At 71.9% G+C, this 45,147-nt stretch carries 45 protein-coding genes and 2 pseudogenes; 16 read left to right on the forward strand and 31 right to left on the reverse strand.

Annotation, left to right across the window (positions count from 1 at the left end):
• Positions 1-39: 39 nt before the first annotated feature.
• A complete protein-coding gene (locus ETD83_RS44335; RefSeq protein WP_138644967.1) occupies positions 40-459 on the reverse strand; it encodes a response regulator transcription factor in 420 nt (139 codons plus the stop codon).
• Positions 460-537: 78 nt separating this feature from the next.
• Between ETD83_RS44335 and ETD83_RS10945 the strand changes: the two genes are divergently transcribed.
• On the forward strand, positions 538-897 hold the full coding sequence (locus tag ETD83_RS10945) for a hypothetical protein (protein WP_138644968.1): 360 nt from the start codon (positions 538-540) through the stop codon (positions 895-897).
• A 106-nt stretch (positions 898-1,003) separates the two neighbouring features.
• A complete protein-coding gene (locus tag ETD83_RS42400) occupies positions 1,004-2,401 on the forward strand; it encodes a pentapeptide repeat-containing protein (RefSeq protein ID WP_171064139.1) in 1,398 nt (465 codons plus the stop codon).
• Here the strand turns inward: ETD83_RS42400 and ETD83_RS10955 are convergent.
• Together ETD83_RS10955 and ETD83_RS10960 are read right to left on the reverse strand one after the other, a co-directional pair.
• The gene (locus ETD83_RS10955) at positions 2,398-3,021 is read right to left on the reverse strand and encodes a class I SAM-dependent methyltransferase (protein WP_138644969.1); all 624 of its coding nucleotides are present in this window, start codon (positions 3,019-3,021) and stop codon (positions 2,398-2,400) included. The genes ETD83_RS42400 and ETD83_RS10955 overlap by 4 nt on opposite strands.
• A 34-nt stretch (positions 3,022-3,055) precedes the next feature.
• Positions 3,056-3,640 carry a dihydrofolate reductase family protein gene (locus ETD83_RS10960; protein ID WP_138644970.1) on the reverse strand — a complete coding sequence of 195 codons (585 nt, stop codon included), beginning with the start codon at positions 3,638-3,640 and terminating at the stop codon, positions 3,056-3,058.
• Positions 3,641-3,800: 160 nt separating this feature from the next.
• Between ETD83_RS10960 and ETD83_RS10965 the strand changes: the two genes are divergently transcribed.
• On the forward strand, positions 3,801-4,814 hold the full coding sequence (locus ETD83_RS10965) for a sigma-70 family RNA polymerase sigma factor (protein ID WP_138644971.1): 1,014 nt from the start codon (positions 3,801-3,803) through the stop codon (positions 4,812-4,814).
• Positions 4,815-5,069: 255 nt separating this feature from the next.
• Here ETD83_RS10965 and ETD83_RS10970 read toward each other — a convergent pair whose 3' ends face one another.
• Together ETD83_RS10970 and ETD83_RS10975 are read right to left on the reverse strand one after the other, a co-directional pair.
• Positions 5,070-5,255: a DUF397 domain-containing protein gene (locus tag ETD83_RS10970; protein ID WP_138644972.1), complete on the reverse strand. Its 186-nt coding sequence runs from the start codon at positions 5,253-5,255 to the stop codon at positions 5,070-5,072.
• The gene (locus ETD83_RS10975) at positions 5,252-6,061 is read right to left on the reverse strand and encodes a helix-turn-helix domain-containing protein (protein WP_171064140.1); all 810 of its coding nucleotides are present in this window, start codon (positions 6,059-6,061) and stop codon (positions 5,252-5,254) included. Before ETD83_RS10975 ends, ETD83_RS10970 begins: the two co-directional genes overlap by 4 nt.
• 107 nt (positions 6,062-6,168) lie before the next feature.
• On the opposite strand from ETD83_RS10975, the gene ETD83_RS10980 reads away from it, so the two are divergent.
• Complete coding sequence (locus ETD83_RS10980; protein ID WP_138644974.1) at positions 6,169-6,618, forward strand: ATP-binding protein; 450 nt, start codon at positions 6,169-6,171, stop codon at positions 6,616-6,618.
• Positions 6,618-6,965 carry a hypothetical protein gene (locus ETD83_RS10985; RefSeq protein ID WP_138644975.1) on the forward strand — a complete coding sequence of 116 codons (348 nt, stop codon included), beginning with the start codon at positions 6,618-6,620 and terminating at the stop codon, positions 6,963-6,965. Before ETD83_RS10980 ends, ETD83_RS10985 begins: the two co-directional genes overlap by 1 nt.
• On the opposite strand, the gene ETD83_RS10990 is transcribed toward ETD83_RS10985, so the two are convergent.
• Entirely contained in the window at positions 6,966-8,387 is a 1,422-nt protein-coding gene (locus ETD83_RS10990) for an ATP-binding protein (RefSeq protein ID WP_138644976.1), read from the reverse strand. It abuts the gene before it with no gap.
• Positions 8,388-8,543: 156 nt separating this feature from the next.
• Here ETD83_RS10990 and ETD83_RS10995 point away from each other — a divergent pair.
• A pseudogene (locus ETD83_RS10995) lies at positions 8,544-9,194 on the forward strand (SDR family NAD(P)-dependent oxidoreductase); the annotation flags it as partial.
• 29 nt (positions 9,195-9,223) lie between these two features.
• On the opposite strand, the gene ETD83_RS11000 reads toward ETD83_RS10995, so the two are convergent.
• The 3 genes from ETD83_RS11000 to hsaA all read right to left on the reverse strand — a co-directional run bounded on the left by ETD83_RS11000 (position 9,224) and on the right by hsaA (position 11,750).
• Positions 9,224-9,661, reverse strand: coding sequence for an SDR family oxidoreductase (locus ETD83_RS11000; protein ID WP_230420825.1), 438 nt, complete (start codon positions 9,659-9,661; stop codon positions 9,224-9,226).
• A complete protein-coding gene (locus tag ETD83_RS11005; protein ID WP_138644978.1) occupies positions 9,654-10,277 on the reverse strand; it encodes a TetR family transcriptional regulator in 624 nt (207 codons plus the stop codon). Before ETD83_RS11005 ends, ETD83_RS11000 begins: the two co-directional genes overlap by 8 nt.
• 276 nt (positions 10,278-10,553) lie before the next feature.
• Positions 10,554-11,750, reverse strand: coding sequence for a 3-hydroxy-9,10-secoandrosta-1,3,5(10)-triene-9,17-dione monooxygenase oxygenase subunit (hsaA, locus tag ETD83_RS11010; RefSeq protein WP_138644979.1), 1,197 nt, complete (start codon positions 11,748-11,750; stop codon positions 10,554-10,556).
• A gap of 148 nt (positions 11,751-11,898) precedes the next feature.
• Here hsaA and ETD83_RS11015 point away from each other — a divergent pair, with 148 nt between their 5' ends.
• The 3 genes from ETD83_RS11015 (at position 11,899) to ETD83_RS11025 (ending at position 14,300) form a co-directional block, all read left to right on the forward strand.
• Positions 11,899-13,050: a Rieske 2Fe-2S domain-containing protein gene (locus ETD83_RS11015; RefSeq protein WP_138644980.1), complete on the forward strand. Its 1,152-nt coding sequence runs from the start codon at positions 11,899-11,901 to the stop codon at positions 13,048-13,050.
• Positions 13,047-13,286, forward strand: coding sequence for a ferredoxin (locus tag ETD83_RS11020; protein WP_138644981.1), 240 nt, complete (start codon positions 13,047-13,049; stop codon positions 13,284-13,286). Before ETD83_RS11015 ends, ETD83_RS11020 begins: the two co-directional genes overlap by 4 nt.
• A gap of 102 nt (positions 13,287-13,388) precedes the next feature.
• Positions 13,389-14,300, forward strand: a complete 912-nt coding sequence (locus ETD83_RS11025) for an NADP-dependent oxidoreductase (RefSeq protein WP_138644982.1) — start codon at positions 13,389-13,391, stop codon at positions 14,298-14,300.
• Here the strand turns inward: ETD83_RS11025 and ETD83_RS11030 are convergent.
• Genes ETD83_RS11030 through ETD83_RS11055 form a run of 6 tightly spaced genes read right to left on the reverse strand, consistent with a single transcriptional unit; the run spans position 14,293 to position 21,471 of the window.
• Positions 14,293-15,771 (reverse strand): FAD-dependent oxidoreductase, encoded by a 1,479-nt coding sequence (locus ETD83_RS11030; RefSeq protein ID WP_138644983.1) that lies wholly within the window; start codon positions 15,769-15,771, stop codon positions 14,293-14,295. The two genes, ETD83_RS11025 and ETD83_RS11030, sit on opposite strands and share 8 nt — an antisense overlap.
• Positions 15,772-15,775: 4 nt before the next feature.
• Positions 15,776-16,684: a VOC family protein gene (locus ETD83_RS11035; RefSeq protein WP_138644984.1), complete on the reverse strand. Its 909-nt coding sequence runs from the start codon at positions 16,682-16,684 to the stop codon at positions 15,776-15,778.
• 29 nt (positions 16,685-16,713) lie between these two features.
• Positions 16,714-17,898, reverse strand: a complete 1,185-nt coding sequence (locus ETD83_RS11040) for an acyl-CoA dehydrogenase family protein (protein WP_138644985.1) — start codon at positions 17,896-17,898, stop codon at positions 16,714-16,716.
• A gap of 23 nt (positions 17,899-17,921) precedes the next feature.
• Positions 17,922-18,941: a ferredoxin--NADP reductase gene (locus ETD83_RS11045; protein ID WP_138644986.1), complete on the reverse strand. Its 1,020-nt coding sequence runs from the start codon at positions 18,939-18,941 to the stop codon at positions 17,922-17,924.
• Positions 18,938-20,605, reverse strand: a complete 1,668-nt coding sequence (locus ETD83_RS11050) for an FAD-binding protein (RefSeq protein ID WP_138644987.1) — start codon at positions 20,603-20,605, stop codon at positions 18,938-18,940. The genes ETD83_RS11045 and ETD83_RS11050 overlap by 4 nt, the downstream gene beginning before the upstream one ends.
• Positions 20,602-21,471, reverse strand: a complete 870-nt coding sequence (locus tag ETD83_RS11055) for an alpha/beta fold hydrolase (protein WP_138644988.1) — start codon at positions 21,469-21,471, stop codon at positions 20,602-20,604. Before ETD83_RS11055 ends, ETD83_RS11050 begins: the two co-directional genes overlap by 4 nt.
• Positions 21,472-21,690: 219 nt before the next feature.
• Here ETD83_RS11055 and ETD83_RS11060 point away from each other — a divergent pair, with 219 nt between their 5' ends.
• Positions 21,691-22,284, forward strand: coding sequence for a flavin reductase family protein (locus ETD83_RS11060; RefSeq protein WP_138644989.1), 594 nt, complete (start codon positions 21,691-21,693; stop codon positions 22,282-22,284).
• An 18-nt stretch (positions 22,285-22,302) separates the two neighbouring features.
• Here the strand turns inward: ETD83_RS11060 and ETD83_RS11065 are convergent, their stop codons facing one another.
• The 9 genes from ETD83_RS11065 to ETD83_RS11105 all read right to left on the reverse strand — a co-directional run bounded on the left by ETD83_RS11065 (position 22,303) and on the right by ETD83_RS11105 (position 30,279).
• The gene (locus tag ETD83_RS11065) at positions 22,303-23,211 is read right to left on the reverse strand and encodes an IclR family transcriptional regulator (protein ID WP_230420826.1); all 909 of its coding nucleotides are present in this window, start codon (positions 23,209-23,211) and stop codon (positions 22,303-22,305) included.
• Positions 23,212-23,435: 224 nt separating this feature from the next.
• Positions 23,436-24,233 carry a maleylpyruvate isomerase family mycothiol-dependent enzyme gene (locus ETD83_RS11070; RefSeq protein WP_138644990.1) on the reverse strand — a complete coding sequence of 266 codons (798 nt, stop codon included), beginning with the start codon at positions 24,231-24,233 and terminating at the stop codon, positions 23,436-23,438.
• 57 nt (positions 24,234-24,290) lie between these two features.
• A complete protein-coding gene (locus tag ETD83_RS11075; protein WP_138644991.1) occupies positions 24,291-24,476 on the reverse strand; it encodes a hypothetical protein in 186 nt (61 codons plus the stop codon).
• Positions 24,477-24,587: 111 nt separating this feature from the next.
• Positions 24,588-25,379, reverse strand: a complete 792-nt coding sequence (locus tag ETD83_RS11080) for an acetate uptake transporter family protein (RefSeq protein ID WP_171064141.1) — start codon at positions 25,377-25,379, stop codon at positions 24,588-24,590.
• 204 nt (positions 25,380-25,583) lie between these two features.
• Positions 25,584-25,997, reverse strand: a complete 414-nt coding sequence (locus tag ETD83_RS11085; protein ID WP_138644993.1) for an STAS domain-containing protein — start codon at positions 25,995-25,997, stop codon at positions 25,584-25,586.
• 184 nt (positions 25,998-26,181) lie between these two features.
• On the reverse strand, positions 26,182-28,284 hold the full coding sequence (locus tag ETD83_RS11090) for a xanthine dehydrogenase family protein molybdopterin-binding subunit (protein ID WP_138644994.1): 2,103 nt from the start codon (positions 28,282-28,284) through the stop codon (positions 26,182-26,184).
• Entirely contained in the window at positions 28,281-29,288 is a 1,008-nt protein-coding gene (locus ETD83_RS11095; protein WP_138644995.1) for an FAD binding domain-containing protein, read from the reverse strand. The genes ETD83_RS11090 and ETD83_RS11095 overlap by 4 nt, the downstream gene beginning before the upstream one ends.
• On the reverse strand, positions 29,285-29,830 hold the full coding sequence (locus ETD83_RS11100; RefSeq protein ID WP_230420827.1) for a (2Fe-2S)-binding protein: 546 nt from the start codon (positions 29,828-29,830) through the stop codon (positions 29,285-29,287). Before ETD83_RS11100 ends, ETD83_RS11095 begins: the two co-directional genes overlap by 4 nt.
• A gap of 68 nt (positions 29,831-29,898) precedes the next feature.
• A complete protein-coding gene (locus tag ETD83_RS11105; protein WP_138644996.1) occupies positions 29,899-30,279 on the reverse strand; it encodes a phage holin family protein in 381 nt (126 codons plus the stop codon).
• A gap of 135 nt (positions 30,280-30,414) precedes the next feature.
• Between ETD83_RS11105 and ETD83_RS11110 the strand changes: the two genes are divergently transcribed.
• Positions 30,415-32,562, forward strand: coding sequence for a terpene synthase family protein (locus tag ETD83_RS11110; protein WP_138644997.1), 2,148 nt, complete (start codon positions 30,415-30,417; stop codon positions 32,560-32,562).
• 69 nt (positions 32,563-32,631) lie between these two features.
• On the opposite strand, the gene ETD83_RS11115 is transcribed toward ETD83_RS11110, so the two are convergent.
• Positions 32,632-36,030, reverse strand: coding sequence for an nSTAND1 domain-containing NTPase (locus ETD83_RS11115; protein WP_171064142.1), 3,399 nt, complete (start codon positions 36,028-36,030; stop codon positions 32,632-32,634).
• Positions 36,031-36,328: 298 nt separating this feature from the next.
• Between ETD83_RS11115 and ETD83_RS11120 the strand changes: the two genes are divergently transcribed.
• The gene (locus ETD83_RS11120) at positions 36,329-36,913 is read left to right on the forward strand and encodes an RNA polymerase sigma factor (RefSeq protein ID WP_230420828.1); all 585 of its coding nucleotides are present in this window, start codon (positions 36,329-36,331) and stop codon (positions 36,911-36,913) included.
• Positions 36,910-37,788: a hypothetical protein gene (locus tag ETD83_RS11125; protein ID WP_138645000.1), complete on the forward strand. Its 879-nt coding sequence runs from the start codon at positions 36,910-36,912 to the stop codon at positions 37,786-37,788. The genes ETD83_RS11120 and ETD83_RS11125 overlap by 4 nt, the downstream gene beginning before the upstream one ends.
• 47 nt (positions 37,789-37,835) lie before the next feature.
• Here ETD83_RS11125 and ETD83_RS11130 read toward each other — a convergent pair whose 3' ends face one another.
• Entirely contained in the window at positions 37,836-38,363 is a 528-nt protein-coding gene (locus tag ETD83_RS11130) for an NADAR family protein (RefSeq protein WP_138645001.1), read from the reverse strand.
• Positions 38,364-38,551: 188 nt separating this feature from the next.
• On the opposite strand from ETD83_RS11130, the gene ETD83_RS45295 reads away from it, so the two are divergent.
• Entirely contained in the window at positions 38,552-38,674 is a 123-nt protein-coding gene (locus ETD83_RS45295) for a hypothetical protein (RefSeq protein WP_268920444.1), read from the forward strand.
• 56 nt (positions 38,675-38,730) lie between these two features.
• Here the strand turns inward: ETD83_RS45295 and ETD83_RS11135 are convergent, their stop codons facing one another.
• The gene (locus ETD83_RS11135; protein WP_230420829.1) at positions 38,731-39,756 is read right to left on the reverse strand and encodes a LacI family DNA-binding transcriptional regulator; all 1,026 of its coding nucleotides are present in this window, start codon (positions 39,754-39,756) and stop codon (positions 38,731-38,733) included.
• Between the two features lie 179 nt (positions 39,757-39,935).
• Between ETD83_RS11135 and ETD83_RS45930 the strand changes: the two are divergent.
• Positions 39,936-40,094, forward strand: a pseudogene (locus tag ETD83_RS45930) (nucleotidyltransferase domain-containing protein); the annotation flags it as partial.
• 285 nt (positions 40,095-40,379) lie between these two features.
• On the opposite strand, the gene ETD83_RS44340 reads toward ETD83_RS45930, so the two are convergent.
• Positions 40,380-41,312, reverse strand: coding sequence for a hypothetical protein (locus ETD83_RS44340; RefSeq protein ID WP_138645003.1), 933 nt, complete (start codon positions 41,310-41,312; stop codon positions 40,380-40,382).
• Positions 41,313-41,418: 106 nt separating this feature from the next.
• Between ETD83_RS44340 and ETD83_RS44345 the strand changes: the two genes are divergently transcribed.
• Positions 41,419-42,864: a membrane-associated oxidoreductase gene (locus ETD83_RS44345; RefSeq protein WP_138645004.1), complete on the forward strand. Its 1,446-nt coding sequence runs from the start codon at positions 41,419-41,421 to the stop codon at positions 42,862-42,864.
• A gap of 17 nt (positions 42,865-42,881) precedes the next feature.
• Here ETD83_RS44345 and galT read toward each other — a convergent pair whose 3' ends face one another.
• From galT to ETD83_RS11165, 3 genes are read right to left on the reverse strand one after another with little or no spacing between them, the layout of a single operon-like run.
• Entirely contained in the window at positions 42,882-43,937 is a 1,056-nt protein-coding gene (galT, locus tag ETD83_RS11155; protein WP_138645005.1) for a galactose-1-phosphate uridylyltransferase, read from the reverse strand.
• 45 nt (positions 43,938-43,982) lie between these two features.
• Complete coding sequence (locus ETD83_RS11160) at positions 43,983-44,618, reverse strand: GTP-binding protein (protein WP_138645006.1); 636 nt, start codon at positions 44,616-44,618, stop codon at positions 43,983-43,985.
• Positions 44,599-44,976 (reverse strand): DUF742 domain-containing protein, encoded by a 378-nt coding sequence (locus tag ETD83_RS11165; RefSeq protein WP_138645007.1) that lies wholly within the window; start codon positions 44,974-44,976, stop codon positions 44,599-44,601. Before ETD83_RS11165 ends, ETD83_RS11160 begins: the two co-directional genes overlap by 20 nt.
• Positions 44,977-45,147: the final 171 nt, after the last annotated feature.

Here is a 45,147-nt window from a genome sequence, read left to right on the forward strand (position 1 = left end):
ACGTCACCGAACGTCCGCAGACCGAGCTGCACACGGCGATCATCGAGCGGCTGGGGCGGAGCCGGACGCTGATCGTCCTCGACAACTGCGAGCACCTGCTGGACGCGGTCGCCGGGTTCGCCGACCGCCCGGCCCGAGCAGCGTCACCAGCCGAGATCGACCGGCCGCCGCCTCGATCTCCGCCAGCTCCTCGCCCCGCCCGATGAACGAGGTGCGCGCCGCGGGCAGCCCGGCGACCGTCCCGGCCTCCTCGCCGCGCTCGCCCCGCTGCCGCTCCGACGCGAGTATCGCCAGCTCACGCCGGTTGGTCACCCCGTACTTCCGCAGCAGGGACGACACGTGGCTCTCGACCGTCCGCACCGAGATGTGCAGGCGGCTCGCGATCTGCGTGTTCGTCAGATGCCGTCCGACCGCGTCCAGCACCTCGGCCTCGCGCTCGGACACCTCGACGGGCGACATTCACCCATAATCCCGGAAAACACAGGAGCTTCTGAAGCGGGGCGGACAAATGGCGACAACTCGGTGGATACTGGCCCAGTGCGCCAAGCTTTCGTCCACGACGCGGTGGTGAGCATGGAAGCGGACGGTGATGTGCGAGCTCCAGGAGCAGCCATTACCGTCGCGCTCTGCGGGCACTGGGAGCACGAGCCGCCGTGCCCGCTGGCGCCCCACCACACCACCGCAGCACGCTCCGGCGACGAGGTACGGCTACGGGTGCTCTTCGCTGCCGAACCCGCGGCCGAGGCCGAAGTCCGCGGCCGGATCGAAGCGGCCCTGTCCCGGGCCGGCCTCGACGGCCCGGACGGCGTCGTCACGCGCTGGCGGTTCCGCGGCGCACGGCCCGGCCTCGTCCGGAGCGACGAGGCCGGACATGCCGAACGACTCGTTCAGACCTGAACCCCCCGCTCATCCAGCGTGCGATCACGCGGCCGGGGGCGCCTCGCGGGCCACGGCCCGCCCGGATGGCATGGACGCGCCCACCTGCCCGTGATACAGACCAGATATGGGGCCGCCTTACCCGTTCAACACCGAGATCTACGTCCTCGCGGACGCACGGACTCCGGAGCTGGCGGAGCTGGCCGCCCGCCTGCGGAGCGGGTGGCCGGGGGATGCTCGGGCCAGCGCTCCCGCCGACCGGCCCACCGCCGAAGCCGCGATCATCGGCCTGTACCGCTTGATCGGCGCGGCGGAGCCACGGCTGGTCTGGATCGACTCGCCCGCGGCCGCCGGCCCGCCAGACGATGATCTCTGCCCGACCGCCGAAGATGCGATCGCGGAAGCACACGGTGGCCCCTCGCCAGGGGCCTGGCTGCTGCCCGAACTCGCAGGCAGGCCCCCGGAGCTCAGGGGCGGGGAGGCGGGCCTCCCCAGACGGCGTTGGTGGCGGGCCAAGGCCCGTCGCCGGAAGGTGTGGGAGCAGCGGCTGACCCTCTGGAAGGACCTCGTCGGCTCCTGCGGCGGCTGGTGGCCGTTCGAGCGGGTGTGCGTGGTGTCGGAGCGGCCGATCGAAGTGCACTTCGCGCCCTGGAGCGAACACGGTCAGGCGGACGAGCGGCTGCACCGCCGTGACGGCCCGGCGATGCGCTACCGCGACGGCTGGTGCCTGTACGCCCTGCACGGATCGGTGGTCCCGGAGGAGATCGTCAAAGGCGACCGCACCGGGACTCCCCTACCGCCCGGGCAGCACTCCGATCTCGCCGAACTGATCGAGACGAACGACGCCACGGCCATCGCCCGCCTCGTCGGCGGGGACTTCCGCGGGGCAGACCTCCGCGGCGTCAGGTTTCCCCCGCGCACCGACCTCACCCGCGCCGACCTCAGCGGCGCCGATCTGCGCCACGCGGACCTGTCCGGGGCGGACTCCATGGGCGACGGCCTGTATGGGGATTTCACCGAAGCCAAGCTCGTCGGAGCCGATCTGCGCGGCGCCGAACTCGGCATCGTCGCCGACTTCAGCAGGGCCGACCTGAGCGACGCCAATCTCGCCGGACTGAACCTCGGCGGCGCGCCCGAGTGCGGCTTCTCGCAGTTCACCAACGCGACGCTCGTACGCACGATCTTCACCGGGAGCCGTCTCCTGGGTGCGGGCTTCACCGGCGCGGATCTGACCGGCGCGGATTTCACGAGGGCCACGTTCTGGATCGGCATGAAGCATTCCTCAACCGCCGAGGAGGTGTCCCTGGCGACGTCCCTCTTCGGCCGAGCCACCTGGGACAGCACCACGACATGGCCCAACGACCGCCTGGCCGAGGTGTTCAGGCAGGCGTCCGACCCGGTCACCGACGACACGTTCCGCGTGCGCGCAAAACCGCCGCGTCCCCGCATCGACCCGCACCCACCGGCAAGCGCCTCAACGAAGCCGGAAAACGTCGCTCAAGGTGACGTCTTCTTCGATTTCTAGTGTTCCGCGCCTGCGGCCTTGTCCCAGGTCAGCGAGTACCGGCCGAGCAGATGACGGCGATAGCGCATGCCGGGCAGAAGCCGCCGCGCCGCGTCCCGCACCTGCCCGTAGCTCATCAGCGGGGCCGCGACCGGCATCCCGTCGGGCCCGCTCGCACGGCGCAGCACCTTCGTGATGCGTACCGCAGGAGCGGCGGCGATCTTCGCGGCCCACTCGGCCGGGGACGCTTCCCGGGCCAGGCCGACCACCACGAGCGTCCCGCCGGGACGCAGCAGCCCGCGCATCCGGGTCAGCGCCGCCTCGAAGTCCATGTGATGGATCGCCGACACCGAGCAGATGAAGTCGAAGCCCGCCGCAGGCAGATCGGCGGTGAGGAAGTCGCCCTCGACAAAGCTGAGCCCCCGCGCCCCGGCACCAAGCTCCCGAGCACGGACGACCATCTCCGATGAGCTGTCGATGCCGGTCACCCGCCCGACCCGGCCGAGCAGTTTCCGCGCGAGCAGCCCGTCTCCGCACCCGACGTCCAGCGCCGCCCCGCACCCCTCAGGAACGGCACGAAGAATCCCCGCATGCCGAGCGACATTGGTATTCCAATACGACTCCGAACCCGCCTCAAGCACCAGATCATCCTAAGAAGCCTGCGCGGCAGGAGTGTCAGGCGTCTCGGACGAACTCGTAGGTGAGGAGGACCAGTCCGTCACCGACGGTCTTGGCGCCGGCGAAGCGCATGGGCTTCGTGTGTTCGGCCTCGCCGAAGAGGCGCTCGCCGGCCCCGACCACGACCGGGAAGACGACCACCCGTACCTCGTCGACGAGGTCGTGGTCGACCAGCGTGCGCGCGAGCCGATAGCTGGCCGGGACGACGATTTCTCCGTCCAGTTCCCGCTGCAGCTTCGAGACCTCGCTCACCACGTCGCCGCTGAGAACCGTCGTGTTGTTCCAGTCCGGTTCTTCGAGCGTCGAGGACACCACGTATTTGGGCATGCTGTTCAACCTGTCGGCGAGTTCGCCGCTGCGGGGCCGCCACCGCGCACCGAAGAACTCGTAGCTTCGCCGTCCCAGGAGCCATGCCTCGGCCCGTAGCGCCTCCTGGAGCGCGACCTTGTTCCATGCCTGAAGGTCCTCACCCCCGAACTGGCCGAACCAGCCGCCCCGCTCGAAGCCCTCCGCACCGTCGGGGTCTTGGACGACCCCGTCCAGCGAGACGTTCTGCGGGCCGCTGAGCACGATCTTGCCCATTTGCGATCCTCCTTCGTATCGGCGCTGTTCGCCGGTCACCCGTACAGGCGCCGCGGTGGCGAGAAATCGGGCGCCCGCCGACCGCCCAGTTCGTTCATCGGCCGGCGCCTGTACAAGGGTGGACGTGCGGCAGGCTGTGGGAAGAAGGGGGAGGGTGCGAGTGGCGGCAGCCGATCTGATCGCGCAGGCGCGAGCCGGTGACGGTGCGGCGTTCGGGGAGTTGACCGAGCCGTACCTTCGAGAACTGCGGGTGCACTGCTACCGGATGCTCGGATCCTTCGAGGACGCCGAGGACGCTCTGCAGAACACGTTGCTGACCGCCTGGCAAAGCCTCGGCGGGTACGAAGGACGGGCCTCGCTGCGCACCTGGCTGTACCGGATCGCCACCCACCGGTGTCTGGACGCCCGCCGCGCGGCCGGCCGGCGTCCGGCCAAGGATTGGGACGTGCCCGGAGTCGAACCGCCCGAGCCGACCCGCCTCGGCGAGGTCGTCTGGCTGCAGCCGTTCCCGGACGCCGTCCTGGAGGGCGCGCCCCAGGTGTCGCTCGGACCCGAGGCCCGCTACGAGCAGACCGAGGCCATCTCCCTGGCCTTCGTCACCGCCCTGCAGGCTCTGCCGCCCCGCCAGGTCGCCGTCCTGGTCTTGCGCGACGTCCTGGGATTCCACGCCCGTGAGGTGGCCGACATGCTGGAGTCGACCGTCGAATCGGTCAACAGCGCCCTGAAGCGAGCGCGCGCCGGCGTCCAGCGCCATCGACCGGCGACCGCCGACCAGCAGCCGCCTCCGCCCACCGCCGGGTCCCCGGCCGAGGACGCGCTCGTGGCAAGGTTCGTCCGCGCGTGGGAGTCCGCCGACATCGATGCGCTGGTGGCCTTGCTGACCGACGACGTCTTGGCGTCGATGCCGCCGATGCCCTTCGAGTACCAGGGCCGGGACGTCGTGGCCCGCTTCTGCGCCGCCCTGTTCGGCGCCGGACGCAGGTTCGACCTCGTCCCGGCGCGAGCCAACGGCCAACCGGCATTCGGAGCCTACCTGCGTGCCCCCAACGGCGTCAGCCACGGGACCGGCCTCTACGTCCTCACGCTCACCGGCGACCGGATCCGCGCCCTGACCCGATTCGACAACACCGTCCTCCCCTGGTTCGACCTCCCCCGATCACTCCCCAGCCGCTAGCCACCTGTCCAGCGCGACCGTGTCGTGGACGCTCTGCGGGTTGATCAGGCAGGGGGCGGCGCGTTGCGTTCGGCCGGGGTCGGCAGCGGGTCACCAGCGGGCGATGAGCGGGCTGTCCTGTTCGCGCCGCAGAGGCCTCGGTGGTCGAGATGTTTCCACGACGCTGTTGTCGCGGACGATCAAGGCCGAGACCTTGATGTTCGCCACATAGATGAACCCCGGCCTCAGCCGGGGCTCGAAGGGAAGCTTGGGGAGTCAGCGGGGAAGCTCGTCCCGCTTCACGCGGTCGATGAGGGTGGCGAAGGCTCCGGGGGTGAGGGTGAGGTGGCCGCTTTCGAGATCCTTGCTGTCTCTGACAGCAACGCCGTTGGCAATGTGAGCCAATTCGACGCAATGACCTCCAGTCTCATCGCTGTGACTGGACTTCCGCCAAATGTTCATTTCATCAGCCCTAGCATGTGCTCGATCAGCGTACGTGACTGCTCCTCTGGGAGCGCGTGCGCCCCAATGCGGTCGTAGCTTACGCTGAACTCACGTATTTCGGGCGGACGGTCCACCAGCCTCCCCATACGGCCCGACTCCAGATAAGCGACCTCGGCGTTCCGCGTGGCCATCAGGACCAGCGAGCCACTCACTCCCGGCCAGCCCGCCGCTACGGGATAAACCCGCACGCTGACGTGATCGAGCTCCGAGACACGGAGCACATGTTCGAGTTGTCCACGCATCACGTCTACGCCGCCCACCTGCCACCACAGCACCGGCTGCGCGAGGACGACCCACAGTTGGGGCGGGTTGGATTCGTAGAGCCGCTTCTGCCGCGTCATGCGGTCTCTGACGGCACTGTCGATGTCGTCCACCACTCCGCCTCGCCGGAACAGTGCACGGGCGTAGTCATCTGTTTGCAACAGCCCCGGTATCACGTCGGAGCTGTAGTTCCTGATGGACGCCGCGGTGCGCTCGTAGTCCAGGAAGGCGCCGACGCGGGGGCGGTCGTGGCCGTCCTTGGCGTGTTCGGCCAGGCTCGTGAGCAGGTTGGCGGTGTCCCACGCCTCGTCCAGCGGCGCGAGGTTCGCCTGGGTGGGACGCCTGCGACCTGCCTCCCAGTTGGAAACATGTGAGCGCGACGCGTTCGCCACGTCGCCCACCTGCTGACACGTCCACCCGTGGTTCAGGCGCTGAAGCCGCAGCTGAACGGCCACGAGGTCCCACAAGGACGAGCGCGGATCCAACGAGTCGTGACTTTCCATCGCCGTTCTCCCAAGATCCTTTGTTTTCTGCGCCATTGAAAGTGTGGCCAAAGTAACTCGGCGACAGGACGCTTGTCTCGTGAATTCGAGGACGGAAGGAGGAAAACGTGGGGATCAATGCGCTTAATTCGGGCGAACTGGATATGTCGCTTCTGGCGGCGTGTACTGCGCCGGGGATGATGCGGGCGCTGATGGAGTTGCGGCTGCGGGAGTGGGGTATGGCCGGGAACGCGGACGACCTTTATCTGGTCGCCAGTGAATTGATCACCAATGCGGTGCGGAGCACGCCCGATCTGGAGATTCGGGTGCGGCTCGTCCGGGAGATCGGGGCCGTCGTACTGGGCGTCTGGGACTCGTCGGACGCGATGCCGGCGGTCGGGCCGCTCGTGGAATTGTCGCTGGACGACATCGTCCCCGACGCGCGGGCCTTGGACGCCGGGCACGACGCGGGAACGGGCGGGCGCGGGCTGCCGATCGTCCAGGCCCTGTCGATGGAGTGCAGCGTGACCAAGACCGAGCCGTACGGCAAATGGGTCTGGGCGAAGGTGGCCGTCTGATGGAGCGCTTTCTTCTCCGGTGGCGGACGCATAGGGATCGCCCGAACACGGTACGGCTTCTCGAAGTGCTCGCCGTCGCGGCGAAGGCGCACGGATGGCGCTGCGTGAAGCTCTACGAGCGCGAGCAGTTTCCACTGCCGGTGCCGCTGCTGTGGATTTACGCGAGCGGAGTCGCCGAGGACGTCGGCGTGCTGGTGAGCGTCCGCGCCATTCCCGGCGGCGGGTGGGCCTATTACCAGGCGCAGCGCGGGCGGTTCGGTTACCTCTTCCCCTGCGGGGACGTGAAGGCGGCGGCAGAGCAGGTCGACCTGCTGCTGAAGCACCGCATGTTCCCCGCGACCTGGTAGTCAGGGACGCCAGGCGGCGACGACGTCGTGGGGTGTCCAGGCGAGGTCGATCGGGTCGGTGGCCTCGATTCCGGAAAGGGAGACGACCGCGAGTCCGGTCGTCGCGGGATCGAGGCCGGGGACCTGGGTGGCGGAGCGGCGGAGGTCGGCGAGGTCGTGGGCGTCGAACGGCGTGTTGTGCCATTTGATCGAACCGGCGAAGTAGACGCGGTTCGCGATGGGGGCCCGGTCGGCGCCCACGAGGTCGATTTCCGGGTTGAACTGGCGGTTCCACCAGCCGCCGACGCTCTCGACGTCCGGCCAGGGCAGTTCCGACAGTTCCAGGGCCTGGCGGATAAGGGGCTCTACGGCGCGTCCGCGCCATGACGGCCAGCGGCGCTGGATGACGCGGAAGCCCGCTTCGGGACGGCCCCGTCGCGCCTGTTCGTGCGCGGCGCGGAGGGCTTTCAGGTAGAGACGCAGATTGCTGTCGGAGATCCGGTAGAGGGCGGGCTTTCCCGGTTTCGTGGAAAGGGGTTCCTCGACGGCCAGGACGTCCTTCTCGACGGTGAGGCGGCGCAGGAGCGGCGAGAGGGTTCCGGACGGGAGGGCTCCGTCTCGGTTTCCGGCGGTTGCGGCGATGTTCGCATGGGTTCGGTCACCGGCGCCTATGGCTTCCAGGACGCGACGGGAGACGTCTGGGTTGGGGAATTCGGCCAGCAGCGACGCCTCCGGGACATTGAACAGCGCGGCGGCCGGGTCGGCGCACTCGGCTTCCATGAATTCGAGTGCGGGCGTTCCGTGCGGCCAGGTGCGGATGATGCCGGGCAGGCCGCCGGAAACAAGGTGCGCGTCGATGGCGTCCGCCCCGTCCAGTCCGAGGGCCTCGCCCGTGTCGGCCGGGTTCAGCGGGCCGAGTACGAGGTTGTCGGCGCGTCCATAGAAGGGGCGGTCGTAGGCGGTGAGCCTTTCCATCATGTGGACGTCGCTGCCCAGGAGCAGGAGAAGGACGGGCTTGGACGCCAGCAGCCGGTCCCATCCCGTTTGCAGCGTGCCGTCGAAAAGGGGGTCTTGCTCGGCCAGCCATGGCATCTCGTCCAGGACGACGATTGACGGCCTGCCGGGGAGAGCGGAGGCGAGAATGCGGAACGCGTCGGGCCAACTGCCGTTGTCGAGGCGCGGGACGAGTTCGGGGTCGTCCGGCAGCGCCGACTCTTTGAGGTCGCGAAGGAACGCGGACACGGCCTCGATGGGCGAGGCGCCCTTGGTGGCCGTGGAGAAGACGTAGGGCACGGCCGACCGGTCGCAGAATTCCTGGACGAGCCGCGATTTGCCGACCTGGCGGCGCCCGCGCAGGGCGACGGCCGTCCCCGCGCCCGTGGCGGCGACCCGTTCGAGCCGCTTGGCGAGGAGCGCCAGCTCGGTCTTCCTGCCGATGAACATCCTGGCTCCGAACTATGTAGATCCAATCTACGTAGATTCAGTCTACCTAGCTCGCGGCTACAAGAAGCGGCGTGACCGCTCAGCGGGACGGGACACCGGGGCAAACTAGAACACGTACTAGTCTCCGACGGGCCGTCACGACCCCGGGAGGCTCCGATGAACGCCGATCTGTCCCTGGCGGGCCGCACCGCCGTCGTCACCGGCGCGGGCGCCGGGCTGGGCCGGGCCGAGGCGCTCGCGCTGGCCGCGAACGGCGCGAACGTCGTGGTCAACGACATGGGACCGGCCGCGGACGACGTCGTCGCGGAGATCACCAAGGCGGGCGGGCAGGCCGTCGCGGTGACCGGGGACGTCGGCGACTGGTCGATGGGCGGCACGCTGGTGTCGGCCGCCGTCGGCACGTTCGGGTCGCTGGACATCGTGGTCAACAACGCGGGTGTGCTGCGCGACAAGATGCTGTTCAACCTGTCCGAATCCGATTGGGACGACGTCGTCCACGTCCACCTGAAGGGGCATGCGGCCGTGTCGCGCGCCGCCGCCGCGCACTGGCGCGCCGCGAGCAAGGCGACCGGCGGCCCGGTGTACGGGCGGGTGATCAACACGGCGTCGGAGGCGTTCCTGTTCGGGCCCGCCGGGCAGCCGAACTACTCGGCGGCGAAGGCGGGGATCGTGGCGCTGACGCTGTCGACGTCCGCCGGGCTGGCCCGGTACGGGGTCCGCGCCAACGCGATCTGCCCGCGCGCCCGGACCGCGATGACGGAGGCGTCGTTCGGCGTGGGCACCTCCCCCGGCGGGCTGGACGTGATGGCGCCCGAGCGGGTCGGGACGTTCGTGAGCTATCTGGCGTCCCCCGCGTCCGAGCGGATCAGCCAGCGGAGCGCTTCGGCGATCACCTCGGCGTCGGCGTGGCCGTTCAGCGGCATCGGGACGGCGCCGTTCATGGCCTTGAGCATGCGCTCGTCCTCGAACAGCGGCGCGGTCATCGGTGTCCGGACGACGCCCGGCGCGATCGCGTTCAGCGGGATGCCCGCGCCCGCCCAGCCGGGGGTGACACACGCGCGGCGCAGCCATTGGGCGAGCGCCGACTTCGACGACGGGTACAGCGTGTGCCCGGCGCCCGCCTCGACGGCCCTGGCGGCCGCTTCGAGCGCGGCGGGTTCGTCGCCGTCCAGGCAGGCGCGGACGACGGCGTCGTCCACCGGGTGGTGCGTCCCGGAGATCGAGCCGACGGCGGCGGCGCGACGATGGTGCGTGCCATCGTTCCTCCTAGGCACGCCTCTGCGGGGCGTTGGAGCGGGGCGCGAGGATGAGCTTGCAGGCCAGGCGGATGTCACTTTCGACATCGGCCATGGACGCGCGGCCGTTCAGGCTCGACTGCAACACCCCGTACCAGCACTGCATCAGCAGCCGGACGAGCGTGACGTCGTGCACGGTCGGGTCTTCGATACCGACGGTCCGCAGCAGGATCTCGCGGAAGGTGTTGTCGATGTGGACGGTGTCGGCGACCGTCGCGACATGGGCGGTGTTGGACGCGTGCAGCATCGACGTCGACAGGACCGGCTGCGCCATCAGATAGCGGCTGGCCTGCACCAGCAGGTCGGCGACGGCGTCCTCGGGGCTGCTGCCGGGCGCGGGCGGGTGGACCTGCTCGCGGAGCCGGTCGACCTGCGCCGCCATGACCGCCGTGAACAGGTGGACCTTCGACGGGAAGTACCGGTACAGGGTGCCGATCGCGACCCCGGCCTCCTTCGCCACCTCGTGCATCTGGACGCGTTCGAGCGACTTCTCCGCCCCGATGCGCGCCGCCGCGCGGAGGATGCGCCGCCGGCGGTCGTGCTGCTCGGGTGAGCTCGGCTCGGCGGACAGCCTCGCCGACGCGATCCTCGCCACGGTCCTCCCCCACGCTCCATCCCGGTGCTGACAAGGAACAATATCCGCAGCGCCGGCACCCCCGGCGACCACCGATACCGGTCAGTGGGACGCCCGCCCCGCCCCACCGCGCCTTCAGGGTTTCGCTCGGCGAACACGCGAAAGGGCCCCCTGCCGATCCGACCGTCAGGTCGGAGCTGTGGCAGGAGGCCCTTCCGGTGCGAAGTAGGCGCCTTGCTCAGCGGACCACACGCTCGTCCGGCTTCCTTACCCTTCTCGCCGCGGACGCGTCCTCGGTCAGACGAGGTTGTCTTCTACCTTGAGGCCGAAGACGCCGCGGCCGTACATGGAGAGGGCGTGGTCGACGTCGTTGGCGACGTGGACGCTGCCAGCGTGGGCGTCGCGCCAGGCGCGCTCGATGACGTTGCCCCGGTGCAGGGAGTTGCCGCCCGCCGTCTTGAACAGGATGTCGATCGCCTGGATGGCGCGTTCGGTGCCGCGGACCTGGTCGCGGCGGGCCCGCAGGCGGAGCTCCATCGGGATTCTTTCGGTGCGGACGGCGTAGTCGTGGATCTCGCGGACGTTCCGGTCGGTCTGGAGGATGGCGGCGTCGATCTCGGACGCGGCGCGGGCGACGGCCACCTGGGCGAACTCGTCCTCGACGAAGCGGCCGCCGCCGAGGCTGAGGCGGATCCGGTCCCGCATCCTGGCGACGTACAGGTCGTGGCAGCCCGCGGCCATGCCGATCACGCTGGCGGCGACCGTGCTGGTGAAGATGGTCCCGAACGGCATCCGGTAGAGGGGGCCGGTGTTGACCTTGCGGCCCGGGTTGCGGAGCTGGGCCTGCTCGAAGTTGCGCATGGCGCGGTGGGACGGGACGAACGCCCGCTCCACGACGATGTCGTCGCTGGCGGTGCCGCGCAGGCCCATCGAGTCCCAGACCTCGCGGATCTGGTAGTCCGTCCGCGGGACCAGGACGGTCATGAAGTCGACCGGACGTCCCTCGGCGCCGACGACCAGCGCGCCGAGGAGGGCCCAGTCGGCGAACTCGCAGCCGGACGAGAACGACCAGCGGCCCGTCACCTCGAAGCCGCCGTCGACGGGGGTGAGGCGCCCGATCGGGGCGTAGGACGAGGCGATCAGTGTGTCCGGGCCTGCCTTCCGCGGGGGGACGGCCCCCCGCTCGGAGCCCCAGACCTCCCGCTGGGCCTCGTCCGCGAACAGGCCGAGGTGCCAGGAGTGGACGCCGAGGACCGCGGCGACCCAGCCCGTGGAGCCGCAGGCGCCGGAGATCGCCCGGATGACCTCGTAGAAGGCGACGGGATCGTCCTCGGCGCCGCCGTAGCGGGTGGGCTGCAGCATCCGGAACACGCCGGCGGTGGTCAGGTCGCGGACGGTCTCGGCGGGGATGCGCCCCTTCTCGTCCACGGACCTGGCCCGCTCGGAGATCTCCGGCAGCAGCCCCCGCACCGACTCCAGGACCTCGTTCCTCATCCCCGCTCCTCGTCTTCTCGCCAAAGCCGTTGAAGGACACCATGTCAGGGTGCCGCCACGGGCGGGAACGTCCCGGCCAGCGGGACTCGCCGGACCGGCCCGCGGCCCGCGGCCTACTGTTCGAATCACCCCATCCGTCGCCGAAGGGATGATCCACGTGACCGCAGCCGAGTCGGACGCCGTCCGAGCCATCGAGGCGGAGGCCATCTCCTCCCGGTTCGCCCGGGGATGGCACTGCCTCGGACCGGCCGGGACGTTCAAGGACGGCAAGCCCCACACGGTCAACGCCTTCGGCCAGAAACTCGTGGTGTTCACCGGGGAGGACGGCAAGACCAACGTGCTGGACGGCTACTGCCGGCACATGGGCGGCGACCTCTCGCAGGGCACCGTGAAGGGGAACGAGATCGCGTGCCCGTTCCACGACTGGCGGTGGGGCGGCGACGGGCGCTGCAAGAAGATCCCGTACTCGCGGCGCGTGCCGCTGCGGGCGCGGACGGCGGCGTGGCCGACGATGGAGCAGGACAGGCTGCTGTTCGTGTGGAACGACCCCGAGGGGAGCAAACCCCCGGCGGACGTGACGATCCCCGTCATCGAGGGCGCGAGCCGCGACGACTGGACCGATTGGCGGTGGACGGAGACGGTCGTCCACACCAACTGCCGCGAGGTCATCGACAACGTCGTCGACATGGCGCATTTCTTCTACATCCACAACTCGTTCCCGACGTACTTCAAGAACGTCTTCGAGGGGCATGTCGCCACGCAGATCATGAAGGGGAAGAGCCGTCCGGACGCGCGGCGCGAGGGCGGCGGCGAGGGGCCGCGGATGCTCGGCAACAGCTCCGTCGCGTCCTACCACGGGCCGTCCTTCATGATCGACGAGCTGACGTACCACTACGAGGGCTTCGACCTGCGGTCCGTCCTGATCAACTCCCATTACCCGATCGACCAGAACTCGTTCTCGCTGCATTCGGGGATCATCGTCCAGCACAGCGACGAGCTGCCGCCGGAGGCCGCGGAGGCGACCGCGGAGAAGCTGTCGTCGTTCATCCTCGCCGGGTTCGAGCAGGACATCGAGATCTGGCGGAACAAGACCCGCATCGACAACCCGCTGCTGTGCGAGGAGGACGGCCCCGTCTACCAGCTGCGCCGCTGGTACGAGCAGTTCTACGTGGACGTCGCCGACATCAGGCCCGAGATGACCGACCGGTTCGAGTTCGAGATCGACACGACCCGTCCCGTCGAGTCGTGGCAGAAGGAGGTCGAGGAGAACCTCGCGCGGCGCGAGGGGGCCTCGGCGTGACGGCGCGGCAGGACGAGCGGCTGCTGGACGGCCCGCTGCTGCCCGTCCGGTGCCGCCGCTGCGCCGCGGAGGTGCTGGTGCGCAAGGCGAGCTGGGAGCAGACGAGCATCCAGTGGAACGCGGCCGCGCGGGCCTCGTGCGTGAGCCTGGGCGACGACCCGTCCGGCACCTGCCCGGCGCTGCGGTCCGCCATCCAGGAGGCGGCGCTGACCGGCGCCCTCAGGGTGGCCGGATGATCGACCGCCGCTCCCGAAGCCGTCGTGACCGGTTGACCTCAGGTTTGGTTGAGGTCATAGCGTCCTTCCCGATCGGTCGATGAGCGATGTGGGAGGACGATCATGCGAGTTGCGGGATTCACCGAGCCCGGCGGGCCGGAGGTCTTGACGATCCTGGACGTTCCCGTGCCTGCGGCCGGGCCGGGCGAGGTGCGGGTCCGGGTGCGGACGGCCGGGGTGCAGCCGTACGACCTGGCCGTCCGGGAGGGCTGGTCGCCGCCGGGGACGCCGGAGGGCTTCCCGCGCGTGCCGGGCAACGAGTTCGCGGGTGCGGTCGATCAGGTCGGTGACGGCGTCACCGTGGTCGAGGTGGGTGACGAGGTGATCGGGAACTGCCGCCTCAACGCCTACGCCGAGTACGTCGTCGTCCCGGCGGCGGCGCTGGCGGCCAAGCCCGCGAGCATGCCGTGGGACGTGGCGGGCGGCTTCCCGGCCGCGGTGATGACCCCGCACATCGCGCTTGAGGAGATGGCGGTCGGGCCGGGCGACACGCTGCTGGTGCACGCGGCGGCGGGCGCGGTCGGGACGGTCGCCGTCCAGCTCGGCCGCATCGCCGGGGCCACCGTGATCGGCACGGCGAGCGAAGGCAACCACGAGTACCTGCGGTCGCTCGGCGCGATCCCGGTCGCCTACGGGGACGGGCTGGAGGAGCGGGTCAGGGCCGCCGCGCCGGACGGCGTCGACGCCGCGCTCGACGGTGCCGGGGGCGACGCCCTGGCCGTCTCGCTCAAGCTCGTCAAGGACAAGGACCGCATCATCACGATGGTCGAGCACGGGCGGGCGGCGGAGCTCGGCGTCCGGATCACGCCCGACAAGCGGTCGGCGTCCCGGGTCGCCGAGGCGGCCCGCTTCTACGACGAGGGACGGCTGAAGATCCACGTCCGGGGCGTCTTCCCGCTGGAGCGGGCGGCGGACGCGCACCGCGAGGTCGCCACCGGCCACGGCCGCGGCAAGGTCGTCCTGACGGTCACCTGATCGCGGCGGTCCCGGCATGGCGGCCGGCGCGGCGGCCGAAGAAGGTGCCGTCGCCCAGGGACGTGCCGCTGACGTAGCCCTCGCCGTGCATGCCGGACGCGGCGCGTCCCGCCGCGTACAGGCCGGGCACCGGGACGCCGGAGTGGTTCAGGACCTCACCGTCCACGGTGGTGTGCAGCCCGCCGAGAGTGAATCCGGCCGCGCCCGTCGCGGAGCCCGTCCCGCCGCCGAAGAATCCGGCGCGCGGGTCGATCGCCGCGAACGGCGGTTTCAGGGGGCGCAGCCATTTCGGGTCCTTGTGGAAGTACGGGTCCTCGCCGTTGGCGGCGTGCCGGTTGTACGTCTCGACCGTCGACTCCAGGGAGCCTGCGGGCATGCCCAACGACTCCTCCAGTTCGGCGAGCGTTTCGGTGACGTGCTTAGGGCGCAGGCCCCAGCGGTCGGGTTCGGGGACGTCCTCGAACCCCTCCTCGTCGATGATCGTCCAGTAGGGGCCGGGCTGGTGCTTGACGGCGTGGACGCTCCAGTGGCCCGGGTACACGTCCTCGTTGAGGAAGCGGCGGCCGAGACCGTCCACGAGCATCCCCCGGCACACCATCGCGGGCAGGGCGGTGAGCGCGATCTCCACCACCGACATGCGGCGGGTGGCGGCGCCGATCGCGGTGGCCATCCGGATGCCGGAGCCGTCGTCCAGGCCGTCGCTGACCTTGCCGTGCCCGAGCAGCAGCGGCGCGTGGTCGGCGAGCATCTCGTCGTTGTCGACGAACCCGCCGGTCGTGAGGATCACGGCTCTGCGGGCGCGGTAGGTGACCGTGTTGCCGTACTTGCGGGCGACGGCGCCGGTGACGCGTCCGGTGGCGTCCAGGACGAGGTTCGTCGCGAGGGTGTCGGTGTGCGTGACGGCGCCCGCCGCCGTCGCGGCGGCCGACAGCCGCTCCATGAGGACGCCGCCGCCGAACCCGCCCGCCGCCGGGCGGTGCCCGCGCGGGACGGGGCGGGAGATCGTGTTGTACGGCCAGGCGTTCTCCCCCAGCCACATCAGCCCGTCCTCGGACATCGGCATCCAGGTGGGCGCGTCGTAGAACGTCGGGTTGAACGGCACGCCGCGCTCGCGGAACCACTCGAAGTGCTCGACGCTCCCGTCGCAGTACAGCCGCAGCTTCGCGGTGTCGGCGTTCGGGCCGAGCGCCGCCTCCAGGTAGGCGTACATGGCGCCGGGGTCGTCGTCGAAGCCGCACGCCTTCTGGATCTCGGTGCCGCCGCCCAGGTACAGCTCGCCGCCCGACTGCGCGGACGTGCCGCCCGGCCCGCTCGCCCGTTCCAGGACGACGACGTCCGCGCCCGACCGCGCCGCCTCGAACGCCGCCGCCGCGCCCGCGCATCCGAACCCGACGACGAGCACGCCGCACTCGTGGTCGAAGGCGCCGATGCCGCTCGCCGCGAACGGCTCGACCGAAGGCCGGGAGGTCACGCCGTCACTTCCCGCGCGGGACGAACGCGGCCAGCGGTTCCGAGCCTGACCAGTCGTGGCCCCAGTAGCTGTCCTTGGTGATCTCTTCGGCGGTGTAGGACGTCTCGTCCACGAGCAGGCCCTCGCAGCCGTACTCGATGTCCCAGCCGCCGGGCGCCCGCACGTAGAACGAGACCATCCTGTCGTTGGTGTGGCGGCCGAGCGTCGAGGAGATCGAGAAGCCCTGCGCGGTGACGGCGTCGAGCGCGGTGCCGACCGCGTCCAGCGTGTCGACCTCCACCATCAGGTGGACGAGCCCCGGGTCGCCGTCGTGCGGGGCCGGGCAGATCGCGAGGCTGTGGTGCCGCTGGTTGACGCCCATGAACCGGATCCGGACCTTGCCGCCGCCGACCTTCATCGCGCCGCGCGGCAGGAAGCCGAGCACCTCGTTGTAGAACGCCACGGTCGCGGCGAAGTTCGGGGTGGGCAGTACGACGTGGCCCATGCCCATCGCGCCGGTGACGAACTTCTGCGCGAAGCCGGTGCGCAGCGGGCTGTGGTCGAGCACCGGTCCGAAGAACACCTCGACGGGGGTGCCGCCGGGGTCGGTGAACGCGATGACCTCTTCGGCGTCGCGCTCCGCCGCCTCCTCCGGCGTCAGCGCCGTCACCGCCGTCCCGGCCTTCTCGACGGCCTCCCGGACGGCGGCCAGCGCGTACTGGTCGCGGACCTCCCAGCCCACGGCGAGCACCCGGTCACCGTCGCCGGGCAGCACGGCGAGGCGCGCCCGGCGCTCGTCCATGCGCAGGTACAGGCCGTCCGGGTCGGGGCCGCTGCCCTCGGCGAATCCGAGCCCGCCGAGCGCGAACTCGCGCCAGCGCTCGATGTGGCGGGTCTGGACCTTCAGGTATCCCAGACCTCGGATATGCGTCATCGTCGTCGGTCCCTTCTTCGGCTTTCGGGTCAGATCATCGAGCGCATGGGGCCCTGCGGCGGTTCGATGTCCAGGTCGGTGAGGGCGGAGACGTGGTAGACGGCCCCGGGGACGTGGATCGCGTGGGCGAGGCCGACGTGCGCGTCCCGCCAGAACCGCTGGATCGGGTTGTCGCTGCGCATCGCGTTCCCGCCCGACCGGGCGACGATCTCGTCCATCGCCCGCACCGCCCGCCACGCCGCGCGGACCTGCGTGCGGCGGCCCGTGGCGCGCTCGGCGAACGTCGGCTCGTGACCGGCGGCGACCTGGTCGTAGACGCGCGAGCAGTTGTCGAGGAGCGCCGTCCGGGACGCCTTGATCTCCTCCGCGGCCTCGCTGATCGCGTACAGCACGTACGGGTCGTCCTTGATCTTCGTGCCGGTGATCTGGACGCGGTCGCGCTGGTAGGCGAGGTGATGGTGCAGCGCGCCCTCCGCGATGCCGATGACGGCGGCCGTGATCCCGAGCGGGAACACGCACGAGAACGGCATCAGGTAGGACGGGTTCGCCAGCCCGGCGTCGCGGGCCGCGGAGCCGTCCACGACCTTGGTGTATTCGAGCGTCCGGTAGGCGGGGACGAAGGCGTCCCTGACGATGATGTCCTTGCTGCCGGTGCCCTTCAGCCCGGCGACGTCCCACGAGTCCTCGACGATCTCGTAGTCGGAGCGCGGCAGGATGAGGTGCAGCGAGCGGGGCGGCCGCGCGACCTTGCCGTCCGCGTCGCCGAGCATCCCGCCGAGGAAGATCCAGTCGCAGTGGTCGGTGCCGGACGAGAACTGCCAGCGCCCGCTGAACACGTAGCCGCCGTCGACCGGGCGGGCCACGCCCATCGGGGCGTACGGCGAGGCGATCCACACGTCCGGGCCGCCGGACCAGATCTCCTCGCGGACCCTCGGGTCGGCGTACGCCATCTCCCACGGGTGGACGCCGACGATCCCGGCGACCCAGCCGGTGGAGCCGTCGAGGGCGGAGACGCCCATCACGGTCTCGGCGAACTCGCGGGGGTGGACCTCCAGGCCGCCATGCGCCTCCGGCTGCAGCAGGCGGATGACGCCGGTCTCGCGGAGCGCCCGCGCGGCCTCGTCGTCCAGCCGGCCGAGTGCCTCGTTGACGGGGCCGAGCCCGCGGATCCGCTCCGCCCGTTCCATGATCGCGTCCAGCGCCCGTGCTGCCATCGCCTGTCTCCCGTGGTGTGTCGTCAGCCGTCGTAGGTGATCTTCAGCCGGTCGGTGACCGGCCTCGCCTGACAGGCGAGGATGAGGCCGTCGGCGAGGTCCTGTGCGTCGAGGACCGCGTTGGCGTCCAGGGTGACCTCGCCCTCCAGCGCCACGCAGGCGCACGCCGAGCAGTTCCCCTCCCGGCAGGAGAACGGGGCGTCCACCCCGGCGCGCAGCAGGGCGTCCAGGAGCCGCTCGGACTTGGGCCAGGGCACCGTCCGCGTCTCGCCGTCCATCTCGACCTCGATCTCACCGATCTCCCCGCCGGGCGCGGGCTCGCCGGGCGCCTCGGGGTCCTCGAACGGGTCGTTCTCCAGGGAGAAGAAGCGCTCGACGTGCACCCGCATGCCCAGGCCGGTGAACGTGTCCGTGACCAGGTCCATGAAGACCTCGGGGCCGCACACGAACGCCTGCCGTCGCGTGTAGGGGCGAGCCAGGGACCGGACGGTGGCGGGCGTCGGCAGCCCCTGCACCGACTCCAGGAGATGGACGACCGTCAGCCGGTCGGGGTGCTCCTCGGTAAGGGCGCGTAGCTCGTCGGCGAAGATGACGGATCGTTCGTCGCGGTTGGCGTAGAGGAGGGCGACCTTTCCCCTCCCGCCCGCCAGGCACGACTTCAGGATCGACATGACCGGGGTGATGCCGCTGCCGCCCGCGACGAGCAGCAGGTCGTCGTCCAGCGACGACGGGGTGAACGTGCCCGCCGGGCGCAGCACCTCCAGCACGTCGCCCGCCGTGACGTTGTCGCAGATCCAGTTGGACCCGAGACCGCCCTCGACCCGCTTCACCGTCACCTTCAGCCGGTCGTCGGTGAGCGGCGAGCTGCACAGCGAATAGCAGCGCGCCGCCCAGCCGTCCTCGGCCGGGACCCTGACGGTGAGGAACTGCCCGGGACGATAGGAGAACCGGTCCCGGTCGCCCTCGGCCGGTTCGAGGACGAGCGAGTGCGCCTCCGCCGTCTCGTGGACGACGTCGACCACCCGCGCCTTGAGTCCCGTCATCGCGGCCCCGCCGCGGCGGCGTGGCGCGCCGCGATGTAGCCGAACACGATGGACGGGCCGATCGTCGCGCCCGGCCCCGCGTACTCGTTGCCCATCACCGACGCCGACGAGTTCCCCGTCACGTACAGGCCCTCGATGACCGTCCCGTCCTCGCGCAGGACGCGGGCGTGCTCGTCCGACACGAGGCCGCCCTTGGTGCCGAGGTCCCCGACCTCCAGCCTGAACGCGTAGTACGGCGCCGTGTCCAGGACGTCCAGGTTCGGGTTCTTCAGGTTGGGGTCGCCGTAGTAGCGGTCGTAGGCGGAGTCGCCGCGGCCGAAGTCGGGGTCCCTGCCCGCGCGGGCGTACCCGTTGAACGTCCGGACCGTCTCGATCAGCGCCGCCGCCGGGACGCCGATCTTCCCCGCCAGCTCCGCGAGCGACTCCGCCCTGACCGCGATGCCCGCGTCGTGGAACGCCTTCGGGACCGGGGCGCCGGGCAGGATCTGCGCGAACGGGTAGCGGGCGCGGGCCCTGGCGTCCATCACGAACCACGCCGGGACGTGCCCGCCCGCGAGCTGGTCGTGGACGAAGTTGACGTACGGCGCCGCCTCGTTGGTGAAGCGCGTCCCGTCCTGCGACACGATGACCTGCCGGGGAATGGCGCGCTCGGACACCAGCGGGATCGTCGCCCCGGCCGGGTGCCGGACGGCGGGCATCCACCAGGCGTCGTCCATCAGGTCCAGCGCCGCGCCGAGGCTCTCGCCAGCACGGATGCCGTCGCCGGTGTTCTCGCGGGCGCCCATCGCGAAGTCCGCCTGGCCGCCCTTGGGGAGATAGTGGTCGCGCATCTCCTGGTTGTGGTCGAAACCGCCCGTCGCGAGGAGGACGCCCTTCCGGCCGCGAATGCGCATCGCCGTGCCATCGCGTCCGGCGGCGACGATCCCGGTGACGCGGCCGCCCGCCGCCTCGTCGGTGACGAGTCCGGTCATGGTCGTCTTCAGCCAGAGCGGGATCCCGGCGTCCTTGAGCGCCATCCGCATCCGGGCGACGAGCGCCCGCCCGCCGGTCGCCATGTGGCGGCGGCGGACCACGTTGGACGACACGCGCCACGCCGCCACCAGCGACGCCCGCCGCCCCGCCCAGGTGCGCTTGGCCATCGCGAGGTCGTGGTAGTCCTTGCTGGTGATCCAGAGGCCGAGCGGGCCCTTCATGCCGTTCGGCCGCTGGTGCCGCTCGTCCTCGCCGAGCTTGCGGGTGTCGAACGGCCTGGCCTCGATGGACCGGCCCAGCGGACGTCCGCCGTCCAGCTCCGGGTGGTAGTCGGCGTAGCCCTTCGTCCAGAAGAACCGCATCCATCTGCTCTTGCAGAGCAGCTCCATCGCCGCCGGGCCGTGGTCGACGAACGCGTCGAGCCGCGCGGCCGGGACGCGTCCCTCGGTGAGGAGGTCCAGGTAGCGGCGGATCGACTCGCGGCTGTCGTCGTGGCCGCGCGCCCTCAGCACCGGGTTGTTCGGGATCCAGATCCCGCCGCCGGAGATGCCGGTCGAGCCGCCGAACTTCGAGCCCTTCTCCACGACCAGCACGCTCATCCCCGCGTCGTGGGCGGTCAGCGCGGCCGCCATCCCGCCACCGCCGCTGCCGACGACGACCAGGTCGAACTCGTGGTCCCACGCAAGCATCATTCGTGGTCCTTCATGGTCAAGAACGCCAGGACGGCGCTCTCCCACGCGGACTTCTGCTCGATCATGACCCAGTGCCCGCAGTTCGGGAAGACGGTGACCTGGACGTCGGGGATCGTCCGCATCGGCAGGAGGGCCATGTCGACGGGGCTGACGCGGTCGTCCCGGCCCCACGTGATCAGCGTCTTGGCCTTGAGCCGGTGGAGCATCGCCCAGTACGGCGGCTCGTCCGACCGGGCCATCGCCTTCGCGCGGGCCGCCATCGCCTTGGACCCGTACATGCGGCGGGCACTGGCGAGCGTGCCGGGGTCGGTGGCCTGCCGCCAGCGCTCCTCGATCATCTCCTCGGTGACGAGGCCCGGGTCGTACACCATCGAGTGCAGCCACCGGACCAGGCGCTCGCGGGACGGATCGTCGGTGAACTCCATCAGGAGCCTGATGCCCTCGCCGGGCCCCGGGCTGAAGACGTTCCGCCCGATGCCGCCGATCGTGACGAGGCGTCGCACCCGCTCCGGATGGCTCAGCGCGACCTGCGTGCCGACGATGCCGCCCATCGAGTTGCCGATCACGTCGACCTGGGCGAGGTTCAGGCCGTCCAGGAACCGGACGGCGGCGCCCCCGGCGGCCGTCATCGGGTGCTCGCCGGTCGGGTCGCTGACGCCGAAGCCCGGGAACTCCAGGACCAGGCACCGGAAGTGCCCGGCGAACCGGGCGAGGTTGCCGCGGAAGTTCCGCCACCCGGTGACGCCGGGGCCCGAGCCGTGCAGCATCAGCAGCGGCGGGCCCTCGCCGGCCTCGTGGTAGCGCAGGACGCCCTGGTCGGTGGCGAGCTCGCGCAGCGTCGACTCGTAGGTCAACTCCGTGGGCATGATCTCTCAGTCCTCCGAGGGTGGCTTGCCCGGAACGTAATCCGCCCGGCCGCGCGGCCGTCCCGCCGATCCCGATCAGCGGGACGCGCCGCGCCCCTGGAGCGCCGGTCCGCGCCCGCTTCCACTCATCGGGATCTCCGGGCACCCCTTGACCAATGCCGCTTCAGCATCACTTGTTAGAAATGAAGTGATGCCGCTATGAGCCCCCGAGGTGAACAGATGCCAGCCGAGCCAGCGCTCAGCGAAGACTCCGGAGCCGGGTCCGGGACCGCCCCGGACCCGGCGGACTTCCGGACGGCCATGGCGGAGTTCGCCACCGGCGTCACCGTGGTCACGGCCCTCGACCGTGGCGAGCCGGTCGGGTTCGCGTGCCAGTCGTTCGCGTCGGTGTCGCTGGAGCCCCCGCTGATCCTGTTCTGCGCGGACCGCCGCGGCCGTTCGTGGCCGCGGATCAGGGCGGCGGGACGGTTCTGCGTGAACGTGCTGGCCGAGGAGCAGCGGGAGCTGTGCGAGCGGTTCGGGTCGAGCCGGGGCGCGAAGTTCGAGGGCCTGGAATGGGACGTGTCACCCTGGGGCACCCCCTCGCTGCGGGACGTCCTGCTCTGCGTGCACGCCGCCGTCCACGACGTGCACGAGGCCGGCGACCACGAGATCGTGGTCGGGCGGGTGCTCGGCATCGAACGGCACGACGTCCGGGACGGCGCCTGGCGGCGTCCCATGGTGTTCTTCCGCAGCCGGTTCGGCATCAACGAACCCGACGCGCCCATCGCCCCCGACCCGTGGGGCATCGGCGACCGGTGGGGCTGGGGCTGACAGCCACCGGCCGGGGTCTCACATCCAGTCGCCTCGTCCGTCCACGGCGAGGAGGCGGTTCATCGTCTCCGGTGACCAGGTCGGCTCCCGGGCCGTCCCGCTCCGCCGGGGGGGGGCCCGCCCGCCGCTCCGGACCCCGGGGGCCGAGCCGGGGAACAGGATCCGCGACGCCTCCCGGGCCGCCGTGACCACCAGCGGCGCGACGTTCTCCAGCGGCGCGCGGATGTCCCCGGCCAGGGAGATCCCGGCGACGGGCCCCTCGGCGCCGCGGATCGCGGCCGCGACGCACGCGATGCCGGGGTGGGACTCGCCGCGCTCGAACGCCAGGCCGCGGCGCTGCCGGACCCGGTGCAGCTCCTGGTGGAGGGTGCCGAGCTCGCCGATGGTCCGGTCGGTGAACCGGGTGATCCCGGGGCCGAGCAGCGCGTCCACCTGCTCGGGTTCCAGCCATGCCAGCATCGCCTTGCCGAGCGCGGTGCAGTGCGCGGGTGCGCGCCCGCCGACCCGGGACGGCACCGACGCGGCGAGCCGCCCGCCGAGCTTGTCCAGGTAGTGGACCTCGGGGCCGTCCAGGACGGCGAGGTGCGCGACGAGACCGGTGGTGACCTGCAGCCCGTGCAGCAGCGGCGCCGCCGCCTCACGGATCTTGCCGTGCCCGCCGTCCTGCCCGCCGAGGCCGAGGGCGCGGCGGCCGAGGCCGTAGCCGAACGCGTGGTGCGCGAGCCAGCGCTGCCGGACGAGCTGGTCCAGGATCCGGTGCGCGGTGGACCGCGGCAGCCCGGTGCGGCGCGCCACGTCCTCCAGGGTCAGCCGGGCGGACGGGCCGCTGAAGGCGTCCAGGATCAGCGTCATCCGCTCGATCATGGACGGCGGCGACTCCCGCCGCGCCGCCGGATCCGCCGCCTCCACCGTCATGACCTCGGTCATCGCACCTCCCGGAGCGAGACTGAAATGAATTCTTGTTATGTGGAATCTAGCAATCGCTTGGTCTCTTGAAAAGAGGACGCGTAAGGCAAGCTCAGCAGGAACTGTGAGGCGTCACCCGGCACCTGATCCGTTCCCGATCGCGTGATAGAACGTTTTTCTACGACGAGGGGCCTGCTGGCCTCCCATTTCCCGGGGGCCGTGCGGTACCGCCCGCGGGAGCAGGGCTAGGGCGTGATGGCCATGTTCGCGAGGACCCTGCCCGCCAGCTCCGCGTCCCCCTCGACCTGGACGGTGACGGCGTCGGCGGTGCAGCGTCCGGCGGTGAGACGCACGTAGGTCTCCAGGTCCATGGAGAGCCCGGCGGTCGGGTCGTCCGGTTCGGCCCAGTGGCCGCGCCGGTCGCCGTCCACGCGGACGGCCGCGTCGAAGTCGGGCGGGCCGGAGATCGCGAACGCGACGGACTGGCCCGGCTCCGCCTTCCCCGGACGGGCGACGATGCGGCGCAGGGCGACGCTCATCAGCTCCCAGAAGGCGTGCGCGGCCGGGGCGTCCAGGTTGCCGGGACGGCCCACCGCGCGGCGGATGTCCTGCTCATGCGTCCAGCAGTCGAGGGCGCGGAACTTCACCAGGCGGCTGTAGGGGCCCTCGCGCCCGTCCGGGCACATGACGACGCGGTCGGGGTCGAGGCCGGGCAGCTGGACGAGGCGGCGCTCCAGCGCGTCCGCGAGCTGCTCGGCGACCACCGGGCCCGGCACCGGGCGCCGCACGTGGATCGCGGCCTCCAGCCACCGGCCGAAGTCGTTGCGGACGTGGTCGAACTCGGGGACCTCGACCTCGGGCTCGGGTTCGCCCAGCAGGGTGAGCTCGACCCCGACGATATGGGCGAACTGGTCCTTGACCGTCCAGCCGGGGCATTCGGTCGGCAGGTGCCAGTCGGAGTCGGCGAGCGTCGCGGCGAGCGCGAGCGTGGATCGGATCGTCTGCTCGTAGGCGGCGGTGTTGGTGCGCATCGGCTCGTCCATGTCGGCCCCTCCGTCGGCTCCCGAGCCTACGACGCGCCCACACGCGTTTGGAACGTGTCAGGGGTGGTCGGTGCGCAGGTGCCGGTGGAGGGCCGAGAGTTCGAGGTGGGGCTGGTGGCAGCGCACGCAGGCCCACACCCCGCTGGGCACGGTGTACCCGTGCGCCGCGGCGTCGTCCCGCGCGCAGAGCAGGTGGTAGGTCTGGACGAGGCGCCGCCACGTCCGCCTGACGGCCGATGACATTCCCGCTCCCCTCCGAGCCGGGTCGTTCTCGATCGGCCCAGGATAAGGCACGGGAATGTCAAGCCGGAACGCCGAAGATCACCGGATCCGCCGGACCGGGATCCGCCGCGCTCACTGGCCGATCTTCACTCCGGGCTCGCCGTGGCGGTACTCCATCGGCCGGGTCCCGCGGCCTCCGGGGACCTTGCCCCCGGTGCGCATCTTGAAGGTGGGCAGGATCGTCCGGCCGAAGGTGTTCTCGAACATCATCGCGGCCGCCGCGTACAGGGCGAGGACCGCGGACGCGACGAACAGCCAGCCGCCGACGTCCAGCGCCCAGCCGGACGGCGCCCAGAAGCCCGCCGAGGTGAACCCCGCGGCCGCGGCGAGGACCGCCAGCAGCAGCGCCAGGACGAGGTTCGCGCCGAGCGCGGCGATCGCGCACAGGCCGGTGATCGCCGCCAGGACGACGAACCAGAACGCGAAGCCCTCACTGAGGCCGCCCAGGACCGGGGCCTGCTCCACCGGGTACGCGCCCATGCCGACCAGCATGAACAGCAGGCCGAACGCGAGCCAGAACGCGCCCCACATGCCGTGCACCGCGGTGGCCAGGCCGTCGCGCGCCCGGTAGGCCCACATGCCCGCCAGGAACTGGGCGAGGCCGCCGAACGTCAGCACGAACGGCCACAGGACCAGCGGCGTGCCGGCGTCGCCGTACCAGCCGGCCTCCCAGGCCCCGACCATCATCGTCGCGCCCGCGAGCCCGAACAGCCCGAGGATGGACGGCGCCGCGACCGGCTGGAGGGAGATGCGGGTCCGATCCTCCCAAAGGGCGTGCTCGCCGGGCATGTCGGCGCCCCTGCCCGGGGCCGCCGCCGCGGCGCCCTGGGCCGGCGTCGCCGCTTCGGCGCGCTCGTCGGCCATACGCGCTTCCGCACGCTCTCTACGCCTTGCCATGAGATCCCCCTCTGGAATAGGAGAGCTATAAAGGCCCCCTAACCACGCCCTTGAGGGTCAAACTGCCTCAGAACGGATACTCAATGACATCTCAGGCGTATTCGGGGTTGTTTGCCGCGCGCAGGGGCGACCATGGTGATTCCATTAACGACCGCGCGTTTCCCCGGGCGCTCAGGCGCGGGGGCCGCAGTGGATCTGCAGGCCGGGGGTCGAGTGCCACCCGATCGTCGCGAACAGCTTGTCGATGTGCGGCGAGACCGCGTGCAGGACGAGCATCCGCCCGCTCTCGTGGAGGTCGAGCGCGGCGAGGTTGAAGGCGCGGAGCCCCGCGACGTCGACGAAGTCGACATCGGCCAGGTCGACGTGGACATCGCCGGGCGAGCGGCCGCCCGCGGCGTCGAGCGCGCGCGCCACGTCCCCGGCGTTCGAGACGTCGATCTCGCCGCTCAGCACGAGCCGGGCCGCGGTCGTCGAGGCGGTGATGTGCAGCAACGCCGTGTCGAGCTCGACGATGCCGGCGCCGGGCGATGCCCGCTCGCCCGACTCGACGCCGTCCTCTCCGTCGGTGATCCGCCAGACCGTCATCCGCTCCTCGCCTAGGACCGGGGGTGCCGCTACCGTGTGCGGTCCCGTATATCCCAGGCTCTCATCTGTCGGCGCCTTCTGGCCCCAACCGGGCGGGAAAACAACGATCGGGAGCGAATTCCTCCGCGCGGCGTCCGGTCACGGCGAGCAGGCGACGGGATCGGGTCTCGCCGCTGCGCGGGGCTCAGAGGTCCGGGAGGAGCGTGGCCGGGGTGATGGGCAGGTGGCGGACGCGGATGCCGGTCGCGTGGTGGACGGCGTTGCCGACGGCCGCCGCCGCCCCGACGATGCCGATCTCGCCGATGCCCTTGGAGCCCATCGGGTTCAGGTGCGGGTCGGACTCCTCCACCCAGGCCGCGTCGATGTCGCGGACGTCGGCGCAGGCCGGGACGTGGTACTGCGCGAGGTCCCGGTTGAGGAAGTCGCCGAACTCCTCGTCCATGACGCTCTCCTCCAGCAGCGCCATGCCGACGCCCATCGTCATGCCGCCGATGAACTGGGAGCGGGCGGTCGCCGGGTTGATGATCCGCCCGGCGGCGAAGACGCCGAGCATCCGGCGGACGCGGACCTCGCCCGTGTCGGCGTCCACCTCCACCTCGGCGAACTGCGCGCCGAACGCGTGCCGGGCGTATTTCTCGCGCGCCTTGAGCTCCGCGCCGGTGTCGGCTGCCGCCTCCAGACCCTCTGGCGGGATGGCGCCGTTCCCTGCGTGGGACGATCCCCCACGGCCCCCGGCAACGGCGCCGTTCAGCTTCGCGCGCAGGGCTTCGCAGGCGCGGACGACGGCCGTCCCCCATCCGGCCGTCCCGGAGGAGCCGCCCGCGACCGACGCCCTGGGGAACGCGCTGTCACCCAGCTCGACCCTCACGTCGCCGAGGTCCGCCTTCAGCGTCTCGGCGGCGATCAGGGCGAGGGCGGTGCGGGCGCCCGTGCCGATGTCGGCGGCGGCGATCCGGACGGTGAACGTCCCGTCCGGCTCGGCGCGGGCGATCGCGCGGTTGGGGCTCATGTAGGCGGGATAGGTGGACGCGGCGACGCCCGTGCCGATGAGCTTGCGGCCCTCCCAGCGGACACCGGTCGCGGGGTCGCGCCCGGCCCAGCCGAAGCGGGCGGCGCCCTCCTGCAGGCACGCGACGAGGTTGCGGGAGCTGAAGGGCAGGCCGCTCTCCGGCTCCCGGTCGGTGTCGTTGCGGATGCGCAGCTCTATCGGGTCGATGCCGGTGGCGATGGCGAGCTCGTCCATGACGGATTCGAGCGCGTACATGCCGGGCGTCTCGCCCGGGGCGCGCATCCAGGACGGTGTGGGGACGTCCAGGGGAACCAGGCGGTGCGACGTCCGCCGGTGGGGCGCCTGGTACATCACGCGGGTCGGCGTTGCGGTCTGCTCTGCGAACTCCTTCACGGTGGACGTCTGCTCCACCACGTCGTGGAGGATCGCGTTCAGGCGTCCGTCATTGTCCGCGCCGAGCCTGAGGCGCTGGATCGTCGGCGTCCGGTAGCCGGTCGTCGCGTACATCTGCTGGCGCGGGACGGCGAACTTGACGGGACGTCCCGCGGCGCCTGCGGCCATCGCGGCCAGGACGACGTTCGGCTTAGGGATTCCCTTGGAGCCGAACCCACCGCCGACATGCGGGGCCACGACCCGTACATGGGACGGGTCAAGGCCGAAGGTCTGGGCGACCATGCTCTGGACGGTCGACGCACCCTGGGTCGAGTCGTAGAGCGTCAGGTATCCGTGCTCGTCCCACAGGGCGATGGTGGCGTGCGGCTCCATCGGATTGTTGTGCTCGGCGGGCGTCGTATAGGTGACGTCCACGCGGACTGCTGAATTGTTGAACACCTCCTCGGGCTCACCCTGCTCGGTGTCAGCGGGGAAGACCGGGTTCACCTTGCCGGGCTGGTAGAGGCTCGGATGGTCGGTGCGCAGCCGCACGTCCGGTGCCTCCGGCGCATACTCGACATGGACGAGACGGGCCGCCTCCCGAGCCGTTTCGAGCGTCTCGCCGACCACGGCCGCGACGAACTGGCCACGGTAGGAAACCGTCCGGGACTGGAACACGGCCAGTTCGCCGTCCGGCGGATCGCTGAGCCTCGGCGCGTTCTCGCACGACAGCACGGCGAGCACGCCGGGCAGCGCCATCGCCGCCTCGGTGCCGACGGCCGTGATCTCACCGCGTCCGACGCTCGCCTGAACGGCCGCCACGTACGCGACGTTCTCGACGGGGTACTCGAACGCGTAACGCGCCGTTCCCGTGACCTTCTCGCGGCTCTCCAGCCGTTCGGTCATGACGTCGTCCCCTCCCCCGGCTCGGCCGCCTCGGCCCGTTCTGCCAGCTCGGTCAGCGTCCGGACGATCAGGTTGCGCGCGAGCGGCACCTTGTAGGCGTTGTCGCGCAGCGGCTCGGCGGCGTCCAGCTCGGCCTCGGCGGCGCGCAGGAACGACTCCCGCGTCGCGGGCCTCCCCCGCAGCGCCTCCTCGGCGCGCCAGGCCCGCCACGGCTTGTGCGCCACGCCGCCCAGCGCCAGCCGGACGTCCCGCACAGCGCCCTCGCGCACGTCCAGCGCCGCCGCTATCGACACCAGCGCGAACGCGAACGACGCCCGTTCCCTGACCTTGCGGTAGCGGGACGGCATGCCGAGCGGCGGAACCTCGACCGCCGTGACAAGGTCGCCCGGTTCCAGGACGGTGTCGCGCTCCGGCTCGTTGTCGGGCAACCGGTGGAACTCGTCCATCGGGATGGTTCTCTCCCCGGCGCGGCCTAGGACGTGCACGGACGCGTCCAGCGCCGACAGTGCCACCGCCATGTCGGACGGCTGCGTCGCCACGCACGCCTCGGAATGACCCAGGATCGCCAGGTTGTGATGCTCGCCTTCCCTAGCCGGGCATCCGGTTCCGGGGTCTCGCTTGTTGCACGGCTTGGCGGTGTCCTGGAAGTAGGAGCAGCGTGTGCGTTGCAGGAGGTTGCCGCCGACGGTCGCCATGTTGCGTATCTGCCCGGACGCCCCCGCCAGGACGGCCTGCGCAAGCATGGGATGCCCTTCACGGACCGTCCGGTCCGCGGCGAGCGCGCTGTTGCTCATGGCCGCGCCGATGAGGAGCCCGCCGTCCGGGGTCAGCTGGATCTCGTCGTACGGGAGGTGCGCGACGTCCACGAGCCTGGCCGGCGTCTCGACGCCGAGCCGCATCAGGTCCACGAGGTTGGTTCCGCCGCCGAGGTAGTAGGTCTCGCCGTCGTGCCGCGTCAGGGCGTCTTCAGCGCTGGTGGCGCGCTCGTAGGTGAACGGCCTCATGCCTCCGCCGCCTCCTTGCGGCGCGACGCTTCCCTGAGCGCCGCGACGATGCCGACGTAGGCGCCGCACCGGCACAGGTTGCCGCTCATCCGTTCGCGTATCTCGTCGTCGTCCAGGACGGGCTCGGAACCGAGGTCGCCGGTCACCGTGCTGGGCCAGCCTTGTCCGGCCTCGTCCAGCATCCCTGTCGCGGAGCAGAGCTGACCGGGCGTGCAGTACCCGCACTGGAACGCGTCCTGCTCGATGAACGCCTCCTGGACGGGACTGAGCCGGCCGTCCCGCGCGAGCCCTTCGACCGTGACGATGTCCGCTCCGTCATGGGCGACGGCGAGCGCGAGGCACCCGTTCGCGCGGCGTCCGCCGATGAGGATGGTGCACGCGCCGCACTGCCCGTGGTCGCAGCCCTTCTTCGAGCCCGTCAACCCGAGGTCCTCGCGCAGCACGTCCAAGAGGGACGCGCGGGTATCGACGCTGAGCCGGTGCTCCCGTCCGTTCACGACGAGGGTGATGTCGGCGTGCACCGGGGTGGATTCGCTGTCCATGATTCCGCCCTACCCTCGATCCACGCCTGTTCACAGGAGTCACGGCCGTTAAGGGGAGCCACGGCCGCTCAGAGGGCGTCGGGGTCCGAAAGGATCTCCACGACCTGGCGGGCCGTCTCGGTCGGCAGCGGGGCCGGATGGCCCTTCCACCTGCGGGACGCGGCCATCGCCGCCGCACCGGCCCCGCCCCCGTACACGGCCGCCGCGACGAACGACGCCAGCTCGGGCGGCAGCTTCTTCTCCAGCAGCAGCACGTTCATCCGGTAGACGGCGGCGGTCGCCATCACACCGAAGGCCCCGGCGACGGCGCCGAGCCGCAGCGCGGGAATGCGCCGCCTCGCCTTGTCCAGCATCTCCTCCTGCGCGGCGTCGGCCACCCGCCGGACGAGCAAGAGGTGCTGCGCCAGCGAGTCGTCGTCGACCTCCGCGGGCTCGTACGACTCCGTCATGACCTCGCTTTACCCGTGAGCGTGCGCGGGAACCGGGAGAGCAAAATGTCACCGTCAGTTACTTTGCGCGTGCTGTAAGTTGCCGAGCGGACCCTTCTGGGCCTGTCCCGGACCCCGCGAGAGAGAGGCCGGTCGATGCAACCGTTCGAGCTGCCCGACTTCTACGTCCCGTACCCGGCCCGGCTCAACCCGCATCTGGAGGGCGCGCGGGCGCACACGATGGCGTGGGCGCGCGAGATGAGGATGCTGGACGACCACCGCTACCCCGGCACCCCCGACATCTGGGACGAGGCCAAGCTCGAATCCGCCGACTACCCGCTGCTGTGCGCCCACACCCACCCCGACTGCTCCGCCCCTGAGCTCGACCTCGTCACCGACTGGTACGTCTGGGTCTTCTACTTCGACGACCACTTCCTGGAGGTCTTCAAGAGGACGCGGGACGAGGCGGGCGCGAAGGCGTACCTCGACCGGCTCCCGCTGTTCATGTCGCTCGACCCGCCGGAGCCGACGAACGCCGTCGAGCGCGGGCTCGCCGACCTGTGGGCGCGGACCGTCCCGGCGAAGTCGGACGCCTGGCGCCGCCGTTTCTCCGAGAGCACCCTCAACCTGCTCCGCGAGTCGCTGTGGGAGCTGTCCAACATCAGCAGCGGACGCGTCCCGAACCCGGTCGAGTACGTCGAGATGCGCCGCAAGGTCGGCGGCGCACCGTGGTCGGCCGATCTGGCGGAGCACGCCGCGGGCGTCGAGGTCCCCTGGCGGGTGGTGCGGACGCGGCCGCTGCGCGTCCTCAAGGACACCTTCTCCGACTCCGTCCACCTGCGGAACGACATCTTCTCCTACCAGCGCGAGACCGAGTCGGAAGGCGAGATCAACAACTCCGTGCTGGTGATGGAGCGGTTCCTGGGCGTCGCCCCGCAGGTCGCCGCCGACACCGTCAACGACCTGCTGACCTCCCGGCTCCGCCAGTTCGAGAACACGGCCCTCACCGAACTGCCGCAGCTCTTCGAGGACTACGCCCTCGACCCCGTCGAGCGGGTGAACGTGTCGGTCTATGTGAAGGCGCTCCAGGATTGGCAGTCCGGCTGCCACGAATGGCACACGCGCTCCGGCCGCTACATGAACAAGAAGTCGCTGGGCATGTCCGCCGCCCGCATTCCCGCCCTGCTCAGGTCAGCCCGGATCAGCATTCCGCACGTCCCGTACCAGAAGGTGGGGCCGACGCCGCTGCCCGAATTCGACATCCCCTATCCGGCGCGCGTCAACCCGCACCGCGCGAGCGCCGGGGCCAACACCGTCGCCTGGTGCCGCGACATGGGCATGTTCGACCCGCAGCCGCGCCTTCCCGACCCGATCTGGAGCGAGGAGTCGGTCACCGGAATGGCGCTGGAGATCTGCGCCGCGTCCCTCGACCCGGACGCGGGCCCGGAGGCCCTCGACCTCGCGACCCAATGGCTGGCCTGCGGCACCTACGGCGACGACTACTTTCCCGCCGTCTTCAACCGCGACCGCGACATGGCCGGGGCGAAGCACTTCAACGCCCGCGTTCCCGCGTTCATGCCGCTCGACTGCGGCCCCACCCCCGACCCGCAGAACCCTTTCGAGGCGGGGCTGGCCGACCTGTGGCGGCGCACCGCCGCCCCCATGGACGAGGCCGGGCGGCGCGAATTCCGCGCCAGCGTCGAGCACATGGTCGAAAGCTGGGTCTGGGAGCTGCACAACCACCTCCAGTCGCGCATCCCCGACCCGGTCGACTACATCGAGATGCGGCGCCGCACGTTCGGCTCCGAAATGACGATGGCCCTCGCCAGGATCGAGCACGCGCCCGAGATCCCCGCCGGCGTCTTCACGACCCGCACCATCCGCGAGATCGACGCCTCCGTGATGGACGTCGCCTGCCTCATGAACGACTGCTTCTCCTACCAGAAGGAGATCGAGTACGAGGGCGAGCTCAACAACGGCGTCCTCGCCGTGGAGAACTTCTTCGGCTGCGGACGCGACGAGGCGCTGCCCATCGTGAACGACCTCATCACGTCCCGCCGCCGCCAGTTCGAATATCTCGCCGCGCACGAACTCCCCGTCCTGGCCGACGAGATGAACCTGGACGAGACCGCCCGCGCCGCACTCGACGCCTACGTCGGCGAACTCCGCGACTGGATGGCCGGCATCCTCAAATGGCACCGGGAGAGCGACCGCTACGACGAGCGGCCGGCGCCGCGGGGCGCCCCCGTACCCGCCGGCCTCGGCACCTCCGCGTTCCGCCTCCACGCGCGATCGGGCCGCTGAACGAGGGCGTCAGGCAGTGAACGAGGCGGTCAGCCGCTGAACGAGGCGGTCACGCCGGGAACGGCACGGTCAGGCCGGTGAACGCTCGCCCTCCGGCGCGGTGCGCTGGGCGGGGATCATCAGGGTGTGGCGCTCGTCCTGGGTGAGCCGCCGGAACACGCGGCTGCGGGCCCGCGCGACGAGCGCCTCGCCGTCCGTCACGGCCTCCCACACCCGCACCGTCCGGTCGGTCGACGCGGTCGCGACCCGGGTCCCGTCCGGCGACCAGGCGACGTCCCACACCTCGTCGGCGTGGACGGCCGCGACGCACAGTTCCCGCCCGGCGGGCGGGTCCCAGAGCCGGACGGTCCGGTCCGTGGACGCCGTCGCCAGGATCCGGCCGTCCGGCGACCACGCCATCGACCACACCCAGCCCTCGTGCCCGGTCAGCACCGCCGCCTCGACTCCCCGCGCGACGTCCCAGACCTGCACGTCGCGGTCCCTGGACAGGGCCGCGATGTGGCCGCCGTCCGGCGACCACGCCATCGCCCGCACCGCGCTCTGCGGCACGGTCAGCAGCATGACCTGGAGCCCGGTGCGGCTCTCCCAGATCCGGACCGTCCCGTCGTGGGAGGCGCTCGCCACCCGTTCCCCGTCCGGCGACCAGGCGACGGCGCGGACGGTGTCCTCGTGCCCGCGCAGGACGAGCGGCCCGGCGCCGCCGCGCCACTCGTGGATCCGGACGGTGCGGTCGTCGGACGCGGTCGCGAGCCGGTCGCCGCCGGGCGACCACGCGACGGCCCGCACCCAGTCGCCGTGCTCGTCCAGCACGGACTCCTCGGCGCCGTCCGCGGCGCGCCAGATCCGCGCGGTGCGGTCCCGGGACGCGGTGGCGACCCGCTCGCCGTCCGGCGACCAGGCCACGTCCCAGACCTCGTCGGTGTGCCCGCGCAGCACCAGGAGGGACCTGCCGCGGGCCCAGATCCGCGCCGTACCGTCGTAGGAGGCGGAGGCGAGCCGGCCGCCGGCGGACCAGCCGACCGCCGCGACCGCCGCGGTGTGGCCGCGCAGCACGGTGATCTCGGCGGCGCGCTCGGTGTCCCAGAGCCGGACGGTCCGGTCGTCGGAGGCGCTGGCCAGCCGGGTGCCCTCCGGCGCGAACGCCGCCGTGCGCACGTTCTCGGCGTGCCCGCGGAACACCGCCAGCTCGGCGCCGTCCCCGGCCGACCAGAGCCGGATCGTCCGGTCGTGGGACGCGGTGACCAGGTGACCGCCGTCCGGCGACCAGGCCACGGACCACACCAGGTCGGCGTGCCCGCGCAGCACCATGTCGGACGCGCCCGTCGCCGCGTCCCACACGCGGGCCGTCCGGTCGTAGGAGCAGCTCGCCACGCGGTTGCCGTCCGGCGCCCACGCGACCATCCGGACGGTGTTCTCATGGCCGCGCCAGACCGCCTGCTCAACGCCGGTGGCCACGCCCCAGACCCGGATCGTCCGGTCGTCGGAGGCGCTGGCGAGCCGGTCGCCCTCGGGTGACCAGGCCACGTCCCTGACCCATCCCTCGTGGCCGCTCAGCGTCGACACGGCCGTCCCGTCCGCCGCGTCCCAGATCCTGATGTCGCCGTCGCGGGAGGCGGACGCGACGCGGGAACCGTCCGGCGACCAGGCCACCGACCACACCATGTCGCCGTGCCCGCGCAGCACGGCCACGCGGGTGCGGGCCTCGACGTCCCAGATCCGCGCCGTGCCGTCGTAGGACGCGGACGCCAGCCGCCTGCCGTCCGGCGACCAGACCGCCGACGCGACCGTGCTCTCGTGCCCCCGCAGGACGGCGACCTCGGCCCCGGACGCGGCGTCCCAGATCCGGACGGTGCGGTCCGAGGACGCGGTCGCCAGCAGGGAACCGTCGGGCGACCACGCCGCCGACCAGACCCCGTCGTCGTGGCCGCGCAGCACGCCGCGCATCCGGGACACCGCGAACCCGGCCGACAGCGCCCGCCGCGCCAGCGGGGTCGGCGCGCACTCCTCGTGCGCGGCCAGGGCCAGCAGCAGGCTGTGCTCCGGATCGGTCTGGAAGGCGGTGAGCGCCTGCCGGGCGATCGAGTCGGCGAGCCGTTGCATCGCGACGCCGTCCGACCGGTGCGAGATCTCGACGAACTCCGCGACGAGCGGCTCGATCGCCGCCAGGCCGTCCGCCTCGGCGATCCACTTGCGGGCCCCGGTCAGCCGGTCGCCGCGCAGCAGGTACGCCTCCTGGCGGCCGTAGCGGTCCCACTCGGCGGCCCACTGCTCCAGGTCGGCGATGCGGCGCAGCACCTCGGCGTGCAGCGCGATCGTCTGCCGCAGCGGGGCCCACACCGAGAACAGCGCCTCGTGCGACACCTCGAACACCGCGTCGTCGCCGTCCCGGCCGCTGGTGCACAGCCGCTCGCGGACGAACGCGTCCACGACCAGGCGTCCCGGCCCGTCCAGCTCGCCGGCCGGCACCCGCCGCCGCGTCGGCCGGCCGTCGGTGAACTTGACGAACTTCAGCAGCGTCTGCAGGACGGGCGGCGCCGGGTCCAGCGCCTCCAGCTCCGCCATCAGCCGGTCGGCGCGGCGGGTGAGGGCGCCGTCGACGCCGCCGGTCCTGCGGTAGTCCTCGATCGTGATCGTGCTGTTCCGGCCGACGTGCAGGTACAGCTCGTGCAGGAGGTAGGCGAGCAGCGGCAGCGCCGTCCCGTCGCCGGTGTCGTCGGCCATCTGCGCGACCAGCTCCGGCGGCTCGAACGTGATGCCGACCCGCTCCGCCGGTTCCCGGATCACCGTCCGCAGCGCGGCCCGGTCGAGCGCCGTGACCGTGAACGGGTGCCGGAACAGCTCGGCGTGCTCGCCGCTCAGGAAGGCGGTCAGGAACTCCGCCCGGAACACGAACACGACCCACAGCTTGGGGTCGCCGTCCAGCGCGTCCTTGAGGAGGCCGAGGAACGCGTCACGATCGTCGCCGCCGCTCAGCGTCAGGAGTTCCTCGGCCTGGTCGACGACGATCAGCACCGCGCGGTTCCGCCGCCCCCCGCGCAGCGCGTCGAGGCGCCGGACGAGCGCGTCGCGGCCGTCCCGCCGGAGTTCCGCCGCGATGTCCGCGGCGTCGGCTGCCAGGGCGTCGGCGAGGCCGTAGGACAGCGACTCGAACGGGTCGTCCTCCGGCGTCATCGACGGCACGACGACCCACCGGCGCTGCTGCGCCATCCTCGGCAGGAGCCCGGCGTGCAGCAGCGACGACTTCCCCACGCCGGACGGCCCGGTGACCGCGATCGTCCGCCGCTCGCCTCTCAGCCGCTCCACGAGTTCCTGGATCTCGCCGTCCCGTCCGAAGAAGACGGCGTCGTCGTCCTCGGTGAAGGCGTCCAGCCCGGGATACGGCGACCGGTCGCCCTTCCACACCGGCCGCGCCAGGTTCCGCCGCTCCTGCCCCTTCTCCCACGCCAGGACGAGCGGGATCAGCAGCATGCACAGCACGATGACCGGAAGCGCCCACTTTTGCACTACATGCGTGGTTTGTGGCGAAACCTGCAATGCCAGCCCCAGCAACGCCACCAGCAGAATCATCAGGTACCCGGGAAAGACGGGACCCTGCCGCCGCCGCATGCACATCCTCCGAACGCAGAACGCAAACCCCGCGCATGCTACGTCCGCGCCGCTCCGCGAGTTGATCAGAGCGGGCGCGAAATGCTGGGCGGCGTCCGGACATGTGGCCTGTGTCCGGTCAATCCAGTACGCCCAGGGGCGTGCGCCGAGAGGAGGGGCATTGCCATCCCCCTTGGAGGACTCCCATCCGCCCGACGACCGGCGGCGACGCTTCGAGGACATCTACGCGGCCAATCGCGTCCCCATCCTCGGCTACGCGCTGCGCCGCACCGCCGATCCCCAGGACGCGGCCGACGTCCTGGCGGAGACGTTCCTGACGGCCTGGCGGCGGCTGGACGATGTCCCGTCCGGCGCGCAGGCGCGGCTGTGGCTGTACGGGGTGGCCCGCCGGATCCTGGCGAACCACCATCGCGGCGAGCGCCGCCGGTCCGCGCTGGCCGCCGACCTCGGCTCGCTGCTCCGCACCGACCTCGCCGGTGCGACCGCCGCCGAAGGAGTCGCCGGAGACCTGGCGGACGTCGCCGCCGCGTTCCGGAGCCTGCCCGAGCCCGACCGGGAGCTGCTGTCCCTGGTCGGCTGGGAGGGCCTGGACCACGGCGAGATCGCGACCGTCCTCGGCTGCTCCCGCAACGCGGTGCGGATCCGCCTGCACCGCGCCCGCCGCCGGTTCGCCCGCGCGCTGGAGCGCACGGAAGCGGACGCCCGTCCCCTGCCCACCGCCGTCCCGAACGGAGAACGCGCATGAACCGCGACATCGACGCCCTGATCGGCAGGCTCGCCCCGGTGACCGACGACCGGGCCGGGCGGCTGCTGTCCGAGGAGACGGCCGCCGCTCTGGCCGACCGCATCACGGCCACCGTCCCCGGCCCCGCCTCCGGGCCGCGCAGGCGGCGGCCGGTGCTCGTGACCGTCGGCCTCCCGCTGGCGACCGCCGCCGCGGCGGGCGCGGCCGTCACGGTCGTGGTCGCGCGGGACGAGCCGGGGACGCCGGGCCCCCCGGTCAGCACCCAGGTCAGCCCGATGGTCAGGCTGGCGGCCCTGTCCTTCACGGCCCGGGGCGACTACATCGACGTCCGGGTCCGCGACCCCCTGGCCGACCCGGAGCGGTACCGCGCCGAGTTCAAGGCCCGCGGCCTCGACGTCAAACTGTCGCTGGTGGCGGCCTCGCCGTCCATCGTCGGCACCCTGGTGATGATGAGCACGAGCGACGGCACCGGCGAGGACGACGTCACGGCCATCACCGCCAAGGGCGAGTGCGAGACCGGCGGCGGGGGCGACCAGTGCCCGGTCGGCGTGCGGATCCGCACCGACTACAAGGGCGACGCCGAGATCGTCTTCGCGCGCGCGGCGCGTCCGGGCGAGCACTACAACAGCACCGCGCCGGTGACGGCGCCGGGCGAGGTGATGCACGGGATGACGTTCCGGGGCCACCGCGTCGGCGAGGTGCTGGCCGCCCTGAAGAAGCGGAACGTCACCGTGCCCGAATACCGCGCCATGTACGGGAACGAGAGCAGGGACCTGCGCCCCGAGCAGGTGCCGCCCACCTGGTACGTCCATGACGCCTCCCCATGGGCCAAGAACCAGGTCATGCTGTTCGTCGGTCCCGCCCCGTCCGAATGAGCCCCTCACCGCAGCGCCCCGGCCCGCCCGCCGGGGCGCCCTGGTGATCAGGGGGTGAGGGTGGCGCGGGCGGTCATCAGGGCGAAGCCCAGGAGGTTCTGGCCCTTCCAGGCTGAGGGCTGTTCGGCGCGGGGGTCGTCGGCGGCCATGCCTATGCCCCAGACGCGGTCCAGGGGGCTCGCTTCCACGAGGATGCGGTCGCCGGTTCCCAGGAGATAGTCGAGGAGTTCTTTGTTCTGGGCGAACTTGGCTTCATTGCCTTTGGTGACAATGACGAAACGGTTGTCCTGCCAGGTTTGCTCATTGAAGTCACGGACGCGGCGGCCGAGATCTTTCGCGCGGCGGGGATGGGAGGCGGCGACGATGGCATCCGCCGATTTCTCGTCCCCGAACAAGCGCGCCTTTTCAGCCATCATGTAGTGCTCGGCGGTGGCATAGACGGTGCCGTCCACGGTGAAGGGAGATGGCCACCACTGGCTGAGGTAGCCGGGGCCGGGGGTGCTGTGCCCCCAGAAGAACAGGAACTTCAGGCGTGTGCCCTCGTTCTGGAGGCGGATCAGGTCGGCGACGTCCATGGGGAGAGGGTGCCAGGAACGGGGACGCGCGGCGAGCGGGTTCCGGACGGGAATGGCCGATCGGGCGGCGGTGTTGGGAGATGTGCCGCGGGCCGGGTGAGCCCGCGGTCTAGACCATTTTGCGGAACCGGGCCGGTCATCGGGAACATTTCCCTTGTTCCGGCCCGAACAGGAGGACAGCGGTAACGATGAGCAATCCCTTGGCGAACCCTCGACGCACCAAGGTCATGGAGTGGCCCGAGCGGCTGCCGGAGGACGCGGAGTCCGAGCGTCCCGCGGAGTCCGAGGCGAAAGAGGACGCCGCGCGTTGACGGCCGCCCGGCCGATAGATCAGGACCCGTCCGGAATCTCCGGGCGGGTTCTCTGCTCACCGGGGCCTCCCGGACGGAGGGGCGGTGCTCGCGCGCAGGACGGTCTCGCCGGAGACGCGTTCGACGCGGCTGCGGCGGGACGCCGGCTCGCGGAGCGCCAGGCCCATGACGCGCTCGCCCATCGCCTCCATCGGGAGCGCGACGGTGGACAGGGCCGGGGTCAGGTCGCGGACGATCGGGATGTCGTCGAACCCGGCGAGCGAGATGTCGCCGGGCACGGACACCCCGTGGTCGCGGAAGGCGGCGAGCGCGCCGATCGCCATCAGGTCGCTGACGGCGAACACGCAGGTCGGACGTTCCGCGCGGCGTAGCAGCTCGACCGCGGCGGTGTAGCCGCCTTCGCGGGTGAAGGCCGCCTCGACGATGTGCCGGGGCGGGACGCGGGCGTCCGCGCCGGCGAGCGCGCCGGTGAACCCGCCCAGCCGGTCGGAGACGGTGGTGAGCGCGCCCGGGCCGGTCAGCACGCCGAAGCGGCGGTGGCCGAGGTCGAGCAGCGCGCGGGCGAGGGCGGCGGCGCCCTCCCGGTGCTGCGGGAGGACGGCGTCGGCCTTCAGGCCGCGGTGCCGGCTGAGGACGGCGACGCGGCCGCCCGTGCGCTGGTAGGGGTCCAGCTCGGCGGCCATCGAGCGCGCCCAGCCGCGGTCCTCGAAGCCGGAGCCGATGAGCAGGATCGCGCGGGCCCGCTGGGCGCGCAGCATCGCGACGTACTCGACCTCGCGGGCCGGGTCGTGGAAGGTGCTGGCGAGCATCACGAGCATGCCGTGCTCGGCGGCGGTGCGCATCACGCCGTGGGCGATGGCGGCGAAGTAGGGGTCGCTGACGTCGTGGCAGACCAGCCCGACGGACTTGCTGGACGAGCTCGCGAGCGCCTGCGCGTGCGCGTTCGGGGTGTAGCTCAGGCCGGCGGCGGCCGCGAGCACGCGCTCCCGCAGGTCGGCGCGGACCTGCGCGGTCCCGTTGAGGACGCGGGACGCGGTGGCGAGCGAGACGCCCGCCTGCCGCGCCACGTCCTGCAAGGTCACGTATGCGCGTCCACCGGGACGGTGCCCCTCCGTCATGAGCGCCCCCAGGGTCGCGGGCGGCGCGGCGGACCCGGGCGAAGGTCCTCGTCGACCACGCCGTGCGACCTTCTCACCGTACCCCCGAAAGCGCTTTCCACCATTTCGTCCCGGGGGCCGCACCGCGCTTTCCCGATGCGCCGATGAAACCGCCGGGAAAGGAGGCGGAGGTGACGCAGATCGACGACATCGTCCGGCTGGTCCGCGACGTTTTCGGCGCCGGCGCCGTGGGCGCCTATCCGCACGGCTCCGCCGTTCTCGGCACGCTGCGGCCCCACAGCGACCTGGACGTGCTCGTCGTCGTGAGACACCCGATGACGGCCGGAGCGCGGCGGGTTCTGAGCGACGGGCTGCTCGCGGCCTCGCGCTATCCGGCGCGGGGCGGGCTGCGTCCCGTCGAACTGACCGTGGTCGTCCAGCCGGCCGTCCGGCCATGGCGTTATCCGCCGGAATGCGAATTCCTGTACGGCGAATGGCTGCGCGCCGAGTTCGAGCGCGGGGAGATCCCGCCGCCCGCACCGAGCCCCGACCTGGCTCCGGCCATATGTGGATCATGTCCTCGGCGCCATCGGGCGCCTGACCGACGGCTAGGGGCGCAGGCGGGTCGCGTAGAGGCCCTCGTCGGTGGCGGTCAGGAGCGTGCCGTCCGGGGCGAGGGCGAGGTCGTTGACGGGGGCCGGGACCTTGACGCAATGGGACGGCGCGAAGGGCGTGGCGTTGCCGGACGGCACCGCGTCCCAGGCCAGGATCGTGCAGGGGTCGCCCTCAAGGCCCGCGGCGACCAGCAGGCGGCCGGGGGCGCCGCTGCCCGAGGTCGCCACCCGGTCGCACGGGCCCGGGGCCGTCAGGACGGTGAGCCGGTCGCCGTCCAGGCCGCGGACGTGCAGGGCGCTCTCCACCGGTTCGACCAGGACCAGACCATGCGGCGACAGCGCCGGCACCGCTCGGGCGGACGGGACGGTCGCGATGTCCTCACCGCGCTCCACGTCCAGGACGACGGCGTCCGCGGCGCCGGTCAGGGTGATGAGCGGGCCGGTCGCCGGGGTGGCGTGCAGGGCCGTGCGGTCGATGGCCGTGCCATGGCCGAGCCAGAGGGCGAACTCGGCCAGCGGATCGCCGGTCAGGGCGTCCCAGACCACGACCTCGGCGTCGTTCGCGGGGCCGAAGATCGCGACGACGGCGCCGCGTCCGCCGTGGACGGCGAGGGCGAGCAGGTCGGGCTGGCCGTCCAGGACGAGCTCGCGGCCCGTGCCGACGTCGTGGACGTGGACGCGGTCGCGGTACGTCCAGGCCACGGCCGGCGATCCGGTGAGGAGGCCGAACGTCCACTCGTTGCGGTCGGCGGGGAAGTCGGGGATCGGCGGGCGGAGGGGCGTGCCCGTCGTGAGGTCCCATGCCTGGCCGGTGTTCGCGCCGTAGGCCGTCCGGGAGGTGAACACCAGCGGCGGCCCTTCCGCGGTGGCGGCCACGCCGTCGAACGACCCGTCCGCCAGCGGGACCGCCGGCACGCTTTCGGCCATGCGAGGGAGGGTAGGGCACCGGCCTCAGATCGTTCCACGAAGTGGCGAAACCGTGGCTGTCCGGCGAGCCGCCGGGATTCGGCGGGTTGGGCTAGGTTCGTTCGTCGTGGAACCGGTTGATCTCACGCCCGTCGAGCGGCGCGTCTGGAGGGCGTTCCCCACCGGGACGCCGGTCGACCTCCGGGACGGCGCGGACGACGACCCGGAGAACGGAGCAGCCTGGGGCCCCGGGCGCACGGTGCGCGCGGAGGTGCTGCGCAAGCTGCTGCTGAGACCGCTGGTGGACGGCGATGTCGCCGCGCTCCGGCTGACCGGCGCGCGCATCGTCGGCGTGCTCAGCGCGTACTACGCGACGGTGGAGCATCCCGTGCGGTTGAGCGCGTGCCACTTCGAGGAGGCGCCCATGCTCTTCGGGGCGCGGCTCCGGCGGCTGAACCTGTCCGAGTCCTACCTGCCGGGACTGGACGCGGGCGGCGTGCGGATGGACACGGCGCTGCGCCTCACCGACTGCCGGATCCCCGGGGAGCTCCGGCTCATCGGCGCACGGCTGTCCGACGCCCTCTTCCTTGAGCGGGCGCGCCTCGGGCGGGAGGACGGGCCGGGCGGGGAGGTCCTGCAGCTCAGCCATTCCACCATCGAACGCGACCTCGTGGGCGACGCGCTGGTGGTGCACGGGGAGGTCCTGCTGGACGGGGCGTCGGTGTCGGGCCGGGTGAAGCTGGACGGCGCCGTGATCGCCAACCCGGGCGGGCCGTCGCTGTACGCCGACAACCTCACCGTCGGGTCGGACGTGATCGCCACGCGGGCCCGGTTCGACGGGGAGGTCAACCTGCGCGGCGCGACGATCCCGGGGCTGCTCGTCTTCACGCAGGCGCGGCTGTCGTCGCTGCGCGCGACCAGCGCCGCGATCGGGGAGGTGTGGCTGCGCGAGGGCAGGGTCGACGGCGAGGCCAACCTGCTCCGCGGGGCGTTCGGGCTGCTCCACGTCCCGCCGGGCGCGTTGCGCGGCACGGTCTGGCTGGACGGGCTGACCTACGGCACGCTCGCCCCGCGGCTCCCCGCGAAGGTGCGCATCGCGATGCTGGAGCGCGACGCGGAGGGGTACGTCCCGCACGCCTACGAGCAGCTCGCCGCCGCCTACCGGCAGGCCGGGGACGACCGGGCGGCGCGGAACGTGCAGCTCGCCAAGCAGCGCAGGCTCCGCCGGACGCGTCCCTGGTACGCGCGGCTGTGGGGGCTGCTGCAGGACGTGACGGTCGGGTACGGGTTCCGTCCGGTATGGGCGGCGGCCTGGCTGGGCGGGCTCCTGGCGGCCGGCGCCGCGGCGTTCGGGTCGCATCCGCCCGAGCCGCTGAAGGCCGGCGAGCATCCGCCGTTCAACGCGCTGTTCTACACCCTCGACCTGATGCTGCCGATCATCGACTTCGGCCAGGAGAAGGCGTTCAAGCCGTCCGGCGGGTACCAGTGGCTCTCCTACGGGCTGGTCATCGGCGGCTGGGTGCTCGCGACGACGATCGCGGCCGGGGTCAGCCGGACGATCAACCGCCAGTGACGATCGGCCGCCGGCGATCAGCCGGCGGGGACGGCGCGGAGCCGGGCGGCCGTGTCCTCGGGCGGGACGTCGTTGACCCAGGCGGCCATGCCCGACTCCGACCCGGCCAGATACTTGATCTTCCCCGGGGCGCGGCGGACGGAGAACAGCTCAAGGTGCAGGCGGACGAGGTCGCGTCCCTCGCCGGCGGGCGCCTGGTGCCAGCCGGCCACGTACGGGAGCGGCGTGTCGTCGAGCGCGTCGCAGCGGCGGAGCAGCTCGCGGTAGAGGACGGCCAGCTCGTCGCGTTCGGCGGCGCCGAGCGCGGCCAGGTCGGGGACGTGCCGGTGCGGCATCAGGTGCACCTCGACCGGCCACCGGGCGGCGGCGGGGACGTACGCCGTCCAGTGCTCGCCGGACAGCACGACGCGGGCGCCCGCCCGCTCGGCCTTCAGCACGTCGCCGAACAGGCCGGGGCGGGCGGCGGCCTGCGCGAGCATCCGCCCGGTGCGGGGCGTGACGAACGGGTAGGCGTAGATCTGCCCGTGCGGATGGTGCAGGGTCACGCCGATCTCGACGCCGCGGTTCTCGAAGACGAAGACCTGCTCGACGTCCGGGATCGCGGAGAGTTCGGCCGTGCGGTCGGCCCAGGCGTCGATGACCGTCCGGACGCGGGACACCGGCAGGCGCGCCATGGACGTGGAGTGCTCGTCGGTGAAGCACACGACCTCGCAGCGCCCCGCGCCCCGGGAACGCTCCACGCCGTCGATCACGGACGGGACGGGCGGCGGCGTCCGGACGTCGAAGGACGGGAACCGGTTCTCGAACACCGCGACGTCGTAGGACGCGTCGGGGACCTCCGACGCGGGCCCGCCCGGGCACAGCGGGCACCGGTCGGCGGGCGGCAGGAACGTCCGGGCGTTGCGGTGCGCGGTGATCGTGACGTGGTCGCCGGTCAGCGGGTCGCGGCGGACCTCGCACACCGGCTCGACCGGCGGGAGCCCGCGCGGGTCGGCGGCGGGCACCCGGTCCGGGGCCTCGTCGTAGTAGACGATCTCGCGGCCGTCCGAGAGCCGCGCGCGTGTCCGATGCATGTCCCGGCAGCGTACCGGCGTGCCGCGCGCCGCCCGCGCGGCGGTCTACAGGGCGGGCGCGGTCGAGCGGCGCCGCGCCCGGTGGACGGCCAGGATGTGCTTCATCAGCGTGGTCAGGACCTCTTTCCCGTCCGCGCGGTCGCGGGCGTCGCACAGCACGACCGGCGGCCCCTCGCCGAGGTCGAGCGCCTCCCGGATCTCCGCGGAGGTGTAGTCGAAGCCGTCGTCGAAGCGGTTCACGCCGACGACGAACGGGAGGCCCCGGTTCTCGAAGTAGTCGACGGCGGGGAAGCTGTCGGTGAGGCGGCGCGTGTCGGCGAGGACGACGGCGCCGAGCGCGCCGTAGGACAGCTCGTCCCACATGAACCAGAAACGGTCCTGGCCGGGCGTGCCGAACAGGTACAGGACGAGCCCGGGGCGGATCGTGATGCGGCCGAAGTCCATCGCGACCGTGGTGGTGGTCTTCCGCTCGACGCCGCCGGTGTCGTCGACGCCGAGGCCCCGGTCGGTGAGCAGCTCCTCGGTCTGCAGGGGGCGGATCTCGCTGACGGCGCCGACCAGCGTCGTCTTGCCGACGCCGAATCCCCCGGCGACGAGGATCTTCACCGCCACCGGAGCCGGAGGCGGGGCCGCCGCGGCCTGGACGACCGATTCCGCGCCGTCAGAGCGCTTGGAGACCATCGAGCACCTCCTTCAGCAGGCGTTCCTTGGAGAGCGCGCTCTCCGGTGGCGGGCGGGTGGTGGTGATGAGCCGGTGGTGCAGCAGGTCGCCGAGCAGGACGCGCACGACGACGAGGGGCAGCCCCATCCGGGCGGCGATCTCGGCGACCGGCTGCGGGTACAGGCACATCTCCAGGATGTCGAGATGCTCGGGCCCGATGCCGGGCGAGCCCGACCGGGGCCGCGCCGCCGTGGAGATGATCGTGATCATGTCGAAGGGCTCGGCGGTCGCGGGCCTGGCCCGGCCGCGCGTCAGGGCGTAGGACCGGACGATCGGCCCCGCCTCCTCATCGAGCCATTCGGCGCCAGGACCGGTCATGGCCCGTCACGTGTCCTCGTTGTCCAGGATCTCGGCGCGGCCGCGCCGGGTGCCCTGCTGGATGGACGACATCATCGACCGCAGCTCCTCGGGCGTCCGGAGGGGGCGCGCCTGCCCGGCCCCGGGGCCGGCGCCGGAATCGGGCTCGGCGTCCGGCACGGGGGCGGCGAG

The sequence above is a fragment of the Actinomadura soli genome (assembly GCF_005889715.1).
GTDB classification, from domain to species: Bacteria; Actinomycetota; Actinomycetes; order Streptosporangiales; family Streptosporangiaceae; genus Spirillospora; species Spirillospora soli.

What these genes read in the sequence shown, in the direction of transcription:
- ETD83_RS11065 (WP_230420826.1), bottom strand. Translation starts at nt 23,211, where the DNA reads ATGACCGAGGTCATGACGGTGGAGGCGGCGGATCCGGCGGCGCGGCGG.
- ETD83_RS11060 (WP_138644989.1), top strand. Translation starts at nt 21,691, where the DNA reads ATGCCAGCCGAGCCAGCGCTCAGCGAAGACTCCGGAGCCGGGTCCGGG.
- ETD83_RS44335 (WP_138644967.1), bottom strand. Translation starts at nt 459, where the DNA reads ATGTCGCCCGTCGAGGTGTCCGAGCGCGAGGCCGAGGTGCTGGACGCG.
- ETD83_RS11040 (WP_138644985.1), bottom strand. Translation starts at nt 17,898, where the DNA reads ATGGCAGCACGGGCGCTGGACGCGATCATGGAACGGGCGGAGCGGATC.
- ETD83_RS10975 (WP_171064140.1), bottom strand. Translation starts at nt 6,061, where the DNA reads ATGGAAAGTCACGACTCGTTGGATCCGCGCTCGTCCTTGTGGGACCTC.
- ETD83_RS11105 (WP_138644996.1), bottom strand. Translation starts at nt 30,279, where the DNA reads ATGACGGAGTCGTACGAGCCCGCGGAGGTCGACGACGACTCGCTGGCG.
- galT (WP_138645005.1), bottom strand. Translation starts at nt 43,937, where the DNA reads ATGCATCGGACACGCGCGCGGCTCTCGGACGGCCGCGAGATCGTCTAC.
- ETD83_RS11110 (WP_138644997.1), top strand. Translation starts at nt 30,415, where the DNA reads ATGCAACCGTTCGAGCTGCCCGACTTCTACGTCCCGTACCCGGCCCGG.
- ETD83_RS11100 (WP_230420827.1), bottom strand. Translation starts at nt 29,830, where the DNA reads ATGGACAGCGAATCCACCCCGGTGCACGCCGACATCACCCTCGTCGTG.
- ETD83_RS11160 (WP_138645006.1), bottom strand. Translation starts at nt 44,618, where the DNA reads ATGGTCTCCAAGCGCTCTGACGGCGCGGAATCGGTCGTCCAGGCCGCG.
- ETD83_RS11130 (WP_138645001.1), bottom strand. Translation starts at nt 38,363, where the DNA reads ATGGACGTCGCCGACCTGATCCGCCTCCAGAACGAGGGCACACGCCTG.
- ETD83_RS11070 (WP_138644990.1), bottom strand. Translation starts at nt 24,233, where the DNA reads ATGGACGAGCCGATGCGCACCAACACCGCCGCCTACGAGCAGACGATC.
- ETD83_RS11050 (WP_138644987.1), bottom strand. Translation starts at nt 20,605, where the DNA reads ATGATGCTTGCGTGGGACCACGAGTTCGACCTGGTCGTCGTCGGCAGC.
- ETD83_RS45295 (WP_268920444.1), top strand. Translation starts at nt 38,552, where the DNA reads ATGAGCAATCCCTTGGCGAACCCTCGACGCACCAAGGTCATGGAGTGG.
- ETD83_RS44340 (WP_138645003.1), bottom strand. Translation starts at nt 41,312, where the DNA reads ATGGCCGAAAGCGTGCCGGCGGTCCCGCTGGCGGACGGGTCGTTCGAC.
- ETD83_RS11085 (WP_138644993.1), bottom strand. Translation starts at nt 25,997, where the DNA reads ATGACGGTCTGGCGGATCACCGACGGAGAGGACGGCGTCGAGTCGGGC.
- ETD83_RS11025 (WP_138644982.1), top strand. Translation starts at nt 13,389, where the DNA reads ATGCGAGTTGCGGGATTCACCGAGCCCGGCGGGCCGGAGGTCTTGACG.
- ETD83_RS11045 (WP_138644986.1), bottom strand. Translation starts at nt 18,941, where the DNA reads ATGACGGGACTCAAGGCGCGGGTGGTCGACGTCGTCCACGAGACGGCG.
- ETD83_RS11055 (WP_138644988.1), bottom strand. Translation starts at nt 21,471, where the DNA reads ATGCCCACGGAGTTGACCTACGAGTCGACGCTGCGCGAGCTCGCCACC.
- ETD83_RS11165 (WP_138645007.1), bottom strand. Translation starts at nt 44,976, where the DNA reads ATGACCGGTCCTGGCGCCGAATGGCTCGATGAGGAGGCGGGGCCGATC.
- ETD83_RS11115 (WP_171064142.1), bottom strand. Translation starts at nt 36,030, where the DNA reads ATGCTGCTGATCCCGCTCGTCCTGGCGTGGGAGAAGGGGCAGGAGCGG.
- ETD83_RS10990 (WP_138644976.1), bottom strand. Translation starts at nt 8,387, where the DNA reads ATGTTCATCGGCAGGAAGACCGAGCTGGCGCTCCTCGCCAAGCGGCTC.
- ETD83_RS11090 (WP_138644994.1), bottom strand. Translation starts at nt 28,284, where the DNA reads ATGACCGAACGGCTGGAGAGCCGCGAGAAGGTCACGGGAACGGCGCGT.
- ETD83_RS10960 (WP_138644970.1), bottom strand. Translation starts at nt 3,640, where the DNA reads ATGGGCAAGATCGTGCTCAGCGGCCCGCAGAACGTCTCGCTGGACGGG.
- ETD83_RS11015 (WP_138644980.1), top strand. Translation starts at nt 11,899, where the DNA reads ATGATCCACGTGACCGCAGCCGAGTCGGACGCCGTCCGAGCCATCGAG.
- ETD83_RS42400 (WP_171064139.1), top strand. Translation starts at nt 1,004, where the DNA reads ATGGGGCCGCCTTACCCGTTCAACACCGAGATCTACGTCCTCGCGGAC.
- ETD83_RS11125 (WP_138645000.1), top strand. Translation starts at nt 36,910, where the DNA reads ATGAACCGCGACATCGACGCCCTGATCGGCAGGCTCGCCCCGGTGACC.
- ETD83_RS11035 (WP_138644984.1), bottom strand. Translation starts at nt 16,684, where the DNA reads ATGACGCATATCCGAGGTCTGGGATACCTGAAGGTCCAGACCCGCCAC.
- hsaA (WP_138644979.1), bottom strand. Translation starts at nt 11,750, where the DNA reads ATGAGGAACGAGGTCCTGGAGTCGGTGCGGGGGCTGCTGCCGGAGATC.
- ETD83_RS11075 (WP_138644991.1), bottom strand. Translation starts at nt 24,476, where the DNA reads ATGTCATCGGCCGTCAGGCGGACGTGGCGGCGCCTCGTCCAGACCTAC.
- ETD83_RS10985 (WP_138644975.1), top strand. Translation starts at nt 6,618, where the DNA reads ATGGAGCGCTTTCTTCTCCGGTGGCGGACGCATAGGGATCGCCCGAAC.
- ETD83_RS11095 (WP_138644995.1), bottom strand. Translation starts at nt 29,288, where the DNA reads ATGAGGCCGTTCACCTACGAGCGCGCCACCAGCGCTGAAGACGCCCTG.
- ETD83_RS10970 (WP_138644972.1), bottom strand. Translation starts at nt 5,255, where the DNA reads ATGAACATTTGGCGGAAGTCCAGTCACAGCGATGAGACTGGAGGTCAT.
- ETD83_RS11080 (WP_171064141.1), bottom strand. Translation starts at nt 25,379, where the DNA reads ATGGCCGACGAGCGCGCCGAAGCGGCGACGCCGGCCCAGGGCGCCGCG.